The 42,127-nt window shown below is 62.2% G+C and carries 40 protein-coding genes; 23 read left to right on the forward strand and 17 right to left on the reverse strand.

Annotated features, from left to right (window positions below; all coding sequences use genetic code 11):
• Positions 1–110: 110 nt before the first annotated feature.
• Together I5S59_RS23805 and I5S59_RS23810 are read right to left on the reverse strand one after the other, a co-directional pair.
• Positions 111–1,364 (reverse strand): aromatic amino acid transport family protein, encoded by a 1,254-nt coding sequence (locus I5S59_RS23805; protein WP_128323039.1) that lies wholly within the window; start codon positions 1,362–1,364, stop codon positions 111–113.
• Between the two features lie 272 nt (positions 1,365–1,636).
• Positions 1,637–2,647 (reverse strand): zinc-dependent alcohol dehydrogenase family protein, encoded by a 1,011-nt coding sequence (locus I5S59_RS23810; protein WP_197878750.1) that lies wholly within the window; start codon positions 2,645–2,647, stop codon positions 1,637–1,639.
• 141 nt (positions 2,648–2,788) lie between these two features.
• Between I5S59_RS23810 and I5S59_RS23815 the strand changes: the two genes are divergently transcribed.
• From I5S59_RS23815 to I5S59_RS23825, 3 genes are all read left to right on the forward strand, one after another.
• On the forward strand, positions 2,789–3,289 hold the full coding sequence (locus I5S59_RS23815; protein ID WP_197878751.1) for a sigma-70 family RNA polymerase sigma factor: 501 nt from the start codon (positions 2,789–2,791) through the stop codon (positions 3,287–3,289).
• Positions 3,290–4,237 (forward strand): FecR domain-containing protein, encoded by a 948-nt coding sequence (locus I5S59_RS23820; protein WP_197878752.1) that lies wholly within the window; start codon positions 3,290–3,292, stop codon positions 4,235–4,237. It begins immediately after the preceding gene.
• A 104-nt stretch (positions 4,238–4,341) separates the two neighbouring features.
• On the forward strand, positions 4,342–6,813 hold the full coding sequence (locus I5S59_RS23825) for a TonB-dependent siderophore receptor (RefSeq protein ID WP_197878753.1): 2,472 nt from the start codon (positions 4,342–4,344) through the stop codon (positions 6,811–6,813).
• A gap of 22 nt (positions 6,814–6,835) precedes the next feature.
• Here I5S59_RS23825 and I5S59_RS23830 read toward each other — a convergent pair whose 3' ends face one another.
• Entirely contained in the window at positions 6,836–7,261 is a 426-nt protein-coding gene (locus tag I5S59_RS23830) for an EamA family transporter (protein ID WP_197878754.1), read from the reverse strand.
• 101 nt (positions 7,262–7,362) lie between these two features.
• On the opposite strand from I5S59_RS23830, the gene I5S59_RS23835 reads away from it, so the two are divergent.
• Together I5S59_RS23835 and I5S59_RS23840 are read left to right on the forward strand one after the other, a co-directional pair.
• Complete coding sequence (locus tag I5S59_RS23835; protein WP_197878755.1) at positions 7,363–8,277, forward strand: histone deacetylase; 915 nt, start codon at positions 7,363–7,365, stop codon at positions 8,275–8,277.
• 148 nt (positions 8,278–8,425) lie between these two features.
• Positions 8,426–9,685, forward strand: coding sequence for a TIGR03862 family flavoprotein (locus I5S59_RS23840; RefSeq protein ID WP_197878756.1), 1,260 nt, complete (start codon positions 8,426–8,428; stop codon positions 9,683–9,685).
• Between the two features lie 116 nt (positions 9,686–9,801).
• Here the strand turns inward: I5S59_RS23840 and I5S59_RS23845 are convergent, their stop codons facing one another.
• Both I5S59_RS23845 and yedA read right to left on the reverse strand, forming a co-directional pair.
• Positions 9,802–11,133 carry a DEAD/DEAH box helicase gene (locus I5S59_RS23845; protein ID WP_197878757.1) on the reverse strand — a complete coding sequence of 444 codons (1,332 nt, stop codon included), beginning with the start codon at positions 11,131–11,133 and terminating at the stop codon, positions 9,802–9,804.
• A 75-nt stretch (positions 11,134–11,208) separates the two neighbouring features.
• Entirely contained in the window at positions 11,209–12,141 is a 933-nt protein-coding gene (gene yedA / locus I5S59_RS23850; protein ID WP_197878758.1) for a drug/metabolite exporter YedA, read from the reverse strand.
• A 154-nt stretch (positions 12,142–12,295) separates the two neighbouring features.
• Between yedA and I5S59_RS23855 the strand changes: the two genes are divergently transcribed.
• Complete coding sequence (locus I5S59_RS23855; RefSeq protein ID WP_128323055.1) at positions 12,296–12,754, forward strand: Lrp/AsnC family transcriptional regulator; 459 nt, start codon at positions 12,296–12,298, stop codon at positions 12,752–12,754.
• Here I5S59_RS23855 and I5S59_RS23860 read toward each other — a convergent pair.
• The 3 genes from I5S59_RS23860 to I5S59_RS23870 all read right to left on the reverse strand — a co-directional run bounded on the left by I5S59_RS23860 (position 12,751) and on the right by I5S59_RS23870 (position 14,695).
• Positions 12,751–13,353 (reverse strand): PolC-type DNA polymerase III, encoded by a 603-nt coding sequence (locus I5S59_RS23860; RefSeq protein ID WP_197878759.1) that lies wholly within the window; start codon positions 13,351–13,353, stop codon positions 12,751–12,753. The two genes, I5S59_RS23855 and I5S59_RS23860, sit on opposite strands and share 4 nt — an antisense overlap.
• Positions 13,354–13,373: 20 nt before the next feature.
• Entirely contained in the window at positions 13,374–13,853 is a 480-nt protein-coding gene (locus I5S59_RS23865) for an NYN domain-containing protein (protein ID WP_045182683.1), read from the reverse strand.
• A 101-nt stretch (positions 13,854–13,954) separates the two neighbouring features.
• Positions 13,955–14,695 carry a DUF2076 domain-containing protein gene (locus I5S59_RS23870; protein ID WP_197878760.1) on the reverse strand — a complete coding sequence of 247 codons (741 nt, stop codon included), beginning with the start codon at positions 14,693–14,695 and terminating at the stop codon, positions 13,955–13,957.
• A 154-nt stretch (positions 14,696–14,849) separates the two neighbouring features.
• Here I5S59_RS23870 and I5S59_RS23875 point away from each other — a divergent pair, with 154 nt between their 5' ends.
• The 3 genes from I5S59_RS23875 (at position 14,850) to I5S59_RS23885 (ending at position 16,416) form a co-directional block, all read left to right on the forward strand.
• Positions 14,850–15,518: a hypothetical protein gene (locus I5S59_RS23875; RefSeq protein WP_197878761.1), complete on the forward strand. Its 669-nt coding sequence runs from the start codon at positions 14,850–14,852 to the stop codon at positions 15,516–15,518.
• A gap of 134 nt (positions 15,519–15,652) precedes the next feature.
• Entirely contained in the window at positions 15,653–15,880 is a 228-nt protein-coding gene (locus I5S59_RS23880; protein ID WP_197878762.1) for a hypothetical protein, read from the forward strand.
• 32 nt (positions 15,881–15,912) lie between these two features.
• A complete protein-coding gene (locus I5S59_RS23885; RefSeq protein ID WP_197878763.1) occupies positions 15,913–16,416 on the forward strand; it encodes a hypothetical protein in 504 nt (167 codons plus the stop codon).
• Positions 16,417–16,502: 86 nt separating this feature from the next.
• Here the strand turns inward: I5S59_RS23885 and hrpB are convergent, their stop codons facing one another.
• Positions 16,503–19,031, reverse strand: a complete 2,529-nt coding sequence (gene hrpB / locus I5S59_RS23890; protein WP_197878764.1) for an ATP-dependent helicase HrpB — start codon at positions 19,029–19,031, stop codon at positions 16,503–16,505.
• 117 nt (positions 19,032–19,148) lie between these two features.
• Between hrpB and I5S59_RS23895 the strand changes: the two genes are divergently transcribed.
• Together I5S59_RS23895 and I5S59_RS23900 are read left to right on the forward strand one after the other, a co-directional pair.
• Positions 19,149–19,568 carry a polyribonucleotide nucleotidyltransferase gene (locus tag I5S59_RS23895; RefSeq protein ID WP_197878765.1) on the forward strand — a complete coding sequence of 140 codons (420 nt, stop codon included), beginning with the start codon at positions 19,149–19,151 and terminating at the stop codon, positions 19,566–19,568.
• Positions 19,569–19,593: 25 nt separating this feature from the next.
• The gene (locus tag I5S59_RS23900) at positions 19,594–20,466 is read left to right on the forward strand and encodes a cation diffusion facilitator family transporter (protein WP_197878766.1); all 873 of its coding nucleotides are present in this window, start codon (positions 19,594–19,596) and stop codon (positions 20,464–20,466) included.
• 19 nt (positions 20,467–20,485) lie between these two features.
• Here the strand turns inward: I5S59_RS23900 and I5S59_RS23905 are convergent, their stop codons facing one another.
• A complete protein-coding gene (locus I5S59_RS23905) occupies positions 20,486–21,316 on the reverse strand; it encodes a DUF6515 family protein (protein ID WP_197878767.1) in 831 nt (276 codons plus the stop codon).
• Between the two features lie 442 nt (positions 21,317–21,758).
• Between I5S59_RS23905 and I5S59_RS23910 the strand changes: the two genes are divergently transcribed.
• Together I5S59_RS23910 and I5S59_RS23915 are read left to right on the forward strand one after the other, a co-directional pair.
• A complete protein-coding gene (locus tag I5S59_RS23910) occupies positions 21,759–22,235 on the forward strand; it encodes an Lrp/AsnC family transcriptional regulator (RefSeq protein ID WP_128323064.1) in 477 nt (158 codons plus the stop codon).
• Positions 22,236–22,290: 55 nt separating this feature from the next.
• Positions 22,291–22,494 carry a DUF2788 domain-containing protein gene (locus I5S59_RS23915; RefSeq protein ID WP_197878768.1) on the forward strand — a complete coding sequence of 68 codons (204 nt, stop codon included), beginning with the start codon at positions 22,291–22,293 and terminating at the stop codon, positions 22,492–22,494.
• Here I5S59_RS23915 and I5S59_RS23920 read toward each other — a convergent pair.
• The 4 genes from I5S59_RS23920 to I5S59_RS23935 form a co-directional block, all read right to left on the reverse strand.
• On the reverse strand, positions 22,491–23,120 hold the full coding sequence (locus I5S59_RS23920) for a pseudouridine synthase (RefSeq protein ID WP_232239946.1): 630 nt from the start codon (positions 23,118–23,120) through the stop codon (positions 22,491–22,493). The genes I5S59_RS23915 and I5S59_RS23920 overlap by 4 nt on opposite strands.
• Positions 23,121–23,126: 6 nt before the next feature.
• Positions 23,127–24,620, reverse strand: coding sequence for an AMP nucleosidase (gene amn, locus I5S59_RS23925; RefSeq protein WP_128323067.1), 1,494 nt, complete (start codon positions 24,618–24,620; stop codon positions 23,127–23,129).
• Positions 24,621–24,664: 44 nt separating this feature from the next.
• Positions 24,665–26,317 carry an acyl-CoA dehydrogenase family protein gene (locus I5S59_RS23930; protein ID WP_197878769.1) on the reverse strand — a complete coding sequence of 551 codons (1,653 nt, stop codon included), beginning with the start codon at positions 26,315–26,317 and terminating at the stop codon, positions 24,665–24,667.
• Positions 26,318–26,394: 77 nt separating this feature from the next.
• On the reverse strand, positions 26,395–28,377 hold the full coding sequence (locus I5S59_RS23935; RefSeq protein ID WP_197878770.1) for a sensor histidine kinase: 1,983 nt from the start codon (positions 28,375–28,377) through the stop codon (positions 26,395–26,397).
• Positions 28,378–28,642: 265 nt separating this feature from the next.
• Between I5S59_RS23935 and I5S59_RS23940 the strand changes: the two genes are divergently transcribed.
• The 4 genes from I5S59_RS23940 (at position 28,643) to I5S59_RS23955 (ending at position 32,163) form a co-directional block, all read left to right on the forward strand.
• The gene (locus I5S59_RS23940) at positions 28,643–29,440 is read left to right on the forward strand and encodes a hydroxymethylpyrimidine/phosphomethylpyrimidine kinase (RefSeq protein ID WP_197878771.1); all 798 of its coding nucleotides are present in this window, start codon (positions 28,643–28,645) and stop codon (positions 29,438–29,440) included.
• 15 nt (positions 29,441–29,455) lie between these two features.
• Positions 29,456–30,082: a thiamine phosphate synthase gene (gene thiE / locus I5S59_RS23945; RefSeq protein ID WP_197878772.1), complete on the forward strand. Its 627-nt coding sequence runs from the start codon at positions 29,456–29,458 to the stop codon at positions 30,080–30,082.
• 15 nt (positions 30,083–30,097) lie between these two features.
• Positions 30,098–31,384, forward strand: coding sequence for a glutamate-1-semialdehyde 2,1-aminomutase (hemL, locus tag I5S59_RS23950; RefSeq protein WP_197878773.1), 1,287 nt, complete (start codon positions 30,098–30,100; stop codon positions 31,382–31,384).
• Positions 31,385–31,614: 230 nt separating this feature from the next.
• Complete coding sequence (locus tag I5S59_RS23955; protein ID WP_197878774.1) at positions 31,615–32,163, forward strand: tetratricopeptide repeat protein; 549 nt, start codon at positions 31,615–31,617, stop codon at positions 32,161–32,163.
• Positions 32,164–32,171: 8 nt separating this feature from the next.
• Here I5S59_RS23955 and I5S59_RS23960 read toward each other — a convergent pair whose 3' ends face one another.
• Positions 32,172–32,498, reverse strand: a complete 327-nt coding sequence (locus tag I5S59_RS23960; RefSeq protein ID WP_038606593.1) for a DUF1820 family protein — start codon at positions 32,496–32,498, stop codon at positions 32,172–32,174.
• Between the two features lie 129 nt (positions 32,499–32,627).
• Between I5S59_RS23960 and miaB the strand changes: the two genes are divergently transcribed.
• From miaB to lnt, 5 genes are all read left to right on the forward strand, one after another.
• Complete coding sequence (gene miaB / locus I5S59_RS23965) at positions 32,628–33,956, forward strand: tRNA (N6-isopentenyl adenosine(37)-C2)-methylthiotransferase MiaB (protein ID WP_197878775.1); 1,329 nt, start codon at positions 32,628–32,630, stop codon at positions 33,954–33,956.
• Positions 33,957–34,079: 123 nt separating this feature from the next.
• On the forward strand, positions 34,080–35,081 hold the full coding sequence (locus I5S59_RS23970) for a PhoH family protein (protein WP_197878776.1): 1,002 nt from the start codon (positions 34,080–34,082) through the stop codon (positions 35,079–35,081).
• Entirely contained in the window at positions 35,074–35,547 is a 474-nt protein-coding gene (gene ybeY / locus I5S59_RS23975; protein ID WP_197878777.1) for an rRNA maturation RNase YbeY, read from the forward strand. The genes I5S59_RS23970 and ybeY overlap by 8 nt, the downstream gene beginning before the upstream one ends.
• Before the next feature lie 28 nt (positions 35,548–35,575).
• The gene (locus I5S59_RS23980; RefSeq protein ID WP_028944390.1) at positions 35,576–36,415 is read left to right on the forward strand and encodes an HlyC/CorC family transporter; all 840 of its coding nucleotides are present in this window, start codon (positions 35,576–35,578) and stop codon (positions 36,413–36,415) included.
• A gap of 8 nt (positions 36,416–36,423) precedes the next feature.
• Positions 36,424–37,941 carry an apolipoprotein N-acyltransferase gene (lnt, locus tag I5S59_RS23985; protein WP_197878778.1) on the forward strand — a complete coding sequence of 506 codons (1,518 nt, stop codon included), beginning with the start codon at positions 36,424–36,426 and terminating at the stop codon, positions 37,939–37,941.
• Here the strand turns inward: lnt and I5S59_RS23990 are convergent.
• Together I5S59_RS23990 and I5S59_RS23995 are read right to left on the reverse strand one after the other, a co-directional pair.
• The gene (locus I5S59_RS23990) at positions 37,938–38,699 is read right to left on the reverse strand and encodes a YdcF family protein (RefSeq protein ID WP_197878779.1); all 762 of its coding nucleotides are present in this window, start codon (positions 38,697–38,699) and stop codon (positions 37,938–37,940) included. The two genes, lnt and I5S59_RS23990, sit on opposite strands and share 4 nt — an antisense overlap.
• A gap of 122 nt (positions 38,700–38,821) precedes the next feature.
• On the reverse strand, positions 38,822–39,139 hold the full coding sequence (locus tag I5S59_RS23995; protein WP_197878780.1) for a hypothetical protein: 318 nt from the start codon (positions 39,137–39,139) through the stop codon (positions 38,822–38,824).
• A gap of 238 nt (positions 39,140–39,377) precedes the next feature.
• Here I5S59_RS23995 and leuS point away from each other — a divergent pair, with 238 nt between their 5' ends.
• A complete protein-coding gene (gene leuS, locus I5S59_RS24000) occupies positions 39,378–41,993 on the forward strand; it encodes a leucine--tRNA ligase (protein WP_197878781.1) in 2,616 nt (871 codons plus the stop codon).
• The last annotated feature ends 134 nt before the right edge of the window (positions 41,994–42,127 follow it).

Here is a 42,127-nt window from a genome sequence, read left to right on the forward strand (position 1 = left end):
CCCCCCCCCCCCACCCCCCCCGCCCCCCGGCCCGGGCGGGCCGTCCTGTGTAAAACCACCCCCCCCCCCCCAGGGGTCCCCCCCCCCCCCCCCGGGCCCGCAACGTGGGCTTACCAGCCGCCTGGCAACCAGCCAAATGCACTGGCAATCGCGTAAGCCATGCTGCACAGGTAAAGGATGACCACCAGTACCTGAATCAGCGGATGGGCAATCCAGCCGCACTGCCAGGCGGGCACGATGTCACCGTTCTTGCGTGCAGAACGCAGCATCAGGATGGGCATGATCGACAGGATCACGCCGCTGAACACACCGGCAAAATACAACGCGTTAACAAAGCCGACCATGCCGCTGTAGGCCAGGATGAACGGCGGTACGCAGACGATGGCCAGCACCAGCAGACGGTTCTTCGGATTGCTCTCCGAGCCCAGGCTTTTGAACTTGTCGAAGATGTTGGTCAGGAAGCTGCCGCCCAGGCCCCAGTACGAAGTCATCATCGCGCACAGGGCAAAGGTGTTGGCGGTGTAGAACGCCCACTGCCCAAGGGCCTGGCCCCACGCCAGGGTGGCTACCTCGGTCTGGTTTTCCAGGCCGTTGAGGGCAATCACCGACATCGGCACGATCGCCAGCAGGATGAAGGTGATCACCATGCCGGTAATGACCGCGACTGGCAGACGCTTGGGCGCGTGGCTGAAACCACGGGCCATCTCCGGCACCACGTACTGCGCAGAAAAGCAGAACACGGCAATGTTGAACACCGGGATCATGTAGATCCAGCTGCCATCGAACAGGTTGGCAAAGTCGGTGTGCTCATTGATCAGCGTCGCCACCACCAGCACCAGGGTCATCGAGACCATGCCGATGCTGATGAACTTCTCGCCCTTACCGATGGCCTTGAGCCCCAGGTACAGCACAAACGCGGCCGGCAGGAAGAACAGCAGGCTGCCCAGCGCCGGGCTGATACCAAAGAACTCACTGAGAATCTTGCCACTGCCGCTCATGTAGGCGGTCAGCGCACCGATGCTGTTGACCGCCACCGAGAGAAAGATCGCCCAGGCCCCGAAGGAACCGACGTAGCGCTGCGCCAGGCCACTCAACTGGTGATGGCTGCGGGTGCGCAAGGTGGTTTCCGAGACGTACAGCATGGAGATGGTGGTGAAGACGCCGGCAACGGCCAGCCATAGCAGCAATGGCATGTAGCCGGCCAGGCGGCTGGCATAGGCCATCGACAGCACGCCAGCACCGATGTTGGTGCCCACGATCATCGCCACGGCCTCGACGAAGGTCAGGCGTTTGACCTCAAGGCCCGAAGATTCGGACGTGGAAGCGTCAGCACCGCTGACGGCGGTGCGGGGGGTTGCACTCATGATCACACTCACTGCGTATTTGTATTTATTACCGGAAGCACCTGAATCGATGCGTCACAGCGCCACTGTCAGAACGGTCGCGCTGTTCCATGGACTTTCGAGCGGCGGGCAAAATATCACACAAGGTGTTTGAAATAACATTCAACGAGGGCGAAAGAGTGTGTATCAAGATTTCTTGAAAATGCTTTAAAAGCAGACAGTTAGCGAGCTTGAGCAATAACGGGCAGAGGTCAAGCCCGACCAAGGTCGGGCGACTTCTATAGGGCGGGTGATCAGAATTCCAGGCAAATCTTGCCGAAATGCTGGTTGCTCTCCTGATAGCGAAACGCGTCGACGATCTGCTCCAGGGCGAAGGATTTGTCGATGACCGGACGCAGGCCGTTGGCATCGATGGCCCGCACCAGCGCCTGCTGATGAGCGCGGCTCCCCACCAATACGCCTTGCAGGCGAATCTGCCGTACCAGCGCCTGCACCAGCGGCAATTGGCCGGCGACGCCGGTCAGAATACCGATCAGCGAGATATGCCCGCCTATGCGCGCAGCGATCATGGATTGCTCCAGGGTTGCCGGGCCGCCCACTTCGATGACGTGATCCACACCGCGGTTGCCGGTGATCTGGCGTACCGTTTCGCCCCAGGCCGGGGTCTTGCGGTAGTTGATCAGGTGATCAGCGCCCATGGCCTTGAGGCGTTCGAGTTTCTCGTCGCTCGACGAGGTGGCAATTACCGTGGCGCCGGCCAGCTTGGCAAACTGCAACGCGAATATCGACACACCGCCTGTCCCTTGCACCAGTACCGTGTCGCCCGGCTTGAGTGAGTCATCGGCCATCAGCGCACGCCAGGCCGTGACCCCGGCGGTGGTGAGGGTCGCCGCTTCGGCATGGCTGTAGCCTTTGGGGGCGTGGGTAAACGAGGTGGCGCGTGCGGTGACCTGCTCGCGCGCATAGCCATCGATGCCGTCTCCCGGCACGGTGCCAAAGCCTTCGACCTGCGCCTGGCCGTCCAGCCAGTCCGGGAAAAAGGTACTGACCACCGCGTCGCCTACGGCAAATTCCGTGACCCCGGCGCCGACCACCGTTACCACCCCGGCGCCGTCAGCCATGGGAATGCGCGGTGCTGTCGGCCCCCACATACCGCTGACCACGGCAAAGTCGTGGTAGTTGAGCGAGTTGGCATGCAGCCGTACGGTGATTTCTCCCGCCTGCGGTGCTGGCGCCTCGCAGTTGCCGAGCTGAACCTTGTCGTAACCGCCGCCCGCCTGAACGTAGATAGCCTTGCTGGTCATGCGCACCTCCTGATTGGACACGGTAAAGAGCTGATCAGTCTTGGCCGCGACCGCACGCTGGTCAAGCACCGGCTCTTGCGAAACATCCGGTCAAACATCAATAATGCGACTAATTATCAATTACTGTGCTGGTTGCCGTTCATGCCTGCTCCCGATCATGCCGCTCTGCATACGCTCTACAGCGAACACCACGGTTGGCTCAAAGCCTGGCTACGCGCTCGCCTGGGCAATGCCAGCGATGCCGCAGACCTGGCCCAGGACACTTTCATCCGGGTGCTGACCGCTCGTAATGCGCAGACCATTCGCGAGCCACGCAGCTACCTGGGCGCCATTGCCCATGCACTGATGATCGACAAATTCCGCCGCAAGGCACTGGAACAGGCCTACCTTGCCGAACTGGCCAACCGCCCGGAACGCCTGGCCGACTCGCCGGAAACGCGTCTGCTGATTCTTGAAACCCTGGTGGCCGTGGACACCTTGCTCGATGGCCTGGGCGAGCGGACCCGGCGCATCTTTCTGGCCGTACAGCTCGAAGGCCTGAGTTACGTGGCCACTGCCGAGCGTCTGGATATTTCCGTCACCACGGTGAAGAAGCACCTGATCCGCGCCATGACCCATTGCCTGCTGCTGACGGACGACTGAATGGCCAATGCCCTGGATTACCGCACCCTGGAAGCCGCTGCGACCTGGTACGTCCAGCTCAACGCCGCGCAGCCCAGCGACGCCCAGTTACAGGCCTGGCAGGACTGGCTGGGAAAAAGCCAGGCCCATGCCCAGGCCTGGGCCCGCGTCGAAAAACTGCAACGCCAATTGGGCAGCCTGCCCGCTGATGTCGCCCTGCCGACCCTGGCCGGTGTACGCGCGCGTCGGCGTGCGGTACTCAAGACCCTGGCCATGCTCCTGGCGGTCGGCGCCACCGGCTGGGCGGTACGGGAAAGTACGCCTGCGCAGGCGTTGATGGCCGAACTGCGCACTGGCAAGGGGCAGCGGCGACAGGTCAGGCTCAGCGATGGCAGCCAGCTTGAACTCAACAGCGACACAGCCGTGGATGTCCGTTACGACGGCCAGCTGCGCGCGTTGCGCCTGTACCGTGGCGAAATCATGGTGCAAACCGCCAGCGACCCACGCGCCCGCCCCTTTGAGGTACACACCACCGAAGGCCGGGTGCGCGCCCTGGGTACGCGCTTTAGCGTGCGTAGCGAAGAAGGCCGTAGCCAGGTCAGCGTGTTGCAGCACGCGGTGGAGATTCGCCCGGTGGATAGCCCGCTGCTGATGCTGCGCCTGGACGCAGGGCAATCGGTCAGTTTCAACCAGCGCCAGATCGGCATCGCCCAGGCCGCAGCGCCAGGTACCGGCGCCTGGACACAGGGCATGCTCACCGTGATCGAGTGGCGCCTGGCCGATTTCGTCGCTGAGCTGCGCCGCTATCGCCCAGGCGTGCTGCGCTGCGCCGGGGGCATTGCCGACTTGCGTCTGTCCGGTGCCTTTCGCATCGACGATACCGACACCATCCTGGAAAACCTCAGTGCTTCGCTGCCCGTCAACGTGCGCTACCTGACGCGTTACTGGGTCAGCATCGAGCCTGCCTGATCATTTTCAAAAAATGGGTTGCCGATTTTCATTCTCATTCGGCTACGCAGGTAAAGCAGCAAATCCAGCTGCACATCTGCCCAGCCAATCGAAGGAAAACCTGCATGACCCGCATCTGCCCCCGGGCACCCCGTCCTCTGGTTCGCGCCGTTCACCTGGCACTGTTTGGCCTGACCCTGGCACCGCTGCCGATTCTGGCCTTGCTGCCAACCCAGGCCCAGGCCCAGAGCGCCAGTACCCGCTTCCAGATTGCCCCGGGGCCGCTGGGCACTACCCTGAGCCTGTTCGCGACCCGCGCCAACATCACCTTGTCGTTCGATGCCCGGCAGACCCAAGGCCGACAATCTGCCGGACTGCAGGGCGAGTATTCCATTGAAGAAGGCCTCGCACGCCTGCTTCAGGGCAGTGGCCTGCAGGCCCAGCGCCAGAGCAACGGCGGCTATGTGCTGGTCCCGGCCAACAACAGCGGCGCGCTGGAACTGGGCGCGACCAGTATCAATGGCCAATTGCTCGGCGAAACCACTGAGAACACCGGCTCCTACACCACCGCCGCATCGCGCACCGCGACCAAGCTGCCGTTGTCGATCCGCGAAACGCCCCAGTCGATCACCGTCGTCACCCGGCAACTGATGGACGACCAGGGCGCCCAGAGCATCTCCGATGTCCTGCGCAATACCCCCGGTGTTTCGGCGCAGACCTACGACAGTGACCGTACCGAGTTCACCAGCCGTGGCCTGGTTATCACCAACTATCAGTACGACGGGGTCAATACCATCTATGACGGCGTGTATGACGAAGGCACTGCCCATGTCGACATGGCCATCTATGACCGCGTCGAAGTACTAAAGGGCGCTACCGGCCTGATGACAGGCTCTGGTGATCCTTCGGCCACCGTCAACCTGATCCGCAAAAAGCCTACCGCGCAGTTTCAGGCTTCAGTGACCGGCAGTGCCGGCAGCTGGGATGACTACCGCGGCGAAGGCGATGTTTCCGGCCCCCTGAACAGCAGCGGCACCCTGCGCGGCCGCTTCGTCGGCGCCCAGCAAGACAAGAAGGGCTACCAGGACCACTACCAGCAGAAAAAAGAGGTGTACTACGGCATTCTCGAAGCCGACATCACCCCCGACACCCTGCTCACCGTCGGTATCGACCAGCAGAACACCACACCACGCGGCACCTCCTGGACCGGCAACCCGGTGTATTACGCCGACGGTGGCCGCACGGATTTTTCCCGATCGTTCAACCCGGGCGCCGACTGGAGCCGCCGCGACTTCCAGAACCGCACCTACTTTGCCTCGCTTGAACAGGCCCTGGCCAACGACTGGACGCTCAAGCTCAGCCTCAATCAGTTGCAAAGCGACCACGACACCCGCCTGGCATCGGCCAGTGGCGGCAGCCCGGACCGCGATGGCAACGGCATGTACTTTTTCTGGGGCCGCTGGGAAGGTCATCGGGTGCAGAATTCTGCCGACCTGAGCCTGTCCGGGCCGTTCAGCCTGTTCGGCCGCGAGCATGACCTGGTGGTCGGCTACAACACCTCGCACTCGCGCCAGACCGGCAGCACCTGGGACACCAGCGAATTCGGCCTGGTGCCGGGGAGCATCTTCGACTGGAACGGTCACATTGGCGTGCCGGACTTCCCGAAGAACGGCAAGTACGAGCAAAAGAAAAGCCAGAACGGTGCCTACATCGCCACCCGCCTGCGTCCCACCGACGACCTCTCGGTGATCCTCGGTACCCGCGTCAGCACCTTCAAATACCACGACAACTATGACTACGACGGCCTCAACCCGAACTTTCCGGACAACTCGGCCAGCTACAAGGAACACGGCGTGGTCACCCCCTACGCCGGTATCGTCTACGACCTGAACGACACCTACTCGGTGTACGCCAGCTACACCTCGATCTACCAGCCACAAAGCAACAAGGACGCCAATGGCGTCACCCTCGACCCGGTTGAGGGCGACAGCTACGAAACCGGTCTGAAAGCGGCCTATTTCGAAGGGCGGCTGAACGCCAGCCTGGCTGTGTTCCGCATCGAGCAGGACAACGTCGCCGAGTCGATCGGCACCAACCCGATCACCAACGAAGGCATCTACAAGGCCACCAGCGGCGCCACCACCAACGGCATCGAACTCGAGGTTGCCGGCGAGCTGCAGGAAGGCTGGAACCTCTCGGCCGGCTACACCTATGCCCGTACCCGTGATGCCGACGAGCAGCGCATGTACGGCTTCCCGATGAGCACCAGCAAGCCTGAGCACCTGGTGCGGGTGTTCACCACCTACCGCCTCCCGGGCATGCTCGACAAGGTCACGGTCGGCGGTGGCGTGAACTGGCAGAGCGCGTTCTACGGCAAGATCTACAGCGGTGCAGTGAACGACTACACCTACATCAAGCAAGGCGGCTATACCCTGGTCGACCTGATGAGCCGCTACCAGTACGACGAGCACCTGAGTTTTACCGTCAACGCCAACAACGTGTTCGACAAGCGCTACCTGAGCGGGCTGGGCAACTTCGACACCACGTACTACGGCGAACCGCGTAACGTGATGCTGACCACGCGCTGGGACTTCTGAGCGGACCTGCCCGCACCGACGTTCACCGCCATGCCAGCATCACCACACCCAGCGTGACCAGGCTGATACCTGCCCACTGGCGCAGGTCGAGCTTTTCGCCGAGCAAGGTAACCCCGAGCACGGCGACAAGCACCACACTGAGTTTATCCACAGGCGCAATCTGCGATGCCTGGCCCAGTTGCAGGGCGCGGAAGTAGCAGATCCAGGAGGCACCTGTGGCCAACCCCGACAGCACCAGAAACAGGTAGCTGCGAGGAGAGATCGAGCTCAGCGACTGGTACTGGCCGGTGGCGTAGAGAATCAGTGCCAGGCTGACCAACACCACCACGGTGCGCAACAGAGTGGCGAAGTCGGAGTTAATGCCGCTGATGCCCACCTTGGCGAAGATGGCGGTCAGCGCTGCAAATACGGCGGAGAGCAGCGCCCAGAACGTCCAGGAAGCCAGCATTGTCACGTCACCTGTAGAAAAGTACCCGGGTCAGCTTATAAGGTAGCGCAACGCCAGCGGCAACTGGCAAGATCAACACCTGCCCTGCTCAAGAACCCGCCATGCCCCTGCCGCTGATCTACCACGACGACTACAGCCCGGACTTTCCTGCCGAGCACCGCTTTCCGATGGACAAGTTCCGGTTGCTGCGCGATCACCTGATCGACAGCGGCCTGACCACCGACCAGGCCTTGATTCGCCCGCAGATCTGCCCCAACGACATCCTGGCCCTGGCCCATGACCGCGACTACATCGAACGCTACATGCAGGGTGAATTGTCACGCGAGGACCAACGCCGCCTTGGCTTGCCCTGGAGTGAAGCCTTGGCGCGCCGCACCGTACGGGCAGTGGGTGGTTCGTTGCTGGCAGCAGAGCTTGCCCTGGAGCACGGCATCGCCTGCCACCTGGCTGGCGGTACTCACCACGCTCATTACGACCACCCGGCCGGTTTTTGCATCTTCAATGACCTCGCCGTGATCAGCCACTACCTGCTCGCCGCCGGCCGGGTACACCGCGTGCTGATCTTCGACTGCGACGTGCACCAGGGCGACGGCACCGCGCGGATTCTCCACGACACGCCGGATGCCATCACCGTGTCCTTGCACTGCGAGCAGAACTTCCCGGCGCGCAAGGCACAAAGCGACTGGGACATCCCTTTGCCGCGGGGCATGGGCGACCAGGCTTATCTGAAGGTGGTCGAGGATGCCCTGAACTATTTGCTCCCGTTGTACCGGCCGGACCTGGTGCTCTATGACGCCGGTGTCGACGTGCACAAGGACGATGCCCTCGGCTACCTGCAGTTGACCGACGCCGGTGTGGCGGCTCGCGACGAGCATGTACTGCGCCAGTGCCTGGCCCGGGACATCCCGGTGGTGGGCGTTATTGGAGGCGGCTACAGCAAGGACCGTCAGGCCCTGGCGCGCCGTCACGGCATCCTCCACCACAGCGCCAGCCGGGTGTTGGGTTACTCACAATGACTGTGGAACCGCCTGTGGATAACCTCTGCGAAAGCCCACCAAGCCCTTTGTTTACCTGGGCTTGAGGCAGCTGTTCGTTTTTTGATCAGTGTTTCCCGAGACCCTGCTGGGGTAGAATGCGGCTCTTTTTTCCAGCTTGCAGCCCGCCATGACCGACACCGCCAGTGCCAACCGTCCCCACGTCGCCATTATCGGAGGCGGGCCAGCCGGGCTGATGGCCGCCGAAGTACTCAGTCAGGCCGGCGTCGCGGTGAGCCTGTACGACGCCATGCCCTCAGTGGGGCGCAAGTTCCTGCTGGCCGGTGTCGGCGGCATGAACATTACCCATTCCGAGCCCTACCCGGCCTTCATCAGCCGTTATGCCGAGCGCAGCGGCGAAGTCGCCGGGCTGCTGGAGGGCTTCGATGCCGACGCCTTGCGCCAGTGGATTCATGGCCTGGGCATCGAAACCTTCGTAGGCAGCTCCGGCCGGGTCTTCCCCCGCGACATGAAAGCCGCCCCGCTGCTACGCGCCTGGCTCAAGCGTCTGCGCGATGCCGGGGTAGTTATCCACACCCGGCACCGCTGGATTGGCTGGAATGCCGATGGCAGCCTGCGAGTGGCTTATCCACAGGGTGAACTGGCGCTCAAACCGGCGGCGACCTTGCTGGCACTGGGTGGTGGCAGTTGGGCACGCTTGGGCTCTGATGCAGCCTGGTTGCCCTGGCTTGTGGATAAAAGCGTCGAGGTCGCGCCACTGCAGGCGGCCAACAGCGGTTTTGAAGTGCAGGCCTGGAGCCCCCTGCTCAAGGACAAGTTTGCTGGCGCCCCGCTGAAGAACATCGCCCTGAGCCTGGCCGGACAACCGCCACGCCTGGGTGAGTGCATAGTCACCGCCCAGGGCCTGGAGGGCAGCCTGGTCTACGCCTGGTCGGCGCAGATCCGTGAAGCGATCAACCGCGCCGGCAGTGCCACGGTGCTGCTCGACCTGCTGCCCAATCGCACTGTGGATAACGTTCAGACAGCCTTGAGCAAACCCCGGGGCTCACGCTCGATGGCCAAGCACCTGCACAGCCAGTTGGGCCTGGATGGCGTCAAAGCCGCGCTGCTGCGCGAACTGACCGATGCCTCGACCTTCGCCGACCCGGCGCAGCTGGCCCGGGCGATCAAGGCCCTGCCGATCGAACTGGTGCGCCCTCGCCCGCTGGACGAGGCGATCAGCAGTGCTGGCGGGGTAATGTTTGAGGCAATGGATCAACGCTTGATGCTCAAGGCGCTACCAGGAGTGTTTTGTGCAGGCGAGATGCTCGACTGGGAAGCACCGACCGGTGGGTATCTGCTGACCGCATGCTTTGCCAGCGGGCGCAAAGCGGGGCTTGGGATGCTGGAATGGTTGAACGACGCTGATCATACCGATGCGTGTGTGTAGGAGCCTGCGATCGAGCGCGTAGCGGTCGCCACTTGTTCCGCCAACTCGACCCTCGGGGCTGCTGTGCAGCCCATCGCAGGCTGCGCCAGCTCCTACAGTCTACAAAGCCACAAACCTCAAGGTTTGCGCTTGCGCGGGCCGGTATTGAAGGTTGGCACCTTGCGCACAGGCTTGGCCGCTGGAGCGGCCGCTGGCGCTTCAGCACTGTCCATCCAGCGTCCCAGGCTGCGCTTGCTGCTGCTTTCCTTGGGCTTTTTCGGTTTCTTCGGCTTCTTCAGCACCTGCCCACTGGCATCGGTCATCGGCACTTTGTGATCCGGAATGAAGTCCGGCTCTTCGTGACGCGGCAGGGTCTTGCGGGTCAACGTCTCGATCGCTGACAACAGTTGCACTTCATCGGCGCACACCAGTGAAATCGCCTCGCCGGTGTTGCCTTTGCGGCCCGTGCGACCGATACGGTGGATATAGTCTTCCGCCACGATGGGCAGGTCGAAGTTCACCACCAGCGGCAAATCATCAATATCCAGGCCCCGCGCCGCAACGTCGGTAGCTACGAGGATCTGGATCTCGCGTGCCTTGAAACTGTCCAGCGCACGTTGGCGGGTGGCCTGGGGTTTGTCGCCATGGATACCGTCGGCGTTCACACCCTGGCCACGCAAGCGCTCGACCAGCTGATCGACACCGTTGCGGGTCTTGGCAAATACCAGCACCTGCTTCCAGCGTTGTTTGCGCAGCAGGTGGCTGAACAGCTCCGGCTTGCGCTTCTTGTCCACCGGCACAATCCACTGCTTGACCGTGCTGGCAGTGACGTTGCGCGGGCTGACTTCGATGCTCAACGGGTCATTCAGGGTCTGTGCAGCCAACTGGCGTATTTCGTCAGAGAAGGTTGCCGAGAACAGCAAGGTTTGCCGACGTACCGGCAAGGCGGCATAGACGGCCCGCAATTCTTCGGCGAAGCCCAGGTCAAGCATGCGGTCGGCTTCATCAAGCACCAGAGCCTGGAGCTGATTGAACTTCACCGCGTTCTGGCGGAACAGGTCGAGCAAGCGACCCGGGGTGGCCACCAGCAAGTCGATGCCCTTGCGCAGCTTCATCATCTGCGGGTTGATACTGACCCCGCCGTACACCGCGTAGGTACTCAGCGGCAGATGTTCGGCGTACTCACGGATATTGTTGTGCACCTGTTCGGCCAGCTCGCGCGTAGGCACCAGCACCAGGGCACGTACCGAGTTGCTGGCGACCTTGGCGCCTTCCAGGGTCAGGCGCTGCAGCAGCGGCAAGGCGAAGCCTGCAGTCTTGCCGGTACCGGTCTGGGCTGCCGCCATCAGGTCGCGCCCGGCCAGCACTGCCGGAATGGCCTGGGCCTGGACCGGCGTCGGGGTGTTGTAGTCCAGGCGCTCAAGCGCGCGCAGCAAAGGTTCAATCAGGCCAAGTTTGGCGAATGTCATGGCAATACCGTCAGGGGAATTCAGCAATGGCGGCAGTTTACCTTGTTCCGCCGGCGCCTTCCTGACAAACCGCAGTCACTTGCACAGCTCGCCGTCGGCCGGCGCCGGGGCCTTGGCAGCTTGCGCCGCAGGTTTGCGCCACTGCGGCAGACCGATCAGCACTACGGCGCCAATGATCACCGCCATCGCCACGCACTCCTCGAAGCCGATCTGCTCGCCCGCAAAGAGGATGCCCAGCAGCACCGCCACTGCCGGGTTGACATAGGCATAGCTGGTGGCGGCTGCCGGGCGCACATGCTTGAGCAGGTACATGTAGGCGCTGAACGCCAGGATCGAACCGAAGAACACCAGGTAGGCCAATGCGCCCCATCCGGCAGCCGTGGGCATTTGCGTCATGCGCTCGCCACTCAGGGCACTGCCCAGCAGCAGTACGGCGCCGCCCACCAGCATCTCGGCCGCACTGGCCATCGGCCCCTGGGGCAGTGGCAGGCTTTTGCTCCAGACCGAACCGAACGCCCAGGACGCCGCCGCAAACAGAATCAGCGCCGCGCCCATCGGGCTGGCCTGCAGGTTCGAGCCGAGGTTGAGCATGGCAATGCCGATCAGCCCGAGGAGGATCCCGGCCCATTCCAGACGGGTGTTACGTTGACCCCAGAACAAGCCGAACAACAAGGTGAACAGCGGCACGGTCGCCACCGCCAATGCCGCCACGCCAGAGGCGACACCGGCGTGCTCCGCCAGGGTCACGCCGCCATTGCCACAGCTGAGCAACAGCACACCGATCGCCCCGGCGGCACGCCATTGCGGCCAGGTCGGTGCCGGTACCCCACGCCAGCGCAAAAAGCCGTAAAGCAAAGTACCGGCGATCAAGAAGCGCACGCCCGCCATCAGTAACGGTGGCCAGGACTCGACACCAATACGGATCACCAGGTACGTCGAACCCCACACCAGGTACAACGCGAGGAAGGCGCCGATCAAAACCAACGGGAAGCGACGAGGGGCAGGCATGGGGGGGGCTCGAAATCGTGTTGTTGGAGAGGTAGTTTAAAAAGGTGTGCAGCTGAACATAAGTTACAAAACCTGTTTAAAAGAACCGTACACTTTTGAAACAACGGTTCTTCCACCCACAAACCTTCGATTCAGCAATCGCCTCGGGAAGCCCATGGACAAATACGATCGGATGCTGCTCAGCGCCTTGCTGGAAAATGGCCGGGCCTCGTTCGCAGAGCTTGCGCGCAAGGTCAATCTGTCGGCACCGGCGGTCGCCGAACGCGTCGCCAAGCTTGAAGCCTGCGGCGTGATCACCGGCTACCAGGCCAAGGTCGATCTGGAGAAAGTCGGTCTGCCGATCCAGTGCGTGATCGAGTTGCGCCTGGCCAGCCACGGCAATCAGCAAACCTACGAAGCGCTCACCCAGATCCCGCAACTCACCGAGTGCCACCGGGTAACCGGCGACCCCTGCGTGATCATGCAAGCGGCAGTGGGCTCAATGCCCGAGCTTGAAGAGCTGATCAATCGCATCGCCCAGTTCGGCTTCAGCAAAACCTCGATCATCCTCTCCAGCGCGGTGCAACGACGCTTGCCCCTGGGTCACCTTGAGCACAACGGCAAGAAGGCCTAGCGGTAGGCGTTGAGCGCCTCGCCAATCTTCGCCGCCGGCACTTTCTGCAAGCTGCAGAACAGCTGGTGGGACACGCCATTGATACCCTGCTCACGCAGGCGTCCGGCCATATGCTGGGCCAGGTTGGCGGCCATCTCGGCATCGGCCATTGCCCGGTGGGCAGTGCCGGTATCCGGCAGGCCGGCCCAACGGGTCAGGGTCCCCAGCTTATGGTTGGGCGCGGCTGGCATCAGGCGCCGGGCCAACAGCATCGAACAGGCAAAACGCTGGTTGCGGCTGCGACCGATCTGCGCCAGTTCGTAATCCCAGAACTTCTGGTCGAACGAGGCGTTGTGCGCCAGCATCGGCGTATCACCGACGAATTCGGCCACCTCATTCATGACCTGGGCAATCGGCGGGGCGCTGCGCAGCATGGCTGTTGTGATACCGGTCAGCGAGGCGACAAAGGCCGGCACGGGCAACCCGGCATTCATCAGGCTCTGGTAGCGCTCGACGATGCGCCCCCGCTCAAGCATGACAACCGCCACTTCCGTGGCCCGGCAACCGGCGCCCGGTGAAATGCCGGTGGTTTCGAAGTCGATGACAGCAATACGTTCCAAAAACTGAACCTCAGTAAAAACTAGTGCCGCAGCAACAAGCCGCCTTCAATCGGCACGTAGCGGCTGGCCGCACGAATCAGGGAGTTGGCGGTCAGGCCCGGAACACCGTAGGCGACCGCTTCGATACCGTGGCGGCTGATGACCCGCTCAAGCAGCAAGTCAAAATCACCGTCGCCGGAAGCCAGTACCACTTCGTCGACCCTGGCCGCCGCGTCGATCACATCCAGGGTAATGCCGACATCCCAGTCGCCCTTGGCCGAACCGTCGCTGCGCTGGATATAGGGTTTGAGTTTGACCGTGAAACCGAGGTTGCGCAGGATCTGCTGAAACTGCTGCTGCTTGCTGTCACCCCGGTCGATGGCATAGGCCACCGCCTCGACGATCTGGCCATGCTGGCTGATGTCGGCCCACAGCGCGGCATAATTGAAATGACAGCCATAGGCCTGGCGCACGGTGTAATAGAGGTTCTGCACATCGGCGAATACCGCGATCTTCTTCACCGTTCATCCTCATGGCGCCACGGCGCTGTTAGCGGCCGCCGCACACCGGGGCCGTTTCGGCGCCCAGTATGCCAGCCTGGAGGCGGTGCGGGTATGCGCGGTCAGATGAAGCTGTCATCACCGTCGAAAAAACCACCGTCATCGTTGCCGTAGTCGGTGTTCATGAAGCCGCCCTGATCATTGTCATAGCCGCTGTTGTCGGCGGTCAGTCGTTGCTCGTCGTTACTGCCCCAGCCGCCGTTGTCGCTGGCCGGTGCAGGCTCTTCCTTGATGACTTCGACCACTTCTTCAGGTTGCGAGTGATGGTTGAACAGGCTACTGATGCCCTGCGCCAGCATGACCCCGCCGGCTACGCCTGCGGCGGTCTGCAAAGCACCACCGAGGAAACTACTGGCACCACTACGGGCGGGTGCGGGCGCAGGCGCTGCGTTGAAGCCTTGCTGCGGAGCAACACCAGGCTGGCTGAACCCACGTGACGGCTCACGCCAGCCACCACCGCTCGACGCGCTGGCGGATGCTTGCGTTTGTGGCTGAGGATCACGGGTACCGCTGCCGAAAATGCTCGATAGAAAACCACCACTGTTGCTTGGCGCCGTGGCAGCCACTTGCGCCCGGGCTTGTTTCAACTCGGCCTGCAGTTGCTTGTTCTGATCGTCCAGGCGCTTGAGCGCCGCTTCCTGGACCAGGATCGCCTGCGCCATGTAGTACGGTGCGGCGGGCTGTTGTTGCAGGTGCTCGGCAATCCGTGCCTGGGCCGACGCGTCACGGGGGACGGTCGGATCTTCAGCTTGCCTGAGCCGGCCAAACAGGCCGTCGATCAGGGTTTGTTCTTCACTGTTCATGGCAACCTCATACAAAAGCCGGGGGGATACGCGTTCACTGAAAATGGGGTGTCTGGGCCGCGGATTCAACACAAGTCGCGATGAAACTTTCTTCAGCTTGGAGGCTGGCTGGGCTAAAGTTACGCCCTGCTTTTTGCCATTACGATATCGACCGATGAATCCGCTCAGTGTTTTGCGTGACTCCCTGTATTTCTTCCGCCGCCACCTGCTGAGCATTCTCCAGCTGTGCTTGCCGCTGGTGGTGCTCGAAGCGCTATTTACTCAGTTGCTCTACCAGCAACTGGGCAAGGACGCGTCCCAGGGCTATGGCATGCTGGCCAGCCTGCTGTTCTACCCCTTGTACAGCGCCGCACTGATTCTCTACCTCGACACCCGCAGCAACGGTTATACACCGCTCAAGCGCAACCTGCTGGCCATGGCCTTGCGCCTGTGGCCGTCGTTCGCCCTGATGGTGATGCTCAGCTCGTTGTTGATCATGGCCGGCGCGGCCCTGTTCATCATTCCGGGGATCTGGGTCATGGTCCATCTGGTGTTTGCCGAATACCTCCTGGTATTGCGCGGCCTGCCACCGATTGCGGCAATGCGCGAAAGCTTCCAGATGACCACCGGAAATTTCTGGAAGATTTTCACCTGCATCCTCGGTGTACTCGCACCCTTGTGGTTGATTGACGGTATCAGCCAGATGCTGGTGCCTGAACCCTCGCCGCTGGTGCAACTGGCCATCGACAGCGGCAACAGCTTCCTGCAGCTGTTCAGCACGGTGGTGATGTTCCGCCTGTACATGCTGGTCAGTGAAGCGGCGGTGGAGCCGCCTGCGCCCTGAACACGGCTGTGTCCAGATCAACTGCCCGGCAGCGCCGGGCAGAACACGCCCTTCCCTGGAAAGCCTGCAAGCTGCCCTGATTCCCGCGCCTCGGTGAAAGTGACAGTTCACTACCGATATGCAGGGAGCATCCATTGAACGCATTCACGAATGACAACAACTGGGCCAAGCGCGCCGAAGTATTTCTCGGCGCGCTCCATATTGTTGATGAAACGGCTGCCCCCGAAAGCCCTCCTGGTGAAAAGCACAGACCTGTGATCCGCACACACCACGATCCGGCAGTGACCAGCCCTCGCTTCTCCTATCTGAGAGTCGGCGAAGGCAAGGAAGTCACGTTCCGTATCGAACGGGCCAACGTTTGATCCAGCGTTCTATGCATTGATAAGGAAATCCCATGACCGATACTCAGAATCAACACCTGGACGCCGAAGTGGGTTCGTCGTTTCAAGGACAGGTCTACTTGCTCAACGCGGGCCGCGAAATACCTCTGCGCCTCAGCCGTTTGAGTGACAAATTTTCCTGGGGAGTTACCCCTGAAGACGACTGGCTTCAGGCGGGCGGCAACGAAGATCCACCTGTCTTCGATTTCGTGCTGCACTCACAAACCGAGAACCGCCTGCACTTCAACATTTCCGGCACAGGACGAAAGGCGGCGAAAAAACTCGGCATCAGCCGCAATGGTTACCTCGGTTTATACGAACGGGCCGAGGTCAGCGACTACTGGAAGCTTGAGCCGCTGGCCTGGACCGAACAGGGACTGGTTTGCCGATGGCGCGACCACCTGGGCCATCAGGTCAAAGCCCTGCCTGATACCCCCCACCGCCAGCCGGGCACGTTCTTTCTGCTGAATGTCTCAGACGGTGATGTCCACGAGTTCCTGATCAAACGGGTTGATTGAGGCTGACGTCAATCACATGGATGAAACAAGCCACCAGAGCTGATCGACTGGTGGCTACCCGACCAGACCAACATAGGTTATTGAGCTCAGACTTTGCGCGGCTTCGCCCGTGCTGTCGCCTCAGCCACCAGTGGGTCGTCGGGCCAATAGTGTTTTGGATAACGTCCCTTCAAGTCCTTCTTCACCTCGGCATAAGTAGTACGCCAGAAGTTGGCCAGATCCTGAGTCACCTGTACCGGGCGCCGCGCCGGTGACAGCAGGTGCAACAGCACCAGCTGACGCCCCTGAGCAATGCGCGGGGTATCGGCAAGGCCGAACAGTTCCTGCATGCGCACGGCCAGCACCGGTGGCCGCTCGCTGTAGTCCAGGCGAATGTTCGATCCGGAGGGCACGCTCACATGCACCGGTGCCCATTCATCAAGACGCTGGGGCAGCGGCCAGGGCAACAGGTTGCGCAGCATCGACGACAAATCGAGCTGGGCAAAATGGCTCAGGCGGGTGACCTTGCCCAGGTAGGGTTGCAACCACCCCTCCAGGTTTGCCATCAAGGTACTGTCGCTCAAGTCGGGCCATTCACTGGCAGCCCCGGCCTCCAGATCAATCTGCCGCAACAGCGCCACCCGCGCCTGCCACTGGCGTAGTTCAGGGGTCCAGTTCAGTAGCTCAAGCCCTTTGCGCCGGACCAGCGCCAGCAGCGCACGCGCCCGGGCATCATCGTCCAGGCCGGTCAACGGCTCACGGCTGAGCACCAGTTCGCCGACCTTGCGCTGGCGCTCGGCACGCAAGACGTTTTCACGCTCGTCCCAATCGAGAAGGTCGAGGGTGCGCACCTGTTCGGCCAACACCCCGTCAAACAACGCCGGGTCAAACTCCGCCGCCAGGTAGATACGCTCTTCGCGCTGCCCTTGCCGGCTACCGAGGTCGGCAACCACCAGCCACGGGCATTTCATCAGCGCATCGGGCTCGCCAAACAGCGCTGCGCGACCATTGGCCAGGCGGTATTCGGCACCGCCGGTGCGTCGTTGCTGGGCGACCCGGTCCGGGTAGGCCAGCGCCAGCAGCGCGCCGAGCCAGCGATCATGCCCGGGATCGGCAACTGCCGTGCGCGCCTTGCCACGCAGGTAGCCGCGATACTGCCTCGCCAGTTGCCGGGCCCGTTGCACCCCACCCTGCCCGCCTTTGCTTGCTCGGGTTTCACCGCTGAGCAAGGCCAGGTGGCTGTGCACGTCGGCGCCAGCGCCACGCAGAATATCGCGCTCACCCAACAGCGCGGCGACGTCACAGGCCATGTCGGCCAGGCCCAGGTCCTGGCCACGCAACAACAGGTGGGCGATGCGCGGGTGCGCCGGCAGTTCGGCCATGGCCTGGCCGTGATCACTCAAGCTGTCCTGACTGTCAGTCTTGAAGGCACCCAGGCATTGCAGCAGATCCAGCGCTTGAGCGTATGCCGCACCCGGGGGCTGGTCGAGCCAGCGCAATTGATCCGGGGTAACGCCCCAGCGCGCCAGCTGCAGCGCCAGGCCCGCGAGATCGGCCTGAAGAATTTCGGCGCTGCTGTAGGCGGCCAACTGTTCATGCTGAGCCTCCGACCATAGCCGGTAGCACACCCCGGGTTCGAGACGGCCAGCACGGCCGGCGCGCTGCGTCGCACTGGCGCGGGAAATGCGCTGGGTGTCGAGCCGGGTCATGCCGCTGCCCGGGTCAAAGCGCGGCACCCGCGCAAGGCCGGCGTCGACTACAACTCGCACGCCATCGATGGTCAGGCTGGTCTCGGCGATATTGGTCGCCAGCACCACTTTGCGTTTGCCGGGAGGCGCAGCGTCGATGGCCGCACGCTGTGCATTGAGGTCCAGTTCGCCGTGCAAAGGGCACAGCAGAATCTCCGGGCGCCCACCCAGGGCGTCCTGCAGCGCCTGATGCACACGACGGATTTCGGCCTGGCCCGGGAGAAACACCAGCAGGCTGCCCGGCTCATCGGCAATGGCCTGCAACACCGTGTCGACCACCCGTGGCTCAATGAATTCACCGGGCTGAAAAGGACGCCCCCAACGCATCTCGACCGGGTACATGCGCCCTTCGCTGCTGATCACCGGGGCATCGTCGAGCAGGCTCGACAAGCGCTCGCCCTCCAGCGTCGCTGACATCAGCAGGATTTTCAGCGGTGGCTCATCACGCAGCAGTTCACGACCATTGAGGCTCAACGCCAGGGCCAGGTCGGCATCCAGGCTGCGCTCGTGAAACTCGTCAAAAATCACCAACCCCACACCCTCAAGCGCCGGGTCAGCCTGCAGGCGACGAGTGAGGATGCCTTCAGTCACAACTTCAATCCGGGTCGTGGGACCTACCTTGCTGTCCAGGCGAATCCGGTATCCGACCGTTTCCCCCACCTGCTCGCCCAACTCGCTGGCCAGTCGCTCGGCAGCAGCACGGGCTGCCAGCCGGCGCGGCTCGAGCATGAGAATTGTCTGCCCCGCCAGCCACGGCTCGTTGAGCAGGGCCAGCGGAACCCGCGTGGTCTTGCCGGCGCCGGGCGGCGCTTCCAATACAGCTTCATGGCGCAGGCTCAAGGCTTCACGCAAGGCGGGAACGACAGCATCGATCGGTAACGAAATCATGGGAGCCCTCAAACAATACGCCGAGTATAACGGCGAACCGGCCTGCTCTATCATGGTCTTAGCTGTAGATAACGGCTCTTTGCCTGTATCGTTACGGCCTTCATTGCGGAGATATCCATGCGTATTCCTTCTCGTGTCATCGGCGGCGTTGTGGTCGCCACCCTGCTGACTCAACTCTCGGCCTGCGGCACGCTGTTCTACCCGGAACGACGCGGCCAGATCGAAGGCAAAGTCGACCCGGTGATCGTTGCCCTCGACGCCATCGGTATCCTCTTCTACGTGATCCCGGGGCTGATTGCCTTTGGTGTCGACTTCGCCACCGGTGCCATCTACCTGCCGCATGGCCGCACTGCGCAAGTAGCACCGGAAAAACTTCACGAAGCGATCAGCGCCGATGGCAAGATCGACAACAGCAAGCTGCAGGCGATTCTCAAGAGCGAGCTCGGCCAGCGCCTGCCGCTGAACGACCCGCGGCTGATCCAGCACGCCGGCAGTGTCGAGCAACTGGCGATGTACGGCCTGAAGCCCGCCGCCTGAAACCACGCAGGAAGCCCATGGCAGCATGACCCCTTCAGCTGAACATCAACGCCTGCTACGCCTGGCCACCCGCGCCTCGCTGGCGGTGGCCAGTATTCTGGTCCTGACCAAGGCAGTGGCCTGGTGGCTCAGCGGCTCGGTAAGCATGCTGGCCGGGCTGACCGACTCGGTGCTCGACGGCGTCGCGTCGTTTCTCAACCTGCTGGCGGTGCATTACGCGCTACGCCCGGCCGATGACGATCACCGTTACGGCCACGGCAAGGCCGAGGCCATGGCCGGCATGGCGCAGGCGCTGTTCATCGGTGCCAGTGCCGTACTGATCAGTGTGCAGGCGATAGAGCGCCTGCGCGATCCTCAGCCACTGGGTGATACCGCCATCGGCATTGCCGTCATGCTGCTGTCGCTGGCGCTGACCGTGGCCTTGCTGTTGCTCCAGGCCAAGGTCATTCGCATCACCGGCTCCACGGCCGTGCGCGCCGACTCCCTGCACTACCGCTCCGACTTGCTGCTCAACGGCAGCATTCTCGTCGCCCTGATTCTGGCGCGTCTGGGTTGGCCACAACTGGACGCGTTCTTCGGCCTGGGCATTGCGCTGTACATTCTCTGGAGCGCCCTGCAGATCGCCCGGGAAAGTACGGCGATCCTGATGGACCAGGAACTGCCCGGCGATATCAGCGAGCAGATGCTGCAGCTGGCCTGCAGCATCCCGGAGGTGCGCGGTGCCCATGACTTGCGCACGCGCGTTTCCGGTAGCCACTGGTTCGTCCAGCTGCACCTGGAGTTGCCCGGCGACTTGCCGCTCACCGAGGCACACGCGCTGTGCGATCAGGCGGCAGCCGCCATTCACGCCAAGTACCCCCGTGCTGAAGTGCTGGTACACGCCGACCCGGTGAACTGAACCGGCGCTGCATCCGCGATCAGTTAACGCTGTAACCCCGACCGCTCAGACAGGCCCGCAGCGCTTGCCGGTAGCTGTCGGTGACTTGCAGGGCCGGCGCATAGGTGGCCTTGGCCGGATCGAAGCCGCTTTGCTGCACCGCCCAACGGTGGCACTCATAGCGATCCCGGTCGGCTTGCTCCGGGCTTTGCCCGGACACCGGGTTGGCGACCACGTCGTAGTCATTTTCCATGGGCTGGGGCACTGCAGTGGCGACCGGCGGATTGACCACCACGTATTCGTTGCTGTCTTGCAGGTACTGGTAATAGGTGCCGGCAACCAGGAAATACAGCGAATCGGCGACCCACACTTCGCGGGCATAGTCCGGCAGATAACCGACCCGCATGCCGTAATGCGGCGCTACCACCACGTAACGCGGCCCTTGCGGACGGTACCAGTACCCACCGGAATAAAAGTACTCGTTGCCACGGTAAGGCACACGCCAGTACTGATCGGGAAACTGGTCAATCACCTGGCCTGGCTGATAGCGCGGCCCGCTTCCCCAGCCATTGCCATGCCCGTCTGGCCGACCTGGCCAGTTATCGCCCTGCGGCCGTTGCTGCGGCCCACCCGCCTGGTAATAGCGGTTGCCGTTGTTGTGCCGGGGAATGTCCTGGTAGTAACCGGTACGTGGTGGCTGGGTCTGGCGGACCTCGTCCGGACGTGACTGCAACGGCGATGTGCCCTGCTGCTCGGCCCCTTGAGCGCCATGCCCGTCATGGCCCCCTCCTTGTCCTTCGGCCAATGCCTGCAGGTTGATGCTGATGCACAACAAACCAACACCGGCCAGACACCAGATGCGCGACTTCATGTTGTTCCTCTCGGACCGTTGAGATGGGCCTGTGGATAAGACTGGAAAACCCGTAGCGGGTTCTACCAACAATCTATCAGGCTGCAAGAGCCGGGGTATCGGCGCCGAGATGAAAAAATGCAGGCATTAAAAAAGGGAGACCCTGGGGTCTCCCTTTGAGAATTTTGTCCGTGCTCGACGCTTGTGACGCCGGCTCACCTCACGCTGTCTTGTGAACAGTGTGTAGCCCGGGGGCCGAGCACAACCCTGTCGGGTTGCTGGCCGCAGCTGCCCCGATAAGGCCAGCTGCACTGGACTGATGTCCGGGCAGTGATTCTGGGTATAAATATACGACTGCAACGGTGGCAGCGGATTGCGAAGATTGCTCATTCAAATAGCACTTGCGCAATTTTTACCTAAGGATTGATAATTCACAGCAATCGAAACAGAAAAGGCCTGTGCCATGAGCAAACTGGACCGCTACGACCTGAGCATTCTTGCTGAATTGCAGCGCGATGCGCGCATCTCCAACCAGGAACTGGCCGAACGCATCGGCCTGTCACCCTCGCCGTGCTCGCGCCGGGTCAAGCAGCTTGAAGACGACGGCTACATTGCCCGCCAGGTTGCCCTGCTCGATCGCAAGAAGCTTGGCCTGAGCCTGACCGCCTACGTGCTGATCGGCATGGATCGGCACACCCCGGAGCGCTTCGAAACCTTCGAGGCAGCCATCCGCAACCTGCCCCAGGTACTGGAGTGCAGCCTGGTCACCGGGATGGACGCTGACTACCAGCTGAAAGTCGTGGTGCCCGACATGGACCACTATCAGAAGCTGCTGCTCGGGCACCTGACCCGTATCGAGGGGGTGACCAGCGTGCGTTCGAGCTTCGTGCTCAATCAGGTACTGGCCAGCACCGAACTACCGTTGACGCACCTGCGTTAGTCAGACCGGCAGACGGGGCGTATAATTGCGCGCCTCAACCTGCCGGAGAGAATCGATGGATCCTGCGTTGTTCGAAGAGTGGATGATGATCACCCTGGTCACCATCCTGATTGGTTTCATGGGTTTTATCGTCTGGGACCTGGCGAAAAAATCCAAGGCTGGCAAGTTCGGCACCTTCATCCTGTTTTTCGTGCTGGGCCTGGGCGTGCTCGCGTTCATCATCAAAAGCGTGGTGGTCGGCTACATCGAAGGCGTCTAGCGCCTGGCCGGTACTTCCCGCCACTGTCCCTGATCCAGACCTTCCAGCGTCCAGTCGCCGATCCGCACCCTGACCAGGCGCAGGGTCGGCAGGCCGACGGCGGCGGTCATGCGCCGCACCTGACGATTACGCCCTTCCTTGATCACCAGTTCCAGCCAGCTGGTCGGCACGCTCTTGCGAAACCGTACCGGCGGGTTGCGCGGCCATAACTGTGGCGCTTCCAGGGCCCGGGCCTCGGCCGGCAGTGTCAGCCCGTCATTGAGCTGGACGCCATCGCGCAACTGCTGCAACTGCGCCTCGGTCGGCTCGCCCTCCACCTGCACCCAATAGGTTTTCGCCAGCTTGTGCTTGGGGTCGGCAATCCGTGCCTGCAGTTGGCCGTCATTGGTCAGCAGGAGCAGCCCTTCGCTGTCGCGGTCCAGCCGGCCAGCCGGATACACGCCGGGGACATCGATAAAATCCTTGAGGGTTGCGCGCCCTTCGCCGTCGCTGAACTGGGTCAGCACGTCGAACGGCTTGTTGAACAGAATCAACCGCGGCTCGGCCGGCGGCGCCTTTGCCTGGCGACGCGGGCCGGTGGGTTTGGCCGCGCCAGGGCGCGGCTTGGAGCGGGGGGGTAACGGCATGGGGCCTCAGCGGAACGGCGGCTCGTCGAAACTGCGCAGTTTACGCGAGTGAAGCGAATGCAGCTCGGTGCGCAGCAGATCCAGTGCGGCTATACCGATTTTCAGGTGCTGGCTGACCGCCCGGTTGTAGAACGCATTGGCCGCGCCCGGCAACTTGATCTCGCTGTGCAACGGCTTGTCCGATACGCACAGCAAGGTGCCGTAAGGCACACGCAGGCGATAGCCCTGGGCGGCAATGGTGCCGCTTTCCATATCGACCGCCACGGCGCGTGACAGGTTGATCAGCGGACGCTCCTGGGCCCAGCGCAATTCCCAGTTGCGGTCGTCATAGGTCAGCACCGTGCCGGTACGCAGACGCTTTTTCAGCTCGTCGCCGCGCTCACCCGTCACCTGCGCTGCCGCTTCCTGCAGGGCCAGTTGCACCTCGGCCAGGGCCGGAATCGGAATGTGTGGCGGTACCACGCGATCAAGGATGCCATCACGGCGCATGTAGGCGTGGGCCAGGACGTAGTCGCCAATGGTCTGCGACTGACGCAAGCCGCCGCAGTGACCGATCATCAGCCAGCAATGCGGACGCAACACCGCCAGATGGTCGGTAATGTTCTTGGCGTTGGACGGGCCGACACCAATGTTGACCAGGGTAATGCCATCACCGTCGGCAGCGATCAGGTGGTACGCCGGCATCTGGTAGCGGTGCCAGACCACACCAGCGACCAATGCCTGAGCCTCACCGTTGTCCATGCTCTTTTCGATGATCACGTTGCCAGGCAGGACCATGCGCACGAAACGCGGATCGTCGCGCAACTGCTCCAGGCCATGGGTGACGAACTGGTCGACATAGCGGTGGTAGTTGGTGAGCAAGATCCACGGCTGCACATGGCGCCAGTCGCTGCCGGTGTAATGCACCAGGCGACGCAAGGAGAAGTCCACCCGCGCTGCATCGAACAGCGCCAGCGGCAACGGATCGACGTTGGCCCAGTCGTACAGGCCATCGGCGATACCGTCGGTGGCAGCCGACAGGTCGGTGCTGGGGAATACCCGCGCCAGCGCCGCAGCGGTAATCCCGCTACCGGCCAGCTCGTCGCCCTGCTCGACCACGTAGGGGTATGGAATGTTCTGCTGACTGACGCCTACCTCGACAGTGACAGTGAAGTCGCGCATCAACGGTTTGAGTTGCTCCAGCAGATAACCGCGAAACGCGGCGGGCTGGGTCACAGTGACACTGTAGGTGCCTGGCAGCTGGACCTTGGCGTAGGCACGGGTGATGGCAGGCACTTCACCATGGTATTCGTAGGTCAGGCGCAGTTCCGGGTAGCGGAACAAGGCCCGCTCTTCGGCATTCGGCTCGGTGCGGTCCTTGAGGTAGCGCTTGAGCGCCTGGCTCAGGGCCGCGGTGGACTTCTCGTGCAGGGCCGCCAAACGATCGACGGCCTGCTCGGCGGTTTCTACGACAACGAAGGCTTCATCAGTACGGCTCACAATGTACTTCCTGTCTGGCATGCATACGCCCATCTTGCCTACATATTCAGGCAAAGGCACGCCTATTAGAGCGGCCAGTTTGGCGTCGAACGTGCCACCAGTTCGCCAACATCCACCCCGCGTGGCAACACCCCGTAAACCCGGCCGCTGCCGCTCAGGCGGCTGCCGATAAAGGCATCGCTGACCGTGGCATTGCCGGCTTCGAGCAACAGCTTGGCCTGCAGGGCCAGGGCGATGCCTTCGGTCAGCTGGCGGGCGCGGTACTGGATATCGCCGGTGTCGGCAAAGGCGGCCTTGAGATTACCGATATGCACCGCCAGCCGTGGGTCACTGTGGCCGTCGCCGAGTTCGTCGAACAGAACGTCCAGCACGCCGGACTCTTTGGACAGGGCACGCAGCACATCCAGGCACTGGACATTGCCCGAGCCCTCCCAGGTCGAGTTGACCGGGGCTTCGCGGTACAGGCGCGGCAGGATGCTGTCTTCGACATAACCGGCACCGCCCATGCATTCGGCAGCCTCGTTGATCATGGCCGGGGCACGCTTGCAGATCCAGTATTTGCCCACTGCTGTCACCAGCCGGGCGAACTTCGCCTGCTGCGGATCATCCGGCTGATCCAGCGCACGCCCCATGCGCAGGCTCAGGGCCAGCGCCGCTTCACTTTCCAGCGCCAGGTCGGCGAGGACGTTCTGCATCAGCGGTTGCTCGGCCAGCAGGCGTCCGCCGACCTGGCGGTGGGCACAGTGGTGGGCAGCCTGGGTCAGGGCCTGGCGCATCAAGGCGCTGGAACCGACCATGCAATCAAAACGGGTCATCGCCCCCATTTCGATGATGGTGGGCACGCCACGGCCCTCTTCGCCAATCATCCAGGCCAGGGCACCACGGAATTCGACTTCGCTGGAGGCGTTGGAGCAGTTGCCCAGCTTGTTCTTCAAGCGCTGGATGTAGAACTGGTTGCGCGAGTCATCCGGGCGGTGCCGTGGCAGCAGGAAGCAGCTTAAGCCCTTGTCGGTCTGGGCCAGGGTGAGGAAGGCATCACACATGGGCGCCGAGCAGAACCATTTGTGCCCGACCAGTTCGTACGCCTGGCCCGGCCCGGGCGCACCCACCGGGTAAGCACGGGTGGTATTGGCGCGCACATCGGTGCCGCCCTGCTTCTCGGTCATGGCCATGCCCAGGGTCACCCCGACCTTGTGCCGGTCGCCGACATTGCGCGGGTCGTATTCGGTGGCCAGCACCTTGGGCAGCCAGTATTCGGCCAGCTCCGGTTGCAGCTTGAGCGCAGGCACCGCGGCAAAGGTCATGGTCAGCGGGCAGCCACTGCCGGCTTCCGCCTGGCTGTGCAGGTAGGTCATGGAAGCCCGGGCCACGTGCGCACCCTCACGCGGCTCGACCCAGGGCAGCGACGGTAAGCCGTGCTCAATGGCCGTGCGCATCAACTCGTGGTAAGCCGGATGAAACTCCACCAGGTCAATTCGATGACCGTAGCGGTCATGGCTGCTGAATTGCGGTTTGTTCTGGTTGGCCAGAAAGCCCGCCGCCATCAGCGGCCCGCCGGCCAGTGCGCCATACGCATCAATCCGGTCCTGAGCCCAGCCTGCACCAAAGTGCCGCGACCATTGCTGCAATGGCAGGTCGATGCGGTAGAGGTTGGCCCCGTCCAGCGAAGGCGGCTGGTTGGTGACGTCGTGGGTTTCAGCGTACTGGTGGAGGTTCATCGAGGGGCTTCCTGAGTCAGAACGTGACTTCAGTGAATCACGCCATGCCCCCCGGTCAAAGTGACAAAAATGCCTAACTACCCGCGGTTTAGCCCTTGCCTGGAGAGGGCCTGCGGTTGGCTCAAGGCCAGGCTCAAGCCCAGTTCAAAGCGGCTGCCCTGGCCGGGATTCGACTCGTGCTGCAAACGTGCGCCAATCAGTTCGGCCAGTTGCCGGCAGATCGCCAGGCCAATACCCAGGCCACCGTACTGGCGGCTCATCGAACCATCAACCTGGAAGAAACGCTGGTACAGCCCGGGTTCGGCCAGGCGGTCAAAGCCGATGCCGCTGTCGCAGACACTGATGCTCAGGCCGAGCATGTCCGGCCCTTGCAGACGGCCGCGCACCTGCAGCATGACACCCCCCTGATGGGTGAACTTGATGCCGTTGTCGAGCAGGTAACTAAGGCACAAGGCCAGCTTGTGGCGATCACCGATTAGCATTTCAGGCAAGTCGGCAGGTGCATCAAGATTCAGGTACAAGCCTTTGCTCAACGCCGCAGCAGCGTACTTGGCGCGCAGTTCCTGCAACAAGCCGCGCAAGGCGAATGGCGCGTTCTGCGCACTGAGACGACCGGCCTGCAACTCGGTAAGGATCAGGATGTCGTCGACCATGCCCATCATGTCCTGGGCGGCGGCGCTTGCCGTGTGCTGGTACTGCGCCAGCTCACGGTCCATGGACACCGTCTGCATCAGCTCCAGTGAACCGATTACACCGTTCATCGGCGTGCGCAGTTCATGGGTCACAGTGGCGAGGAACTCATCTTTCAAGCGGTTGCTGTTGGCCAGTTGCTGGTTGAGCATCTCCAGCGCCCGGCCGGTTTCGCGCAGTGCCTGCGCCTGCTGGTTGCGCATGGTGTTGATACGGTCGGCCAGCGCCAGCGAGAGCAAACCGACTTCCAGTGCAGAACCAATCTGGCTGGCATACATCGTCAGGAAAATATTGGGCAGGTAGCCCAGCACCATCAAGGTATTGACCAGGCCGCCGAGCAAAAACGCCGACCAGGCAATGATGAAGTAACGCGCGACGCGCATACCACGCCACCAGGCATACACGCCGGCGGCAAAGATGCTCACGGTGAACAGCAACGCCAGGGCCGTGGCCAGGCGCAAGGCCAGCCCGTAGCTGCTGATCAGCGACAGCAACATGACCAGCCCACCACTGGCCATCAATAGCTTCAACAGGCCATCGAAGGCACGACTGTGCTGAGCCATGCGCAGAAAGCTGCGCGCGAACTGGCAACCGAACAGCCCTGCGGCACCGATGAACAGTGGTGTCGAGGCGTTCGCCCACCAGGGGTTGTCGGGCCAGAAATACGCCACGCCAGCGCCGTTGACCGACACCTGGTACAGGCCAAACGAGGCAATGTAGAGAATGTAGTAGAGGTAACTGGTGTCACGGACGCTGAGGTAGATGAACAGGTTGTAGACCAGCATCCCCAACAGCACGCCGTAGATCAGGCCAAGCACATAGAGGCGGGTTGGCTGCGCCTCCAGATAGGCCTCGGTAGACCATAACGTCAGTGGTGCCTGCACCGAGCCCTGACTATGCAGGCGCAGATAGGCGGTGGTGGACTGGCCGGGGACGAACGGCAACTCGAAAAGGTAGTTGTTCTGTTTGATCTGCCGACTGGAATAAGGCAGTGCGTCGCCGGTGCGTTGCGCCAGGTAAAAGCCACCAGCGCTATCGGGCAGGTAGAGTTCCAGGTGATCGAGCGGTGGATAGGCCAGTTCCAGCAACCAGCTTCGTGGCGTGGCCGACGGTTCGGCGGTGTAGCGCAAATCGAGCCTGATCCAGAATACCGAGGTCGAATACCCGGCATTCAATACATCGGATTGATGCGGGCGAAAATGCTCGCTGAACGAAGGGGCACTGACCTGTGCAATGCCGGCATTGCCATCACGGTCCTCAAACACATGCATCGCCCGGCCCAAGGGCAGGCTGCGCGTTGAATCGTCGAAATCGACCGCTGCGGCCAGCAGTGGTAACCAGCCCAGCACAACAATCAGCAAATAGCGCATACAGCCCCAGCATGGTCTGTACCGGTCGTGTCGCGCTAGCCTCCTGTCCGTTTGAGGCGACGCGATCCGGCAGTAACCGTTATCGGTATGTTCGAGCACTCTAGCATAGCTTTTCAGGGTGGCAATAAGCCACTGAAAATTTCGATACGAAGGCTCTAGAACGCCACTTTCAGAAGAAAACAAAATAATTTCCTGACCACTTGATCAAAAAAACCGAATTCCGGGGCAGACGCGGCAAAAGCGTTTGATGGTAAGCTCGCGCACCATGAATACCTACAGCTCCCGCCCCGTTGTCCTCTGTCTCTCCGGCCACGACCCCAGTGGCGGCGCCGGTTTGCAGGCAGATATCGAAGCCCTGATCGCCCAAGGTTGTCATGCCGCTCCCGCGGTGACTGCCCTGACCGTGCAGGATACCGTCAATGTCAGCGACTTCCGCGTACTCGACCGCGAGTGGGTATTGGCCCAGGCCAATGCCGTGCTTGCCGACTCGACGGTAGCCGCCGTCAAGCTGGGCATGCTCGGCTCGCTTGAAATGGTCGACACCGTCGTCGAACTGCTCAGCGCCCACCCGCACCTGCCGCTGGTCTGCGACCCGGTGTTGCGCGCAGGCGGCGGTGGCCGCCTGGGCAAGGATGAAGTCGGCTACGCCATGCGTGAACGCCTGCTGCCTTTGGCCACTATCGCCACCCCGAACCTGCCCGAAGCCCGCATCCTTGCCGAATTGCCTGACGGCAGCGCCGACGAATGCGCCGAAAAACTCCTGCCTTTTGTCAGACACCTGCTGATCACCGGTGGTCACGGCGACGAGCACGAAATCCACAACCGCCTGTACAGCCGCGATGGCCAGTGCCACACCTGGACCTGCCAGCGCTTGCCCGGCAGCTACCACGGCTCGGGCTGCACCCTGGCCAGTGCCCTCGCCGGACGTCTGGCACTGGGTGAACAGCTGCACAGTGCAGTACGCTCGGCCCTGGACTACACCTGGCGAACCCTGCGCGACGCCGAACAACTGGGTAAAGGCCAATACGTGCCACGTCGTCTACCCCTGGACTTCTGTTCCTGATCCCGAGGCCCCTTGATGAAGCTACGCGGTCTGTATGCCATTACCGACAGTCAACTGTTGGCGGGCAAGTTTCTGCCTTATGTCGAAGCCGCCCTCGACGGTGGCGTCACCCTGTTGCAATACCGTGACAAAAGCCAGGACGAGGCCCGCCGCCTGCGCGAAGCCGAAGCCCTGGCCGACCTGTGCAGCCGCTACAAGACCCGCCTGATCATCAACGACGACGCCGAGCTGGCTGCGCGCCTGGGTGTCGGCGTACACCTTGGCCAGACCGATGGCCCGCTGACCCCGGCGCGCACCCTGCTCGGGCACGAGGCGATCGTTGGCTCGACCTGCCATGCCGACCTCGCACTGGCCGAACAGGCCGCCCGCGAAGGCGCCAGCTACGTAGCCTTCGGTCGTTTCTTCAATTCCGTGACCAAACCGGGCGCGCCGGCGGCGGACACCGCCTTGCTGGACCTCGCACGCACCCGGCTCAAACTGCCAATCTGTGCGATCGGTGGCATCACCCTGGACAACGCCGCCCCGCTGGTCGCCCATGGCGTCGACCTGCTGGCGGTGATTCATGGCCTGTTCGGCGCCGACAGCACGCAAGAAGTGACCCGTCGTGCGCGCGCCTTCAACGCCCTGTATGCATCTGCCTGATTGAGAGAGCCCATCATGTCTCGTTCCGAAACCCTGTTTGCCAACGCCCAAAAACACATCCCTGGCGGCGTCAACTCGCCGGTACGGGCATTCAAGAGCGTTGGCGGCACGCCGCTGTTCTTCAAACATGCCGAAGGTGCCTACGTCACCGACGAAGATGACAAGCGCTATGTCGACTATGTCGGTTCCTGGGGGCCGATGATCCTCGGCCACAGCCACCCGGACGTCCTTGACTCAGTGCGCAAGCAGCTGGAGCACGGCCTGTCCTATGGCGCGCCGACCGCCATGGAAACCGAGATGGCCGACCTGGTCTGCTCGATCGTGCCGTCGATGGAAATGGTGCGCATGGTCAGTTCCGGCACCGAAGCCACCATGAGTGCCATTCGCCTGGCCCGTGGCTACACCGGCCGCGACAGCATCATCAAGTTCGAAGGCTGCTACCACGGGCACTCCGACAGCCTGCTGGTAAAAGCCGGCTCCGGCCTGCTGACCCAGGGCGTACCGAGCTCCGCCGGTGTACCGGCGGCCTTTGCCAAACACACCCTGACCCTGCCGTTCAACGACATCGACGCCGTTGCAAGCATGCTCGCCGAAGTCGGCCAGGACGTGGCCTGCATCATCGTCGAGCCAGTGGCCGGCAACATGAACTGCGTACCGCCAGCACCAGGTTTCCTCGAAGGCCTGCGTACCCTGTGCGACAAACACGGCGTGGTACTGATCTTCGACGAAGTGATGACCGGTTTCCGCGTGGCCCTGGGCGGCGCTCAAGCGTACTACGGCGTCACACCTGACCTGTCGACCTTCGGCAAGATCGTCGGTGGCGGCATGCCCGTGGGCTGCTTCGGCGGCAAGCGCGCCATCATGGAACAGATCGCGCCGCTGGGCCCGGTCTACCAGGCCGGCACCCTGTCGGGCAACCCGCTGGCCATGGCTGCCGGCCTGACCACCCTGAAGCTGATCAGCCGCCCGGGCTTCCATGACGAGCTCAGCGCCTACACCAGCCGCTTGCTCGATGGCCTGCAGCAACGCGCCGATGCCGCTGGCATTCCGTTCGTCACCACCCAGGCGGGTGGCATGTTCGGCCTGTACTTCAGCGGTGCTGACGACATCGTCACCTTCGACGATGTAATGGCCAGCGATGCCGACCGCTTCAAGCGCTTCTTCCACCTGATGCTTGAAGGCGGCGTGTACCTGGCGCCAAGCGCCTTCGAAGCCGGTTTCACCTCGATCGCCCACGGCGAAGCCGAGCTGAAGATCACCCTGGATGCCGCCGAGCGGGCGTTCGCCAAGCTGAAGAACTAATACTGTAGGAGCCCGGCTTGCCGGCGAACCAGACACCGCGGTGTATCAAATGCACCGCGTTGTCGTTCTTCGCAGGCAAGTCGGAGCGCCGCCCGCTCACCCCTACAACCGGGTGAATTCGCTCCCATCAGCAGAAAATCGAGTAAAGACTTTGTAAGGTAGGCGCTGCTTATCCCATAATGTGCCACCAGACACTTTGGCCGCAGCTTTGCAGAGGTAAGTCGATCCCCATGAACCGCACCGGCCGCGCCCTTGCCCTGGGCTGCCTGTTGCTTCTTCAGCCCCTGCTGGCCTTGGCAGGCGGTAACTCGTTGCTGATTCCGGCAACGGGCCGCTGCACCCTCAATTCCCAGCCCGAAGACCTGCCCCAGGCCCTGGCGGCGTGTCAGCAGGCTGCACAAGGCGGCGATGCACAAGCTCAGTATGAGCTGGGTGAGTTCTATTATGAAGGCACCAACACGCCACGGGACCTCAAGCAGGCCCTGAGCTACTTCGAGCAGGCCTCGCTGCAAGGCCACGCCCAAGCCCAGTACCGCCTGGGTACCATGTTCTTCAAGGGTGAGGGGGTTGCAGCCAACAATGTGCAGGCCTACATCGTGTTGAAGATGGCCGCAGTCAACGGCGCCGAAGACGCGCTGGACCTGGCTGATGAAGTGTCTGAGCAGATGCCGCGGGAAGATCTGGAAGTGGCTACCCAGGTATTGGGACAAATCTTCCGCAAATACCTGCTGGAGCTGCAAACAGCCGAAGGCCGTACGCCGTTCTCACCACTCCCCTGAGCCTGCGCTTACTTTTCCGGCATTGGCATCGGAAACGGCATCACATTGCTGACACCACGCGCTTCACTGATTTTCGGCGTACCCAAACGCTCGACTTCATCGATACGCACGATCGAGTGCATGGGCACAAAGCTGCGTACCACGCCTTCGAATTGCGCCTTGAGCTTTTCTTCGCTCGGATCGACCACGACTTGGGTACGCTCACCGAAAACAAATTCTTCGATTTCAAGAAAGCCCCACAGATCGCTTTGGTAGATCTGCTTGGCATACATCTCGAACACCTGGCCCTGGTTGAGAAAGATCACTTTGTAGATAGGCGCTTCGCGTTTGGTCATTTCGGCGGGAACAATCACAGGTTGTAAAGATGGCGCAAACTATAACATAGCCCCCAGACCGACAACGCTAGGATCAAGCGCCCCACCCCCCTATAATGCGCGGTTATTCGAATTACCTGATGATCTCCCATGGCCAAGAAGCTTTACATCGAAACCCACGGCTGCCAGATGAACGAGTACGACAGCTCGCGCATGGTCGACCTGCTGGGCGAACATCAAGCCCTGGAGGTCACTGCTCGTGCCGAAGATGCCGACGTGATCCTACTCAATACCTGCTCAATCCGCGAGCGCGCCCAGGACCGGGTCTACTCCCAGCTGGGCCGCTGGCGCGAATTGAAGGACATGAACCCGGACATGGTCATCGCCGTCGGTGGTTGCGTGGCCAGCCAGGAGGGCGAGTCGATCCGCAAGCGGGCGCCGTACGTCGATGTGGTCTTCGGCCCGCAGACCCTGCACCGCCTGCCAGAAATGATCGATGCCGCACGCACCACGCGCCTGCCTCAGGTTGACGTGTCGTTCCCGGAAATCGAAAAGTTCGACCACCTGCCCGAACCGCGCATCGATGGGCCGACGGCTTATGTTTCGGTGATGGAAGGCTGCAGCAAGTACTGCACCTTCTGCGTAGTGCCCTACACCCGCGGTGAAGAAGTCAGCCGTCCGTTCGACGACGTGCTGTCCGAAGTCATCCACCTGGCTGAAAACGGCGTGCGCGAAATCACCCTGCTGGGGCAGAACGTCAACGGCTATCGCGGCCAGACTCACGACGGCCGTCTGGCGGACCTCGCCGAGCTGATCCGCGTGGTCGCGGCGGTGGATGGCATCGACCGCATCCGCTACACCACCTCGCACCCGCTGGAGTTCTCCGACAGCCTGATCCAGGCCCACGCCGAGGTCCCCGAGCTGGTCAAGCACCTGCACCTGCCGGTGCAATCGGGATCCGACCGCGTGCTGGCGGCAATGAAGCGCAACCACACCGTGCTCGAGTACAAGTCCAAGCTGCGCAAGCTCAAGGCCGCCGTGCCGGGCATCTGCATCAGCTCCGACTTCATCATCGGCTTCCCGGGGGAAACCGAGAAAGACTTCGAGCAAACCATGAAACTGGTGGCCGACGTCGGATTCGACTTCTCCTACTCCTTCGTCTACAGCCAGCGCCCGGGCACACCCGCCGCCGACCTGCCCGACGACACCCCGGAAGAGGTGAAAAAGGAGCGGCTCAAGGCCCTGCAGCATCGCCTCGACACCCAGGGTTTCGAGATCAGCCGACAAATGGTCGGGACCCTCCAGCGTATCCTGGTCACTGACTACTCGCGACGCGACCCCGGCCAGTTGCAGGGGCGCACCGAGAATAACCGTATCGTCAACTTCCGCTGCGACAATCCGAAACTGATCGGCCAGTTCGTCGACATCCATATCGACGATGCACGCCCGCATTCGCTGTTCGGCTCGCTGGTGCAGTGACCTGTCCAACCGGGCCGCAACAGTGGCCCGGTGACCCTTGATCGTTTCAGCGCTTTCGCCCTGCAGCGGCTAGGGTTATCCTTGAGTTCATATCCATTGCCGTCGGGCGGCTGAAAAACAACCTTGAACGCACCCATAGAACCTCATCGTTTCATCCTCGAGCCCTTCGAGGCCCATCGCTTCGCCAACCTGTGCGGGCAGTTCGACGAGCACTTGCGCCTGATCGAACAGCGCCTGGCCATCGAAATCCGCAATCGCGGCAATCAATTCGAACTGATCGGCGAACCCAGGCACACCTCCTCTGCCGAGCAACTGTTGCGCCGTCTCTACCGCGAGACCAAGGCCACCGAGCTGTCGCCGGAAATGGTCCACCTGTTCCTGCAGGAATCGGCCGTTCAGGAGCTGGAGAACCCCGCAGTCAACGAAGTCAGTGTTTCCCTGCGCACGCGCAAGGGCATGATTCGTCCGCGCGGCCTAAACCAGCAGCGCTACGTGAAGGAAATTCTCGGCAACGACATCAACTTCGGCATTGGTCCGGCCGGTACCGGCAAGACCTACCTCGCCGTTGCCTGTGCCGTCGATGCCCTGGAGCGCGAACAGGTGCGGCGCATTCTGCTGGTGCGACCGGCGGTCGAAGCGGGTGAAAAACTCGGCTTCCTGCCTGGCGACCTGGCCCAGAAGATCGACCCGTACCTGCGCCCGCTGTACGACGCCCTGTACGAGATGCTCGGCTTCGAACACGTGGCCAAGCTGATCGAGCGCCAGGTGATCGAGATCGCTCCGCTGGCGTACATGCGCGGCCGCACGCTGAACAACAGCTTCATCATCCTCGATGAAAGCCAGAACACCACGGTCGAACAGATGAAGATGTTCCTGACCCGTATCGGTTTCGGCTCCACCGCGGTGATCACCGGCGACATCACCCAGGTCGACCTGCCGCGCGGCACGAAGTCGGGCCTGGCACACGTGATCGAAGTACTCAAGGATGTACCGGGTATCAGCTTTACCCACTTCCAGCCCAAAGACGTGGTCCGCCATCCGTTGGTGCAGCGCATCGTTGAAGCTTACGAGCGCTTCGAAAACCGCCCTGTGGATAACAGCGAAGGCAAAAAACGCGATGCTTGAGCTCGATCTACAGCTGGCAAGCGATGCCCCGCATCCTGACGAACAACAGTTCCGCCGCTGGTGTGAGCTAGCCCTGCGCCAGCGCACTGCCGACTCGGAAATGACCATCCGTCTGGTGGATGAAGCCGAAGGCCGTGAACTCAATCACACCTATAGGCACAAGGACTACGCCACTAACGTGCTGTCCTTCCCCGCCGATGTTCCTGACGACATGCTCGACATCCCGTTGCTGGGCGACCTGGTGATCTGTATCGCTGTGGTCGAGCGCGAAGCTGCCGAACAGGGCAAGTCGCTGGAAGCCCATTGGGCCCACCTGGTGATTCACGGCTGCCTGCACCTGCTGGGCTACGACCACATCGACGACGATGAGGCCGAAGAAATGGAAGCACTGGAACGAGAGTTGCTTGCAGAACTGGGTCATCCGGACCCTTATGCCGACGACGAATTCGAAGCACCCCAACACTGAAATCTGCAAAGGATCACGAGTAACCGCCATGAGCGAAGATCGATCGAGCAACGGGCAAAAGTCCTGGCTGGGCAAACTGACCCAGGCTTTTGCCCACGAGCCGAAAAACCGTCAGGAGCTGCTTGAGCTGCTGCGCGAAGCCCATCAGAACAAGCTGCTCGACAGCGAGGCGCTGACCATTGTCGAAGGCGCCATTCAGGTGGCCGACCTGCAAGTACGCGACATCATGGTGCCGCGCTCGCAAATGATCAGCATCAAGGCCACGCAGTCACCACGCGAATTCCTGCCGGCGGTGATCGACGCCGCGCACTCGCGCTACCCGGTGGTGGGTGAAAGCCACGACGACGTCCTTGGCGTGCTGCTGGCAAAAGACCTGTTGCCGCTGATCCTCAAGGAGAACGGCGACAGCTTCAACATCAAGGACCTGCTGCGCCCGGCCACCTTCGTGCCCGAGTCCAAGCGCCTGAACGTGCTGCTTCGCGAGTTTCGCGCCAACCACAACCACATGGCCATCGTCATTGACGAATACGGCGGCGTGGCGGGCCTGGTGACGATCGAAGACGTGCTGGAGCAGATCGTCGGCGACATCGAGGATGAGCACGACGTCGAGGAAGACAGCTACATCAAGCCGCTGCCAAGCGGCGACTTCCTGATCAAGGCGCTGACCCCGATCGAGAACTTCAACGAGTTCTTCGACAGCCAGTTCTCCGACGACGAATTCGACACCGTTGGCGGCCTGGTCATGAGCGCGTTCGGCCACCTGCCCAAGCGTAACGAGACCACCGAAATCGGTCCGTACCGCTTCCGCATCCTCAATGCCGACAGCCGCCGGATCCACTTGCTGCGACTGACCCCTATCACCCGTTAAGGACAACCATGCGCTGGATCACCCGTCCCGGCTGGCCCGGTAACCTGCTGGCCGTGGCGGCCGGTGCAATCACCACCCTGGCCCTGGCGCCGTTCGACATCTGGCCGTTGGCATTGCTGGCGGCCGGCCTGTTCTACCTTGGCCTGCGCGACCTCAGCCCACGCCAGGCCCTGGGCCGAGGCTGGTGCTTCGGTTTTGGCCTGTATGCCGCCGGCACCAGCTGGATATACGTCAGCATCAACACCTATGGTGGCGCAACGCCGTTGCTGGCCATCGGTTTGCTGGTCGCGTTTTTTGCCGCCATTGCCTGGTTCTTCGCCCTGCCCGCCTGGATCTGGGCGCGCTGGCTGCGCCGCAATGAAGCGCCGTTGGCCGACGCCCTGTGCTTCGCCGCTTTGTGGGTCGGTCAGGAAGCGTTCCGTGGCTGGTTCCTCACCGGTTTCCCCTGGCTGTACTCCGGTTACAGCCAGCTCGATGGCCCGCTGTCTGGCCTGGCGCCCGTCGGTGGCATGTGGCTGATTTCCTTCTGCCTGGCATTGTGCGCGGCATTGCTGTGCAACCTGCCGCGCCTGCGTGCACGCCCTTCCTTCATGGCGGTAGCCATCGCCCTGCTGATTGCCCCCTGGGCGGTGGGCTTGGCGCTCAAGCACCATGCCTGGACCGAGCCGGCCGGCAAACCACTGACGGTGGCAGCCCTGCAAGGCAACGTCGAGCAGGAGATGAAGTGGAATCCTGAGCATGTCAACGCCCAGCTGGCCCTGTACCGGGACATGAGCTTCAGCTCCAAACCCGTTGACCTGCTGGTGTGGCCGGAAACGGCGGTGCCGATCCTCAAGGACCAGGCCCAGGGCTACCTGGACATGATGGGCAACTTCGCCGGCGAGCGTCATTCGGCACTGATTACCGGCCTGCCGGTGCGGGAAGTGGTGCATGGCCAGCGTCGCTACTACAACGGCATTACCGTCACCGGTGAAGGCGATGGCACCTACCTCAAGCAAAAGCTGGTGCCGTTTGGCGAGTACGTCCCGCTGCAAGACATGCTCCGCGGCCTGATTGCCTTCTTCGACCTGCCCATGTCGGACTTTGCCCGCGGCCCGGCGGACCAGACCTTGCTGCAAGCCAAGGGTTATCAGATTGCCCCGTACATTTGCTACGAAGTGGTCTACCCGGAGTTTGCCGCCAGCCTGGCAGCGCGCAGTGACTTGCTTCTGACCATCAGCAACGACACCTGGTTCGGAACCTCGATCGGCCCCCTGCAGCACCTGCAGATGGCCCAGATGCGTGCTCTGGAAGCCGGGCGCTGGATGATTCGCGCCACCAACAACGGCGTTACCGGCCTGATCGACCCGTTCGGTCGCATCACCGCACAGATCCCGCAGTTCGAACGGGGCATTCTCTACGGTGAAGTGGTGCCCATGCAGCACCTTACGCCGTACCTGCAATGGCGCTCCTGGCCACTGCTGATTGTCTGTGTACTGTTGTTCGGCTGGGCCCTGCTGGCCAGCCGGATCGCCAAGACCGTTTAATAGAACAGGCGATAACCGAGCAGGCCAACGGCTTCATTGAGCAGTTGGCCGCTCTGCCAGATGGACTTGCTTTCCGGCAACCAGCCGCCGAAGGGCCGGGCATTGTCGCGCCCCAGAAAGCCGACCGGCGCCGGCACCACTTCAAACCCTGCCCGCTCAAAGCTCCAGCGCGAGCGCTGCATGTGCCAGGCCTGTGTGACCACCACTACACGCTTGATACCCAGCGGCTGCAGGATTTCGGCGCTCATCCGGGCGTTTTCCCAGGTCGTGCGGCTGCGCTCTTCCTTCCAGCGCACACTGACGCCAAAGTCGCGCTGCAGTGAATCCGCCATCAATTGTGCCTCGCTCGGCGGAGTGCCGTAGTGCAGCCCGCCACTGGTCAGCAGCGGCAACCCTGATGCCTTGGCCAGCTGCGCGGCATAGCGCATGCGCTCCAGCGCCACTCCTGTAGGTTGATCTGCAAGTGCCCAGGCCGGGTCTCCCCGCTCACGCCCCGCGCCAAGGATGACAATGGCATCGGCCTGCTGAGCCAGTTGCGCCCATTGCCCGCTATTCAAGGCCTGCTCGGTCTCCAGAGCCCGCGCCGAGCGCTCGACGACAACCGGCAGGCTCATCAGCCACAACCCGCCCAGCCCCAGCACAAAACAGGCAGCCGACAACCGCGGCCAGGAACGTCGCAACCACCAGGCAACGATCAGCAACAGGAACAGGACGCCAGGCGGGAGCAGCAATTGTTTGATGAAATAGCGAACAGGCACGGGACACCTCCATGGAGGTGGGCAGCCTAAGAGGATCGGCACCTGGCAACAATAGCCAGGCACCGATCATCTGAGTTTTTTCAAAGGGACGCACTCCGCTTTGCGTCTGGGGTTCCGAACGGCTACTTGAATCGCAGCGTCCTGGATTTTGCCCGGGTAGAGGAGCGCTTTTGGTCCTTGAGCCAGACTACACTGGCTGAAGGGGTCGGCTCCGGTGATAGCTGTGCGCCAGCGCATCCATGCCTGCCCTCTGGTAGAGAATCCAGATAGGCCTTGATCACATCGAACTCCGCGCGGCTCAGGCCCCGCAGTTCCAATTCAGCAGGCACTTCATCGCGTAACCGAACAGACGTCCTGGCGACTTCCAGGGCAAGCCCCAGACGATCGATCAGCCGTTCGTAAAGCTCAGGTTTCGTTACTTGTTGCTGCGACTCTCCCATCCGTTCACCTCATTGAAGATAAAATATCTCCCCCCAAATGTGAGCTTAGCGTCACTCACAAAAGCAGCCGGACCCTGCGACCAACGGCCCGCAGCAGCTCTACCAGTGCAATCAGGGTTTCCCTCGATGGACAGGGGTCATGTATGCTAGGCCGTTCACCATTTCGACACCGGATTGCCGATGCAGCGGTTTTCCCGCTGCCTGGATAAGGTCTCTCATCTCTAAGCGCAAAGTAGCCATGCACGAACTCTATCAGCCCCGTGAAATCGAAGCCGCCGCCCAGTCCTTCTGGGACGAGCAAAAGTCCTTTGAAGTCAGTGAACAGCCAGGCAAGGAGTCTTACTACTGCCTATCGATGTTCCCGTACCCGAGCGGCAAGCTACACATGGGCCACGTGCGCAACTACACCATCGGCGACGTGATCGCCCGATACCAGCGCATGCAGGGCAAGAATGTCCTGCAACCAATGGGTTGGGACGCCTTCGGCATGCCGGCCGAAAACGCCGCGATGAAAAACAACGTCGCGCCGGCCAAGTGGACCTACGAAAACATCGAGTACATGAAGACCCAGCTCAAGAGCCTGGGTCTGGCCTTCGACTGGTCGCGTGAAGTCACCACCTGCAAGCCGGACTACTACCGCTGGGAACAGTGGCTGTTCACCCGCCTGTTCGAAAAGGGCGTGATCTACCGTAAAAACGGTACCGTGAACTGGGACCCGGCCGACCAGACCGTACTGGCCAACGAGCAGGTCATCGACGGCCGCGGCTGGCGTTCGGGCGCGCTGATCGAGAAGCGCGAAATCCCGATGTACTACTTCAAGATCACCGACTATGCCGACGAGCTGCTGGAAAGCCTCGACGAGCTGCCGGGCTGGCCTGAACAGGTCAAGACCATGCAGCGCAACTGGATCGGCAAGTCCCGTGGCATGGAAGTGCAGTTCCCCTTCGACCAGGCCAGCATCGGCCACGCCGGGGCACTGAAAGTCTTCACCACCCGACCGGACACCCTGATGGGCGCCACTTACGTGGCCGTTGCTGCCGAGCACCCGCTGGCCACCCAGGCCGCCCAGGCCGCCCAGGGCAACCCCGAGCTGCAAGCGTTCATCGATGAATGCAAGAGCGGCAGCGTCGCCGAAGCCGACGTCGCCACCCAGGAGAAAAAAGGCCTGGCCACTTCGCTGTTCGTGTTGCACCCACTGACCGGCGAAAAACTGCCGGTATGGGTCGCCAACTACGTGCTGATGCACTACGGCGATGGCGCAGTAATGGCTGTTCCGGCGCACGACGAGCGCGATTTCGAATTCGCCAAGAAGTACAACCTGCCGTTCAAGGCTGTAGTGCGTACCAGCCTGGGCGACGAAGTCGCTGCCGAGTGGGACCCTGCCTGCGGCGAGCACGGCGTGCTGATCAACTCCGGTGAGTTCGACGGTCTGGACTTCCCGGGTGCGTTCGACGCCATGGAAGTCGCCCTGATCAAAAAAGACCTGGGCAAATCCCGTACCCAGTTCCGCCTGCGCGACTGGGGCATCAGCCGTCAGCGCTACTGGGGCTGCCCGATCCCGATCATCCACTGCCCATCGTGCGGCGACGTGCCGGTGCCTGAAGACCAGTTGCCGGTCAAGCTGCCTGAAGATGTGGTGCCGGACGGCGCAGGCTCGCCACTGGCGCGCATGCCCGAGTTCTACGAGTGCACCTGCCCTAAATGTGGCACGGCGGCCAAGCGTGAAACCGACACCATGGACACCTTCGTCGAGTCGTCCTGGTATTTCGCCCGTTATGCCTCGCCGAACTACGAGGGTGGCCTGGTCGATCCGAAAGCGGCCAACCACTGGCTGCCGGTCGACCAGTACATCGGCGGTATCGAACACGCCATCTTGCACCTGCTCTACGCGCGCTTCTTCCACAAGCTGATGCGTGACGAAGGCCTGGTGACCTCCAACGAGCCATTCAAGAACCTGCTGACCCAGGGCATGGTCGTTGCCGAAACCTACTACCGCGTTGCCAGCAACGGCGGCAAGGACTGGTTCAACCCGGCCGACGTCGAAGTCGAGCGCGATGCCAAGGCCAAGATCATCGGCGCCCGCCTGAAAACCGACGGCTTGCCGGTCGAGATCGGCGGCACCGAGAAGATGTCCAAGTCGAAAAACAACGGCGTTGACCCCCAGGCCATGATCGAGGCCTACGGTGCCGACACCTGCCGCCTGTTCATGATGTTCGCCTCGCCGCCCGACATGAGCCTGGAATGGTCCGACTCCGGCGTTGAGGGTGCCAACCGCTTCCTGCGCCGTGTCTGGCGTCTGGCACAGGCCCATATCAGCCAGGGCCTGCCGGGCAAGCTGGACGTTGCTGCGCTGGACGATGCACAGAAAGTGGTCCGTCGCGCTATTCACTCGGCCATCAAACAGGCCAGCACCGATGTCGGCCAGTTCCACAAGTTCAACACCGCCATCGCCCAGGTGATGACCCTGATGAACGTGCTGGAAAAGGCTCCGCAAGCCAGCGAACAGGACCGCGCCCTGCTGCAGGAAGGCCTGGAAACGGTCGCCCTGCTGCTCGCACCGATCACTCCGCACATCAGCCACGAGCTGTGGCACCGCCTGGGTCACCCGGGCGCGGTGATCGATGCCGGCTGGCCTGCAGTGGACGAAAGCGCCCTGATTCAGGACAGCATCGTGCTGGTTATCCAGGTCAACGGCAAATTGCGCGGCCAGATTGAAAGGCCGGCGGGCGCCAGCCGCGAAGACGTCGAAGCCGCCGCCCGCAGTAACGAAAACGTGCTGCGCTTCACCGAAGGCCTGAGCATCCGCAAGGTCATCGTGGTACCGGGCAAGCTGGTCAACATCGTCGCCAACTGAAAGGACTACCGGCCCGCCGGAACACCCGGCCGGGAACCCGCAACGGCCCACAAGGGGGGAACAAGAGTATGAAACCGCACATTCGGGGAATGGGGCGGGCTGTGATTCTCCGTGGCGGGGGGTTACACCTGGGG

It is taken from the genome of Pseudomonas alkylphenolica, from assembly GCF_016009175.1.
GTDB classification, from domain to species: Bacteria; Pseudomonadota; Gammaproteobacteria; order Pseudomonadales; family Pseudomonadaceae; genus Aquipseudomonas; species Aquipseudomonas alkylphenolica_B.

What these genes read in the sequence shown, in the direction of transcription:
- I5S59_RS23870 (WP_197878760.1), bottom strand. Translation starts at nt 14,695, where the DNA reads ATGAACAGTGAAGAACAAACCCTGATCGACGGCCTGTTTGGCCGGCTC.
- I5S59_RS23840 (WP_197878756.1), top strand. Translation starts at nt 8,426, where the DNA reads ATGACCGACACCGCCAGTGCCAACCGTCCCCACGTCGCCATTATCGGA.
- lnt (WP_197878778.1), top strand. Translation starts at nt 36,424, where the DNA reads ATGCGCTGGATCACCCGTCCCGGCTGGCCCGGTAACCTGCTGGCCGTG.
- amn (WP_128323067.1), bottom strand. Translation starts at nt 24,620, where the DNA reads ATGCCAGACAGGAAGTACATTGTGAGCCGTACTGATGAAGCCTTCGTT.
- I5S59_RS23825 (WP_197878753.1), top strand. Translation starts at nt 4,342, where the DNA reads ATGACCCGCATCTGCCCCCGGGCACCCCGTCCTCTGGTTCGCGCCGTT.
- I5S59_RS23915 (WP_197878768.1), top strand. Translation starts at nt 22,291, where the DNA reads ATGGATCCTGCGTTGTTCGAAGAGTGGATGATGATCACCCTGGTCACC.
- I5S59_RS23815 (WP_197878751.1), top strand. Translation starts at nt 2,789, where the DNA reads ATGCCTGCTCCCGATCATGCCGCTCTGCATACGCTCTACAGCGAACAC.
- thiE (WP_197878772.1), top strand. Translation starts at nt 29,456, where the DNA reads ATGAAGCTACGCGGTCTGTATGCCATTACCGACAGTCAACTGTTGGCG.
- I5S59_RS23930 (WP_197878769.1), bottom strand. Translation starts at nt 26,317, where the DNA reads ATGAACCTCCACCAGTACGCTGAAACCCACGACGTCACCAACCAGCCG.
- I5S59_RS23830 (WP_197878754.1), bottom strand. Translation starts at nt 7,261, where the DNA reads ATGCTGGCTTCCTGGACGTTCTGGGCGCTGCTCTCCGCCGTATTTGCA.
- leuS (WP_197878781.1), top strand. Translation starts at nt 39,378, where the DNA reads ATGCACGAACTCTATCAGCCCCGTGAAATCGAAGCCGCCGCCCAGTCC.
- I5S59_RS23905 (WP_197878767.1), bottom strand. Translation starts at nt 21,316, where the DNA reads ATGAAGTCGCGCATCTGGTGTCTGGCCGGTGTTGGTTTGTTGTGCATC.
- I5S59_RS23820 (WP_197878752.1), top strand. Translation starts at nt 3,290, where the DNA reads ATGGCCAATGCCCTGGATTACCGCACCCTGGAAGCCGCTGCGACCTGG.
- hemL (WP_197878773.1), top strand. Translation starts at nt 30,098, where the DNA reads ATGTCTCGTTCCGAAACCCTGTTTGCCAACGCCCAAAAACACATCCCT.
- I5S59_RS23980 (WP_028944390.1), top strand. Translation starts at nt 35,576, where the DNA reads ATGAGCGAAGATCGATCGAGCAACGGGCAAAAGTCCTGGCTGGGCAAA.
- I5S59_RS23910 (WP_128323064.1), top strand. Translation starts at nt 21,759, where the DNA reads ATGAGCAAACTGGACCGCTACGACCTGAGCATTCTTGCTGAATTGCAG.
- ybeY (WP_197878777.1), top strand. Translation starts at nt 35,074, where the DNA reads ATGCTTGAGCTCGATCTACAGCTGGCAAGCGATGCCCCGCATCCTGAC.
- yedA (WP_197878758.1), bottom strand. Translation starts at nt 12,141, where the DNA reads ATGCCTGCCCCTCGTCGCTTCCCGTTGGTTTTGATCGGCGCCTTCCTC.
- I5S59_RS23935 (WP_197878770.1), bottom strand. Translation starts at nt 28,377, where the DNA reads ATGCGCTATTTGCTGATTGTTGTGCTGGGCTGGTTACCACTGCTGGCC.
- miaB (WP_197878775.1), top strand. Translation starts at nt 32,628, where the DNA reads ATGGCCAAGAAGCTTTACATCGAAACCCACGGCTGCCAGATGAACGAG.
- I5S59_RS23810 (WP_197878750.1), bottom strand. Translation starts at nt 2,647, where the DNA reads ATGACCAGCAAGGCTATCTACGTTCAGGCGGGCGGCGGTTACGACAAG.
- I5S59_RS23805 (WP_128323039.1), bottom strand. Translation starts at nt 1,364, where the DNA reads ATGAGTGCAACCCCCCGCACCGCCGTCAGCGGTGCTGACGCTTCCACG.
- I5S59_RS23960 (WP_038606593.1), bottom strand. Translation starts at nt 32,498, where the DNA reads ATGACCAAACGCGAAGCGCCTATCTACAAAGTGATCTTTCTCAACCAG.
- I5S59_RS23900 (WP_197878766.1), top strand. Translation starts at nt 19,594, where the DNA reads ATGACCCCTTCAGCTGAACATCAACGCCTGCTACGCCTGGCCACCCGC.
- I5S59_RS23885 (WP_197878763.1), top strand. Translation starts at nt 15,913, where the DNA reads ATGACCGATACTCAGAATCAACACCTGGACGCCGAAGTGGGTTCGTCG.
- I5S59_RS23940 (WP_197878771.1), top strand. Translation starts at nt 28,643, where the DNA reads ATGAATACCTACAGCTCCCGCCCCGTTGTCCTCTGTCTCTCCGGCCAC.
- I5S59_RS23845 (WP_197878757.1), bottom strand. Translation starts at nt 11,133, where the DNA reads ATGACATTCGCCAAACTTGGCCTGATTGAACCTTTGCTGCGCGCGCTT.
- I5S59_RS23995 (WP_197878780.1), bottom strand. Translation starts at nt 39,139, where the DNA reads ATGGGAGAGTCGCAGCAACAAGTAACGAAACCTGAGCTTTACGAACGG.
- I5S59_RS23955 (WP_197878774.1), top strand. Translation starts at nt 31,615, where the DNA reads ATGAACCGCACCGGCCGCGCCCTTGCCCTGGGCTGCCTGTTGCTTCTT.
- I5S59_RS23920 (WP_232239946.1), bottom strand. Translation starts at nt 23,120, where the DNA reads ATGCCGTTACCCCCCCGCTCCAAGCCGCGCCCTGGCGCGGCCAAACCC.
- I5S59_RS23875 (WP_197878761.1), top strand. Translation starts at nt 14,850, where the DNA reads ATGAATCCGCTCAGTGTTTTGCGTGACTCCCTGTATTTCTTCCGCCGC.
- I5S59_RS23895 (WP_197878765.1), top strand. Translation starts at nt 19,149, where the DNA reads ATGCGTATTCCTTCTCGTGTCATCGGCGGCGTTGTGGTCGCCACCCTG.
- I5S59_RS23855 (WP_128323055.1), top strand. Translation starts at nt 12,296, where the DNA reads ATGGACAAATACGATCGGATGCTGCTCAGCGCCTTGCTGGAAAATGGC.
- hrpB (WP_197878764.1), bottom strand. Translation starts at nt 19,031, where the DNA reads ATGATTTCGTTACCGATCGATGCTGTCGTTCCCGCCTTGCGTGAAGCC.
- I5S59_RS23835 (WP_197878755.1), top strand. Translation starts at nt 7,363, where the DNA reads ATGCCCCTGCCGCTGATCTACCACGACGACTACAGCCCGGACTTTCCT.